Genomic DNA, 41,831 nt, shown 5'->3' with positions numbered 1-41,831 from the left:
CGTTCCCATGCCGAACACGGAAGTTAAGCACTTGAACGCCGAAAGTAGTTGGGGGCTTCCCCCTGTGAGGATAGGACGTTGCCAGGCAAGTGAAGGACCGATCTGCATTTTGCAGGTCGGTCTTTTTGTAGTTTGGATTAAGAAAGGACTGGAAAATATGGAAGGTCGTATGCCAATTATTGAAGCACTTGTTGCTCATGTAGAGAGAAAAGCTACTTCCTGGCATGTTCCGGGGCATAAGAATGGAACATTAGTTGAGGGATTACCTTCTTTTTTTGAATGGGATAAAACGGAGTTGCGTGGTCTGGATGATTTTCATCATCCGGAAGAAGCCATTTATGAAGCCAAGCTTTTATTGCGCCGAATTTATGGGGCATCAGATAGTCATTTTTTGATCAACGGATCGACGGTCGGGAATTGGGCGATGTTGGCTGCTGTCTCACAAAGGGGAGACCGGATATATGTTCAGCGTAATTCACATAAATCGGTCTTTAATGCGATGGAATGGTTGGGCTTGTCACCAATTTTACTCGAACCAGAAAGGGATCCGGTAACAGGTATCAGTGGGAATGTTTCACGTGAAACATTAAAGGAGTCCTTAACTGTTTTTCCTGGAGGTACAGCCGTATTTTTAACATCACCGACTTATTATGGTGAAACTGCTCGAATCGAAGAGTTGGTTCGGATCACAAAATCATCCAATATACCGTTACTGATTGATGAAGCCCATGGCGCTCATTTCGGTGAAGCGTTTGGTGTCCGTTCAGCATTTGAACTTGGTGCAACCGCCGTGGTTCAATCAGCACATAAGACATTACCTGCTCTGACAATGGGGGCGTGGATTCATGAACGATTTACGGAGGATGAACGAAGACGATTGATGCGGGCCCTTCAGGCATTTCAAACATCCAGTCCGTCTTATCTGTTGATGGCTTCACTGGACTTTGCCCGTGATTATCGCGAACGTTGGACGGTTTCATACATGAAATCTGTTCGGACTAGTCATGAATTCCTACATCAGCAAATTAATCAACGGACAGGTATGGCGGCATTTACGTTTGATGATTGGTCGCGGATGGTGCTTTCCTGTGAACCGTATTCCGGAAGTCAGTTGTTGGAGGCACTAGCAGATCAAGGACTTGATGCTGAATTTGCTCTTGGAGCACACGTCGTGTGCATTTTACCGTTACGAATCATCGAACCATTTGAACGGGATGCCTGGATCCATCAGATACAATTAACCGTCGAGTTCCTGAAAGCAGAAGGAATTCCAGATAAAAGGTATATGGAACAACCGATTATGGGTAAAATAAAGGTATCGTCCCTGAGTTATCCACTTGATCAATTGGACTACGCCCAGGCAGTCGAGCAGACTTTTGAAAAAGCAGTCGGATTGGTTTCACTTGAAACCATCATCCCCTATCCACCTGGTATACCTTTACTATTGCGGGGAGAACGGATTACAGCAGAACATATTAAAATGATTGAATACTATACAAACACATCGATTCATCTGCAAGGCGGTGAATTTCTCCAACAGGGGAAATTGCGTGTGATACAGGAAGGAATTATAGAATGACAGGAACATTTATTACGGTCGAAGGACCAGATGGTGCCGGGAAAACGACCCAGTTGCAGTTACTTGCAGATCGTTTAACGGCTGAAGGATATGATATCGTGATGACACGTGAGCCCGGTGGTACACGAATCGGAAATGAGATTCGATCACTGATCTTAAATCCCGACTTTCAAGAGATGGATGAGATGACGGAAATTCTCCTGTATGCGGCGTCTCGGGCACAACATGTCAATGAACTGATTCGCCCCGCTCTTGCTGCCGGAAAAGTCGTTTTATGCGATCGATTCATCGATGCATCGATTGCGTATCAAGGATATGGACTCGGATATTCGATTGAACAGGTTCGTTCCATTAATCAACAGGCCACCAACCATCTCACACCGGATCGCACGTATCTGTTCAACTTGTCAGTCGCAGATTCAAAGCAACGGATGATGGACCGTGGGACACTGGATCGAATCGAACAACGTGATGACGCATTCCGCCAACGGGTGTATGGAGGGTTCCTGACGTTAGCGGAACAGGAACCAGAACGAATTCAGCTGGTTGATGCAACTCAAACGATTGAAGCATTACAAACGACATTATGTCAGGATGCTCTGGCGTATTTAAAAAAAAGGGAGAGATTATCATGAAAATGGTCATTACGATTGTTCAAGATAAAGATAGCCTACGTTTAGCAGAAGCATTGGTCGAACACGATTTTCGGGCAACGAAACTTGCGACGACAGGCGGTTTTCTCAAAGAAGGAAATACGACGTTCATGATTGGTGTCCAAAGCGAACGATTGGATGATTTAATGCGTTTGATTAAAAAGAATTGTTCAAGCCGGGAACAAATGGTATCACCTATTTCACCGATGGGCGGTCATGCCGATTCATACATCCCATACCCAGTCGAAGTACAGGTAGGCGGGGCGACAGTATTCGTCTTACCAATCGAAGGGTTTTATCAATTCTAATGCAGACATTTCATGAACTAGAACAAACTCAATCGGTCATCGCGACGATTTTGCGTAACTCGTTACAGACGAATCGTATTAACCACGCTTATATCTTTACGGGGGACTATGAGCCGCTTCTTTTAGAGGCGGCTCAGTTGTTCGCCAAGAGCCTGTTTTGTGAACGGCGGAATCAAATTGAACCATGTCAAACTTGCCGGAGTTGCCGCCGTATGGACAGCGGCAACCTGGTCGACTACTATCAAATCGAACCGGACGGAGCCACCATTAAGAAAGAACAGATTCAGCAGTTGATGCATGATCTATCGTTACGGGGTCTTGAAGGCGACCGGCAAATCTATGTCGTGACACAGTCGCATAAAATGACACCCCAGGCAGCCAACAGTCTGTTGAAGTTCTTTGAAGAGCCGGGTGCCGGAAAAGTAGCGATTTTAATTACGAATCAGCCGCAGTTACTGTTGCCGACGATTCGTTCACGGGGGCAATTATTAAGTTTTCGTCCGGCAGATCGTTTGTTAATCGGACAAGTCTTATCCGAAAAAACGGGACGGGATAACGAATTAACGCAACTGGCTGCCCGGGTCTATCCGAAAATAGAGGATGCGGAACAGGCATTAGTCGAAGACTGGTTTGTAAATGCGCGAGTGTCAGTGGTACAATTGATGGAGGAATTAGCGAATCGTCCGGCGGATTTACCGTTGTTTGTCCAGGAAAAATGGATGAGTCAATTTAAAAATCGGCAAGATGCACGAATTGGTCTGGAACTCGTGACCTGTTTCTTTGAAGATGTTCTTCATCTCAAATTGAATCCGTCATGGGAAACGATCACATATGCAAACAGCCGGCCATTACTGGAACAAATGGGTGGAAAAAGTCAGACGACGATCACGCGGTGGTTGCAGGCAGTACTCGCAGCCGTTAAGCGGATCGAAGCAAATGTTAATCCTCAATTAACAGTTGAGCGTCTCATGTTTGACTTACAGAAGGGGTAGAGCGATATGCTAGAAGTAGTAGGCGTTCGCTTTAAAGAAGCGGGCAAAATTTATTATTTTGCACCTGGACAAGAGTCATTATCACGAGGACAGTCCGTCATCGTTGAGACAGTACGGGGCATTGAATATGGCGAAGTGGTCATTGCCGATAAACAAATGGACGAAGAAGATGTGGTCTTGCCACTAAAATCCATTCTTCGGGTCGCAGATGATAAAGATGCGATGATCGTCCGTGAAAATAAAATGGCAGCGCTTGATGCGCATGCTGTTTGTGTGGAAAAAATTCGTGAGCACAAACTCGATATGAAATTAGTCGATGTCGAATATACATTTGATCGCAATAAAGTCATTTTCTACTTCACGGCAGAAGGTCGTGTCGATTTCCGGGAACTCGTCAAAGATTTGGCAGCTGTTTTCCGGACACGCATTGAGTTACGACAAATCGGTGTTCGTGATGAAGCGAAGTTACTCGGGGGAATCGGTCCGTGTGGTCGTGTTCTTTGTTGCTCTTCGTTTTTAGGTGAATTTGAACCGGTCTCAATCAAGATGGCGAAAGATCAAAATCTGTCCTTGAATCCGACGAAGATTTCTGGTGTCTGCGGTCGTTTGATGTGTTGTTTAAAATATGAAAATGACACATACGAAGAAATGCGACGGGATTTACCGGATTACGGAAAACGATTGACTGTTCCGGAAGGTGAAGGACGCGTGGTGGGTCTGAACATTCTCGATCAAATCGTCCAAATTGAGTTGAAAGACCGTTCGCGGGTTCTGACATACTCGATGGAGGAACTACTGTCTGTCGGTGCCGTAAAACAAAAACGACCAAAAGAATGACGGGGTGCATACGCGTGGAGAGAGTCGATAAAAAAGAAATCATTACGCGTGTTGATGCGATCGAGCAACAGATTCACTTGCTGACTGAGCATCTGAGCGTTTTGAAAGATCAGCTTGCTTACATGATGGAGGAGAATCAACATCTGTATCTTGAGAATCATCACCTCCGTGAGAAGGTAGAGCGCGATGAGCAACAACCGATTACAGAAGAAGCGCAGGCGGAAGCCGGTACAGGTGCTGGCTATGATAATCTAGGACGACTATATCAAGAAGGATTCCATATTTGTAACCTGCATTATGGTCAAGTCCGTAAAGACGGAGATTGTCTGTTCTGCTTGTCCATGTTAACGAAACATTGAGAGGCTGACTTCCTAGGAGTCAGTCTTTTTTTCAGAAAGGAAGAACGATATGCCTGAACTATTATCAGATGAGCGACTGGATCATCTGCTTGGAAAAGAAGGACGAATCATTCAAAGCCCCACCGTATTTTCCTACTCCTTGGATGCCGCCTTACTGGCGCAGTTCGCCTGGGTACCGATCCAACAAGGGAAGTTGGTCGATTTATGTGCCGGTAATGGAGCTATTCCATTATTTTTGTCTTATCGGACGAAAGGGATGATCACAGGGCTTGAAATTCAACCCCGTCTTGTCGATATGGCCGAGCGCAGTATTCAACTGAATGAAAAACAGGACCAACTGCAGATGATCGAAGGTGACGTCAAGGAAGCCGGGAAACGACTGGGGTATGGTCTGTATGATGCCGTCACGTGTAATCCCCCTTACTTCCTGGCAAATGAGTCATCGAACCGGAACATAAGTGAACATTATACAATCGCCCGGCATGAAGTATTATGTACACTTGAAGATTGTATCCGGTCAGCGGCAGATCTTTTGAAACAAGGCGGAAAAACAGCATTCGTCCATCGACCGGAGCGTCTTCTCGATATCGTCACCTTGATGCGTCAGTACCGGCTTGAACCGAAGCGGATGCAACTCGTTTACCCAAAAGAAGGAAAAGAAGCCAACATGCTGTTGATTGAAGGGATCAAAGATGCCAAACCGGGTCTGAAAGTATTGCCTCCCTTCATCGTATACGAACCGGACGATACGTACACATTGCAGATGCGGACTCAGTTTGATGTCTGAACATGCCATCTACATCGTCCGTTGCCGGGACGGCAGTCTCTACACAGGATATGCAGTTGATGTCGAAAAGCGGATTGCGACACACAACAATGGACAAGGTGCAAAGTATACCCGGGCCCGGTTGCCGGTCGTACTCGAATATACAGAAACATTTTCGACAAAGTCGGAAGCCTTAAAGCGTGAGTATGCCATTAAACAATTGACACGTCTTAAAAAAGAACGACTTATTCAAGGAGGGAGGTCATCTCATGAAAGCAACCAGTAGTTTTAAAGGACAAACAACCGGTTTGTACATCGTACCGACACCAATCGGTAATCTCGAAGACATGACTTATCGCGCGGTTCGTATCTTACAAGAGTCCGATCTCGTCGCGGCTGAGGATACACGGCAAACGATGAAATTATTTAATCATTTTAAAATCGATACGAAACTCGTCAGCTATCATGAACATAACAAACAGGTCAGCGGGGCACGGCTGTTGGGCGACCTGCATGCGGGAAAACAGGTTGCTCTGGTATCGGATGCCGGGATGCCGGGAATCTCAGATCCGGGCAGTGATTTGATTCGGGAAGCGATTGCCGAGGACATTCCGGTCGTCGTCTTACCGGGAGCTAATGCCGCGTTAACGGCACTCGTCGCCTCAGGTCTTGCGACAGAACGATTTTTATACTATGGTTTTTTACCGCGTAAGAAAAAAGAGCGTCGTGAGGCGCTTGAGACCGTCCGTTATGAAAAAGGCAGCCTCATCTTCTACGAAGCACCGCATCGCCTTAAAGAGATGTTAGGCGCCTTACGGGATGTACTTGGGGATCGTCAACTGACGTTAGCCCGCGAACTGACAAAACGGTATGAAGAGTATATACGGGGTTCTGTGACAGAAGCTCTTGAATGGGCCGGAGAAGAAGTCCGGGGAGAGTTCGTTGTCATCGTCGAAGGTTCGACGGAGGAGCGGCCGGCGGAAGAGGAACAGGAAGCGGATCCGTTGCAACAAATTGAGCGGTATATCGAACAAGGTGAAAAGCCGAATGCTGCCTTAAAACGTGTGGCGAAGGAACGGGGACTCGATCGTCAGGAATTGTATTTGCGTTATCATGAATCCTAAAAAAAGAAGCGACTCCATTTGGAATCGCTTCTTTTTACTTATTCGTTTCCAGCGTAATGACGGTCGAGGAAATCTTTTAACTCAACGAGGACACGTTGTGCGCCATCTGGAGAGAGAATCAATTTACCATCTGCTAATTTGAAGTTATCGTCTGATACTTCGCCTGTTACTTGGCAAGTCATGTTTGGTTTGTATTTTTTAAGGATGATTTGCTCGTTGTCGACATAAATCTCAAGAGCATCCTTCTCTGCAATTTGAAGAGTACGACGAAGTTCGATTGGAATAACGACCCGTCCGAGTTCATCTACTTTACGTACAATACCTGTTGATTTCATTTTGTTGTTCCTCCTCTGATGTCTAGGTTCTCTTTATTTTTGGAAAATCGTCAAAATTCGACATCACTTCTATAGAATGTAGAATACTAAACTTTCCAAAAGTAGTCAACCAATCTGAATAGCTTGAAATCAAAATGTCATTTTTTTCTCAAAAAAGCCACAAATGAAACGATTTACTAATAGATTTTCCCTTTTTAAAGGAAATCAAACTATTTAGTGTGTTTTTTTGGTATTCGATGTCTGATGTCAAAAAATGTTTGGATTCGACAAAAAACGAGTTTCGACACAGACGGCAGAACAGCGTATAATAATGAAATGAAATACAGAACGGAGGAATATCATGGCAAAAACATTTTATATCACTACACCGATTTACTATCCTAGCGCTAAGCTACATATCGGTCACGCCTATACGACAGTCGCAGGGGACGCGATGGCGCGTTACAAACGACTTCAGGGATTTGATGTCCGTTACTTAACCGGAACGGATGAGCACGGACAAAAAATTCAAGAAAAAGCGAAGGAAGCCGGCGTTTCCGAGCAGGAGTTCGTCGATGGTGTCGTTGAACAAATCAAAGTCTTATGGGACCGTCTTGATATTTCCTATGATGATTATATCCGGACGACAGAACCACGTCATAAAGAAGTCGTTGAACGCGTTTTCGAGACATTACTCGAAAAAGGTGATATTTATCTTGGAGAATACGAAGGCTGGTATTCTGTTCCGGATGAGACGTATTATACGGAATCACAGCTCGTCGACGGTAAAAGTCCGGACAGCGGTCATCCGGTCGAACTCGTCCGGGAAGAGTGTTACTTCTTCCGAATCAGTCAATATGCGGATCGTTTAGTAGAGTATTATGAAGCAAATCCATCGTTCATTTTACCGGAATCACGGAAACATGAGATGATTAATAACTTCATCAAACCGGGTTTACAAGATCTTGCTGTTTCCCGGACGACATTCGATTGGGGTGTCAAAGTCCCGTCCAATCCGAAACACGTCGTGTACGTATGGGTTGATGCGTTAACGAACTACATCTCGTCACTTGGATACGGAACAGACGACCAAGGAAACTTTGATAAGTACTGGCCGGCTGATGTCCACCTCGTCGGAAAAGAAATCGTTCGTTTCCACACAATCGTCTGGCCTGCTCTCTTGATGGCACTCGACTTACCACTTCCAAAACAAGTGTTTGCACATGGTTGGTTGTTGATGAAAGACGGCAAGATGTCGAAATCAAAAGGAAATGTCGTTGATCCGGTTCCGATGATTGATCGGTACGGACTCGATGCGTTACGTTATTACCTGCTTCGGGAAGTACCGTTCGGTTCAGACGGGATGTTCACACCGGAAGCATTCGTCGAACGGATGAACTTTGATTTAGCGAATGACCTGGGGAACTTACTCAACCGGACGATTGCGATGATCACGAAGTATTTCGACGGCGTCATTCCGACGTATGCCGGAAACGTGACACCGTTTGACGAAACGTTGTCGACACTGGCCAAAGAAACGGTCGAGAAGGTCGAAGCTTCGATGGAACACATGGAGTTCTCGGTTGCTTTATCGCACATTTGGCAATTGATCAGCCGTGCCAATAAATACATCGATGAGACACAACCGTGGGTACTCGCAAAAGATGAAACGAAAACAAAAGAACTCGCTTCATCGATGGTCCACCTGGTTGGTGCGTTGCGCCACGTCGCAATCATGTTACAACCGTTTATGACACGTTCGCCAAAAGAAATCTTCCGTCAACTCGGTCTTGAAGGACAACCGATGGACTGGGCAGCACTTGAACAGTTCGCAACTGTTGAAGAGGGGACGAAGGTCGGTACGGCAGAACCAATCTTCCCGCGTCGCGATATGAAAGAAGAGGTCGAAGCCATCGTTGAGATGATGAAACAAGCTTCTGCTGCGCGCGTCGAAGAAGAGACGGAAGTCGAAGAGGCAGACACGGATGTTCGTCCGGAAACGACGATTGATGTGTTTGACCAAATCGAGTTACGCGTCGGAGAAGTCGTTACAGCTGAAAAAATCAAAAAAGCAAAAAAATTGCTGAAGCTGACGGTCGACATGGGGAAAGAAACACGACAAATCGTTTCAGGAATCGCTGAATGGTATGAGCCGGAAGATTTAGTCGGTCGGAAAGTCATCGTCGTCGCCAATTTAAAACCGGTCACATTACGGGGAGAATTGTCGCAAGGAATGGTGCTCGCTGCCGAGAAATCAGGTAAACTTGAATTAGCTACCGTACCATCAACGATGGCGAACGGGGCAAGCGTAAAATAATCCAGATGCCTGTGGACTCGATGTCACAGGCATTTTTTTGAAAGAAGGAGTCGAATAGTATGTTGATTGACACACACACACATTTAAACTCGGATCAGTTTGACGGAGATGTCGATGAGACGATTGAGCGGGCACGCGCAAACGGTGTATCTCCGATGATCGTCGTTGGTTTTGATCATAAGACGATTGACCGGGCAATGGAACTCGTTGAACAGTATGATGATCTCTACGCCGTCATCGGATGGCATCCGGTCGATTCGATTGATTTCGACGATGCTGCCTATGAAAAGGTGGAACGTTTAATGGACCATCCGAAAGTCGTTGCCCTTGGAGAAATCGGACTGGATTACCACTGGGATACTTCTCCGAAGGATATTCAGGACGCAGCGTTTCGAAAGCAGATTCGCTTGGCGAAACAAAAAAATAAACCGATCGTCATCCATAACCGGGAGGCGACAGAAGATACGCTCCGCATCTTGGAAGAAGAAAACGCAAAAGAAGTCGGTGGCATTTTACACAGCTATAGCATGAGTGCAGAACTGTTACCACGTTGCCTGGCAATGAATTTCTACATTTCCCTCGGAGGACCGGTGACGTTCAAAAATGCGAAGATGCCTAAACGCGTCGCACAAGAAGTGCCGCTTGACCGGTTATTGGTCGAGACCGACTGTCCGTATCTGACACCAACGCCATATCGCGGAAAACGAAATGAACCGGCGTATGTCCGATTCGTTGCGGAAGAAATCGCACAGTTGCGCGGGATGATGTACGCTGATGTCGAACAGGCGACGACTGAGAACGCGAAACGCGTCTTCCGCCTTCCATGATTCGATCGATTACGTATATGACAATCGGCTGTACCCTATTGTTGGTTGCGAGCCTGCTTTATGTAATGATGGACCATCCGCGTGATGTCACGATCATGGTGGATGGTCGACAAACAAAAGTCGAGACGCTTGAGACATCCGTTTTCGGTGTCTTGCAGGAAGCCGGTATTTCAGTTCGACCACAAGATGTCATCGAACCGGCACTGAGTGCTGATCTTCCGAAAAACGATTTGATCGTCATTCAACCGGCCAAAGAAATTACACTAATCATGGGGTATGGTGAAGCGCGGACGATCCGGACGCAAGCCCGCCGCGTCGACGATCTGTTAAAAGAACAGGGAATCAGTCAAATGTTAGAGACAGATGACGTGTATCCTTCAAAAGAAGCCGTTTTGACAAGCGGAATGACCGTCCGGTACCGGGAGGCATTCCCGGTCGAACTGATTGTCGAAGGAAAAGCCCGCGAAGTCTATACGTACCAAACGACGGTGCGGGAACTGCTGTCGATGCAGGGGGTTAAGCTCCAGACGGAAGATAAGGTCATGCCTGGTCTAGAGACAGTCGTCGCAAAGGATATGCTGGTCACGGTCAATACGACGCGTCGTGCCGTGCTGACGGAACAACAGCTGTTACCATTTGAAGTCGAGACCATCGAAGACGACACGTTGCCGGCGGGTGAACAGTTGGTGACGAAATCCGGCCGGCCGGGCATCCGGACACAAAAATATCAATTGACCCTCGCGGACGGTTTAAGCAAGGAAAAGAAACTGATTGCTAACGAAGTTACGAGTGAACCGGTCAAACAAGTCGTCAAGGTCGGAACAAAACCGGTCGAACCGGTTGAGGCCGTGACGACACCGACACCAACACCGGCGTTTGATACGGAAAAAGCGACGGTACCGTTAGCAGAAGTGCCTAAAGCGGCAGCCGATTTGGATTTTAGCAAAGCGAAAACGCTGATGGTCGAAGCAACAGCTTATACGAATAATCCCGCTTCCAATGGCAGCCAGCTGTATGACGGACGGGCTTTGACAGCAACCGGCTATGATGTAACGGATACGATCACGTATCAAGGACTGCCGATTATCGCCGTTGATCCGAAAGTCATTCCGCTCGGAACCAAGGTGTACGTCGAAGGGGTCGGACTGGCGATCGCCCTCGACACAGGCGGTGCCATCAAAGGCAATAAAATCGATGTACTCGTTGAAGGGGAGTCGACCGCCAAACAGTTTGGCCGGAAGACGATCCAAGTCTGGGTCATCCCGAACGATACGACGGAAGCGGGTACTTGACGCTTCCTTGTTTTTTTTGCGGAAACAGGTACAATTACGGAAGTGTTTGAAAAAGGTGGAGAAGATATGATGCGGAAACGCTTAAAAGAAGTCATCGTCGTTGAAGGACGCGATGATACGACACGCTTACAGGAAGTATTCGATGTCGATACAATTGAAACAAACGGTTCGGCCGTCAACGAACAGACATTACAACGCATTGCCAAAGCGCTTGAACGCCGTGGTGTCATCGTGTTTACCGATCCCGACTTCCCGGGTGACCGGATTCGGGCACGGATCAATGAACGGGTACCGGGATGTAAACAAGCCTACCTGCCACGGGCAGACGCAAAAGATAAACGCGGGAAAATCGGTGTCGAACATGCATCACCGGAAGCAATCGAACGGGCACTTGGTGCGGTATATGAGACAGAAGAGCAGCATGATGCCGAAGTGACACGGGATATGATTCTCGCCGCCGATCTGATCGGGGGACCGGCAGCCTCGAAACGTCGGAAACGGTTGGGGCAAGTGCTTGCCATTGGTGAACCGAATGCCAAACAACTCGTCAAACGTGTCGCGTCGATCCGAATCACGAAACAGGAATGGGAAGACGCTTTGAAACAGATAGAGGAGGAACAGGATTGAAAGACATCGCTACATTGCACCGGACGAAGGAAATCTTGGCCAAACACGGATTTTCATTTAAAAAGTCCTTGGGACAAAACTTTTTAATCGATTTAAATGTACTCGGAAACATCGTCGGTGCCGCTAATCTGACACCGGAAAGCGGTGTGCTTGAGATTGGTCCCGGTATCGGCTCATTAACGGAACAATCAGCAAAACAGGCGAAAAAAGTTGTGGCGCTCGAAATCGATCAACGGCTCTTACCGATTCTTGAAGACTCACTTGCTCCGTACCCCCACGTGAAAGTCATTCATGGGGATGCACTGGAACTGGATCTTGAAACGATCGTTGACGAAGAATTCACGCAACAAGGGATTACGGATCTCGCCGTCGTGGCGAACCTTCCTTACTACGTGACAACACCAATCATTATGCGTATTTTAGAAGCCCGTACTCCGTTCCGGACACTCATCATGATGATTCAAAAAGAAGTGGCGGAACGAATCGGGGCAAAACCGGGAACGAAGGCGTACGGTTCATTGTCGATCGCCATTCAGTATTATGCGGAGGCAGAAGTCTGTTTCACGGTACCGAAACACGTCTTCATTCCGGCACCGAACGTCGATTCAGCAGTCATCCGTTTAAATATTCGCAAGGAGCCGGCAGTCAAGACGCTGGATGAGAAACTCTTCTTCGAAGTGACACGTGCCAGTTTCGCCCAACGCCGGAAAACGATTTTGAATAACTTATCCAGCCATTTCGGTAAAGCGGAAAAAGAGGCGGTCGAAGCGGCCTTACATGAAGCGGGTATTGATCCACGCCGCCGTGGCGAGACGCTCAGCCTGCAGGAATTTGCACAGCTGGCCGATGCACTTTTGCCGATTAAAAAACGTTGACGGTAGACAAAAGAACGGATATAATATTTCCCCTTTCTAATATTTAGTTCATATGCTATAATAAATATTAGTGAGGTGAAGCGTATGCCAAAGACGTTGAACGAAATCAGACATGTATTTGAAACACATGTAGGTGAAAGACTGACGCTAAAAGCAAGCGGCGGTCGTAAAAAGGTCGTAACCCGAATCGGAACGCTCGTTGAGACGTATCCATCGGTGTTTGTAGTCAAGCTAGACGCAGAGCGCCATAATGTCGAGCGAGTTTCTTATAGCTACGCCGACGTGTTAACCGACTCCGTACAAATCGAATTCGCGAATTCGTAAACTTACCTTCCGAAGCGGACAGAAATGTTCGCTTCTTTTTTTGTGCAAAGGTTGATACAATTCGTACAGGAAACGTACTAGAGGAGGAACGGCAGGATGACGATTATTGTAAAAGCTCCAGCGAAAATCAATTTAGTATTGGATGCGACGGCGAAACGTCCGGATGGTTATCATGATGTACATATGGTAATGACGACGGTGGATTTGGCAGATCGTCTCGAGTTGACGGAACTAGCGTCCGGCGAGATTCGGATGAATGCCCAACATGCATATGTGCCGAATGATGAACGCAACTTAGCGTATAAAGCAGCAGCGGTTTTAAAGGAACGGTTCGACATCAAGAGCGGGGTTGAAATCTACTTAGAAAAACAAATCCCGGTCGCAGCAGGTCTTGCGGGCGGCTCGAGTGACGCGGCAGCCACGTTGCGCGGGCTGAACGAATTGTGGAAGCTCGATTTGACACTTGAACAGTTGGCGGAAATCGGAGCAGAAGTGGGATCGGATGTCCCGTTTTGTGTCATGGGCGGAACCGCGATTGCAACGGGACGCGGAGAGAAGCTCGAGAAACTAGTATCCCCTCCACCTTGTTGGGTCGTACTGGCGAAACCGACGATCGGTGTCTCAACAGCCGATGTTTACGGAGCACTGGATTTAGAAACAGCGGAACGTCCGGATGTCGAAGCGATGATTGATGCGGTCAAGAACCAAGATTTCACGGCAATTTGTGATGCCCTTGGCAATGTCCTTGAATCAGTGACGTTACCGATGCATCCGGAGGTCGAACAAATCAAGGCTTTCATGACGAGTTGCGGGGCGGAAGGTGTCCTGATGAGCGGTAGCGGTCCGACTGTATTTGCCTTGACGGAACATGAAAACCGGGCTCAACGTCTCTATAACGGATTACGAGGATTTTGTAATGAAGTCTACGTCGTTCGTCTTTTAGGGGAAAACCATTGATAGTTTCCGTATGAAAATGATATATTCACTATTGAATATTCGGAATTACGGAGAGGTGGAACGATTTAGATGAAAATTCGGAGAAGTGGTCGGTTGGTAGACATGACACGTTACCTGCTGGATCATCCGCATCATCTAGTCTCATTGACGATCTTCGCAGAACGGTACAGCTCTGCGAAATCTTCGATCAGTGAAGATTTAGATATTGTCAGCGAAATGTTGGAGCATGAAGGAACAGGACGACTCGTCACGGTTCCGGGAGCCGCGGGAGGCGTCATGTTCATCCCTACATGGAGCAGCGCAAAGGCGTTGCCGTTTATCGATGAGTTATGTGAACGTGTCGCACGACCGGATCGTCTGTTACCGGGGGGCTACTTGTATTTGACGGACTTGCTCGGAGATCCGCGGATGGTGAAACAGATGGGACAAGTGTTTGCTTCTGTCTTCAGCCAGAAAAAAGTCGACGTCGTCATGACGATTGCGACAAAAGGAATCCCGCTTGCTTATGCCGTCGCCGAACAGTTGGGTGTACCGTTCGTCATCGTCCGCTCGGACAGCCGGGTGACGGAAGGTTCGACCGTCAGCATCAACTATGTTTCCGGCTCATCGAAAGCAATCCGGACGATGGCTCTTGCGAGACGCAGTTTACCGCGCGGTGCGAACGTCCTGCTGATTGACGATTTCATGAAAGCCGGCGGAACGATCCGGGGGATGATGAGTCTGCTGAGTGAGTTTGAAGCGAACGTAGCAGGTGTCGGTGTGTTGATCGAAGCAGAGGGTGCCGAGAAGAAGATGGTCAGTGAGTACGTCAGTCTGATGAAGCTTTCGGATGTTGATGTGGATCTTGGACAGATTCAAGTGAAACGGGGAAACGTCGACCAGTATTTCACAGACGTAGAAAATACCTGAATTTGACACACGATTTTTTTGTAACTATACTGTAATTATCAAACTTTTGGAAATTATGCGTGAAATGATTGGCAAAAGCTAAACCTTTGAATGTTTTAAGCCGTAAGTAGAAGTAGACAACGAAGAGTTGTGACAACGGTTATAAAAAGGGGTGCGGACAAAATGAATGTCACCGACGTCAAGATTCGTCGCGTCGTAGCAGAGGGTCGAATGAAAGCACTGGCTTCGATTACGCTTGACCACGAATTTGTGGTACATGATTTACGCGTGATTGAAGGGAACAGCGGTCTTTTCGTCGCGATGCCAAGCAAGCGGACACAGGAAGGCATCTTTCGTGATGTCGCCCATCCAATCAATGCATTAATGCGAAAAAAAGTCGAAGATTCAGTACTAGAAGCATACGCGATTCGTGAAGAAAACGGTGAGGCGTCAGAATTTGAACTGACGGCGCTCGAAGCAACCGATCCTTCCTAACGCGATTGACAGGTCTCCATCAATGGGAGAACCTGTCTTTTTTTGCGTGTTTTGTTGATTTCCGGTCTGTCCTGTCATTGATTCGTTGCGCCATTTTCGTTATAGTTGGAACGAGTGGACTATTTCAGAACGAAATCAACACTAATTTACATGGAGGAGCGACAAGGATGAATCATTTCGCGGTAATTCTAGCAGCGGGTAAAGGCACTCGGATGAAATCAAAGCTATATAAAGTACTTCACCCAGTAGCTGGGAAACCTATGGTACAACATGTCGTTGATCAATTGACGACACTCGGTGTCACGCGTCAAGTCGTCATCGTCGGTCACGGTGCAGAGTCTGTTAAAGAAGTGCTCGGCACATCGGTGGAATATGCACTTCAAAGCGAGCAGCTTGGCACGGGTCATGCTGTTCAAATGGCAGAACCTGTCCTTGGACAGGAGAAAGGCTCGACACTCGTCGTCTGCGGAGACACTCCCCTTTTGACAAGTGAGACGTTACAATCTCTCTTGCAACATCATGCAGAAACAGGCGCGAAAGTAACTGTTTTAACAGCCCATGCGGATGATGCGACGGGGTATGGACGAATCGTTCGTGGGGAAGACGGCAACGTCTCGAAAATCGTCGAGCACAAAGATGCGAACGCAGAAGAACTTCTCATTAAAGAAATCAATACCGGAACGTACGTATTTGACAATGAGATGTTATTCGCGGCTTTAAAAGAAGTTAAGAATGATAATGTCCAAGGTGAGTACTACTTACCGGATGTCATCGAAATCGCAAAAGCAGACGGTGAAACGATTGCGGCCTATGCGGCAGCGACGTTTGAAGAAACGATTGGTGTCAATGACCGGGTTGCCCTGGCGCAGGCGGAAACGTCAATGCGGAAGCGGACGAATGAACATTGGATGCGTCAAGGCGTTACGTTCATCGATCCGGCGTCTACGTATATCGGACCGGATGTCGTGATTGGTTCGGATACGGTCCTGTACCCGGGAACACAATTGCTTGGTAAAACGACGATTGGCTCAGAATGTATCATCGGACCAAATTCGGATATCCGTGACAGTGAAGTGTCTGATCAAGCCGTGGTGCGTCAATCAGTCGTAACCGACAGCCAAATTGGAGCAGCTGCACAAGTCGGTCCATTTGCGCACTTACGCCAACAGGCAGTTCTCGGAGCGAACACGCGCATCGGTAACTTCGTCGAAGTGAAGAAATCCACTTTTGGTGAAGGCAGCAAATCTGCTCACTTAAGTTACGTCGGTGATGCAACAATCGGCACGAACGTTAACTTAGGTTGCGGATCGATCACAGTGAATTATGATGGAACAAATAAATTCCAAACTGTCATTGAAGACGATGCGTTCATCGGTTGTAATGTCAATTTGATTGCACCGGTCACGGTCGGTAAAAATGCGCTTGTCGCAGCAGGATCAACCGTTACGGATGATGTTCCGGAAAACGGTCTTGCCATCGCACGGGAACGTCAAACAACTAAACCAGATTACCGTTAATTTTATTCGTTCATTATCTGTCGCTCTACTCGTCTAAACCCAAACAAATGGAGGCCACCTAACCATGTCTACTGTCTTAGAACATGAAATTCGTATTTTCGCACTTAACTCGAACAAACCACTGGCAGAGGAAATCGCTAAAGTCATCGGAATCCCTGTCAGCGAAAGTTCAGTCAAACACTTCAGTGACGGCGAAATTTCAATGAACATCGAAGAAAGCGTCCGTGGGGATGATATCTACATCATTCAATCGACAAGCCAACCGGTCAACGAAAACTTGATGGAGCTTCTCATCATGATTGACGCTTTAAAACGTGCTTCTGCGCGGACGATTAACGTCGTTATTCCGTATTACGGATATGCACGTCAAGACCGCAAAGCCCGTTCACGTGAGCCGATCACAGCGAAGCTTGTAGCGAACTTACTTGAAGTAGCCGGTGCGACACGCGTCGTGACGATGGATCTTCATGCTGCACAAATCCAAGGATTCTTCGATATTCCAGTAGATCAATTAATGGGTGTTCCCCTGCTTGCTTCTTACTTCGAGAAGAAGAACATCGACCCGAACGAACTCGTCATTGTTTCTCCAGACCATGGCGGTGTGACACGGGCACGTAAATTAGCGGAACAATTAAAAGCACCAATCGCGATCATCGATAAGCGTCGTCCAAAACCAAACGTCGCAGAAGTCATGAACATCGTCGGACAAGTCGATGGCAAGATTGCCATTATCATTGACGATATCATTGATACAGCGGGTACAATCACGCTTGCTGCCAACGCCTTGATCGAAAACGGAGCGAAGCAAGTGTATGCCTGCTGTACGCACCCGGTTCTCTCAGGTCCAGCGATGGAGCGGATTGAAAACTCGGCAATCGAAGAACTCGTCGTCTTGAACACAATCGATTTGACGAAACGTGAATGTGCAAGCAAAATCAAACAAATCTCAGTTGCACGCTTGTTGGCAGAAGCCATCATCCGTGTTCACGAACAAAAATCAATCAGCCCGCTCTTCAGCTGATTTCAAACAGATATGAACGCCAAGGTCCGGTTTTTAGAAATCGGACCCTTGTGCGTTCCATTTTTCGTCAACGGGATATAAATCAAAAAAAGCAGATAAGTAGAGGAGGTGACGATATGAAATGTATCGTCGGTTTAGGAAATCCAGGCACGAAATATACGAATACGCGTCACAATATCGGTTTTTTAGCGATCGATGCCCTCGCCAAGGAACATGGCATAAAATTAGCGGAGTCGAAGTTTAAAGCCGTCTTCGGAACGGGAATGATTAAAGGGGAACGGGTCGTTCTCGTTAAGCCATTGACGTATATGAATTTATCGGGAGAAGCTGTCCGTCCGTTGCTCGATTTCTATAAAATTGCGGTCGAGGACGTCCTTGTCATTTATGATGACCTTGATTTGCCGCTTGAAAAGATGCGCCTGCGTTCAAAAGGAAGTGCCGGTGGTCACAACGGAGTCAAATCGTTGATTCAACATTTAGGTACACAAGACATCAAACGATTGAAACTTGGAGTCGGTCGTCCGCCAGCACCGATTCAAGTCATCGACTGGGTCTTGATGCCGTTCGCCAAGTCGGAACAGACGACGTTGCAACATGTGTTGTCTGATTCCGTCGAGATCGCAACTGATTTTATCGATACACCGTTTTTAGCTTTGATGAATCGTTATAACTGAACAAAACGCTTTGGGTGACCAAAGCGTTTTTGCTGTCGTCCTAGGAGGGAAAGAACGTATGAAACAACTACAAAATCTGTTACTCGGCATTCCGGAGATTAAAACCGTCCGGGAACGGTTCCGCGACGGAGTCAATGCCCAACTGATCACAGGGCTGATGAACAGCGGAAAAGCGTTATTCGTCGCCGGTATTTACCAAGAGACGAAAAAACGGTTCGTCATCGTGACCCACAACATGTTCCAGGCTCAAAAATTATATGATGATTTAATTGAACTTATACCCGAGCAGGACGTGATGTTGTATCCGGTCGATGAAACACTTGCGGCGGAGCTGTCATACGGTGCAAGTCCGGAATTGCGCGCGACGCGGATTGAAACCCGTCACCGTCTGCTGACGACGGATGACGGAATCCTCATCATTCCGCTTGTCGGACTGAGACGTTACGTCCCGACGGCGCCCGACTTTTTAGGACATACGAAACGAATCAAACCTGGCGATGTCCTGTCGATCCCAGACTTTATTCAGGAATTGGTCGACGCGGGATACGAACGGACGGCAACGGTTACGACGCCGGGCGAGTTCGCAGTCCGAGGAAGCATCATCGACTTATACCCGTTAACCGTCGAACGTCCGTATCGTCTTGATTTATTTGACGAAGAAGTCGATTCCATCTATACGTTTAATGCGGAAACCCAACGTTCGCTTGGTGTCATCGCGGAAGCTCTGGTACCTCCGGCAACGGAACATTTTGCATCGCGTGACGGATTGAAATCGGCCGGTGAACAATTACGCCGTCTGTATGAAGCAACGAAGGAACGGGTCCAAAGTACGGAAGTATTGGCTGCCCTGGAAGAAGGAATTGCTTACGACGTCGAAGTCCTCGAAAGCGGTGATCGTCCGAAGCAACTTGCAAAATATGCACCGCTTCTATATGAAACGACGTTACTCGACGATATCAAAGATGCTGTTTTGATTGTCGACGAGGTGGCACGGATTGAAGAAGCCGCCGAGGTCCAGGATACGGAAGAAGCGGAATGGATGGCTTCGTTGATTGAACGGGGACAAAGCATCAGTGACTATACGTTATCGGTTCCGATGCTGCAGGTGTTCAAGCAACGCCAATTGCTGTATTTATCGTTGCTCCCGACACGCCGCAGCGGTGTGCCGGAAAGTGCGGCGATTCATTTCAGCATCAAGCCGATAGCACCTTTCCACGGACAGATGGAACGGTTGAAACAGGAAGTCGATCGTTACGGCCGGGCCGATATGTGGATGGTCTTCCTGGCAAGTAACCGGGAACGGGCAGAACGGATGCGACAGACGTTATCGGATTACGGAGTCGAAGCTTCCCTGCACACGACGGAAGACGAGATTCGCCGCGGTCATCCGTCGATTTTAATCGGTGGCATTCACGGCGGATTCGAGATGACCAATGCCCGTCTCGTCGTCATTACGGAAGAAGAAGTCTTTAAACAGCCGGCACGGCGCCGGAAGCAAACGACGAAACTGACGAACGCCGAACGGATCAAAAGTTACCAGGAATTGAAGACGGGCGATTACGTCGTCCACATTCATCACGGAATCGGTCGTTACCATGGTATTAAAACGATTGATGTTGCCGGCAATCACCAGGATTACCTGCATTTGATTTATGCCGGTGAGGATTCACTGTATGTCCCGGTCGACCAGATTGACTTGATTCAGAAGTATGTCGGGGCAGAAGGAAAAGAGCCGAAGATTTATAAACTGGGCGGCATGGAGTGGAAGAAGGTCAAAGCGAAGGTTCAAAAATCCGTTGAGGATATCGCGGATGAACTGATTAAGCTCTATGCGGCACGCGAAGCAGCAGTCGGCTTTGCCTTCCCGGAAGATGATGACAGTACACAGGCCTTTGAAGCGTCATTCCCTTATGAAGAAACCGTTGACCAACTCCGGTCGATCGAAGAAATCAAAAAAGACATGGAACGTCCGCGCCCGATGGATCGGCTGTTGTGCGGCGATGTCGGTTACGGGAAAACGGAAGTTGCCATCCGGGCAGCCTTTAAAGCTGTCATGGCAGGAAAACAGGTCGCTTTACTCGTTCCGACGACGGTGCTTGCACAACAGCATTATGAAACGATGCTCGAACGATTCAGTGAGTGGCCGATCAACGTCTCCGTCATGAGTCGTTTCCGCTCGGCAACAGAACTGAAAGCGACGAAAAAAGGATTGAAGGAAGGGACGATTGATGTCGTCGTCGGCACCCATCGTGTCCTGTCGAAAGATGTCCAGTTCGCGGACGTCGGCTTATTGATCATCGATGAAGAACAACGCTTTGGCGTCAAACATAAAGAACGACTGAAACAGCTGAAGACAAATGTCGATGTTCTGACATTGACGGCGACACCGATTCCCCGGACGTTGCATATGTCGATGATCGGAATTCGTGATTTATCCGTACTCGAGACACCACCGGAAAACCGTTATCCGGTTCAAACATATGTCATGGAGTATGACGGAATCGTCATGCGCGAAGCACTCGAACGTGAACTGGGACGGGGCGGACAAGCGTTCTTCCTGTATAACCGCGTCGAAGGGATTGAACGCAAGGCAGAGGAAATCCGGGCTCTTGTACCGGAAGCGCGTGTCGTCACTGCCCATGGTCGGATGACGGAAACAGAACTTGAGAGCCAATTAATCGCCTTCTTCGAAGGCGATGCGGACGTCCTGGTCAGTACGACGATCATTGAAACAGGCATCGATATTCCGAATGTCAATACGTTGATTGTCAACGATGCCGATCAGATGGGTCTTTCCCAGTTATATCAATTACGCGGCCGTGTCGGCCGATCGAGCCGTGTCGCGTATTCCTACTTCACGTACCGTCCGCAAAAACGATTGACGGAAGTTGCGGAAAGCCGTCTGCAAGCGATCAAGGAATTTACTGAACTCGGGAGCGGTTTTAAGATTGCGATGCGTGATTTATCGATTCGCGGAGCCGGGAACTTGCTCGGATCGCAACAATCCGGTTTCATCGACTCTGTAGGATTCGATCTGTATTCACAAATGCTTTCGGAAGCAGTTGAAGAACGGAAGGAACGGATGAAAGGTAGAAAAAAAGTTCAGAAATTCGTTCCGGATTTCACGTTCAGTCTGGATGCCTATATTCCAAGTCACTACATGGCAGATTCGGAACTCAAAATCGAGTTCTACAAACGTATGAAGTATGTCGATACACCGGAAAGTCTCGAATCGCTGGAAACAGAGATGTTGGAACGTTTCGGAGAATTCCCGACCGAAGTCGCACGGTTGATCCAATTGACTCGGATGAGAATCTTTGCCGAACGGGCACGAGTCGAACGGGTCAAACAAACGGATCTGAAAATTGAAATCGTCTTGTCTGAACAGACGACACAAACGCTGGATGTAGCGGATTTTGTCAAATGGACGGTTCCGATTGGACGTGGTCTTGGTATGGGGCAGGAAGAAGGTAAACTTGTTCTGACGCTCAACCGCGGGAAACAAAACTTACAACAGATGACAGAGCAGGCTGAACGGTTACTGGCTGAGATTGACCGCCGGATCGTACAATGAGTCAACGAAGGACGATTGCGCAAGGGGCAGCTTTGCTTGCTATTTCGAGCTATGTCTCAAAACTGTTGAGTTTCTTTTACCGGATTCCATATCAAAATATGGCGGGAGACTTCGGGTTATATGTCTACCAAACTGTCTATCCGGTGTTTGCGATTGCAGCGGCGCTTGGTATTTACGCCTTACCGGTCGTCGTTGCGAAGTTAACATTGCATCATCCGCAAGAGAAACGTGAAGTACTGTGGTCGATTTTCTTTGTCCTACTTGCGATGTCGATTATATTAGGAACAATTGGTTGGTGGGTCGCTCCTGAAGTCGCATTCTTGTTCGGTGACGAACAGCTCGCCCAACCGCTTCGAGCCGTTACCTTTACCTTCTACCTGTTGCCGGTCATTGCTGTTTTGCGCGGGATGTTTCAGGCGGATCTTGAAATGCGTCCGACGGCTTTCTCACAAATCACGGAAAATGCCGTTCGGGTCTGTTTATTGTTGATTGTGACGTATTACGGGGTTCAGATAGGTGCGAATCCGTATCAAGTCGGAGCAAATGCGCACATGACGGCACTCGGTGGAAGCATCGCGTCGCTGATCTTGCTGTTACGCTTTGCGAAAGGAAGGATTGGTCGTCCCGTCATCTCGAAACGACACATTCGCCGTGTCGGACGGGTCTTGTTGACGAGTGGTCTGGCAGTCAGTATCGCGTCTTTGGCCTTGTTACTGATGCAATTGATTGATGGATTGACGTTCGTCAATTTACTCGGGAATTCGATGGAAACGAAAGTCGAAAAAGGAATTTTTGATCGAGGGTATCCGCTCTTACAGTTTGCGATCTTGTTCGCAACATCCATCAGTTTGGCCAGTGTTCCGACGTTGTTGATGGAATACCGGAAGCGGAATGATGCAGCAACAAAACTGCATCTTGAAACGCTCTTACGATCCGGGTTACTGATTGCGGCGGCAGCGACCGTCGGATTGGTTGGTGTCATGCGTCCGTTGAATATTGCCTTGTATCAGGACGATAACGGAACAGCAGCACTCAGCTGGTTGGCTGCGACGGCGTTCACCGCCTCCTTGTCAATGATCATCGTATCGTGTCTGCAATCCGTCGATGCGGAAAAATATGCGTTTGTCGGTGTAGTTGCAGGTCTGTTGATCAAGCTGGGTCTCAATATCTACTTAATTCCCTTATATGGCATGATCGGTGCCGGAATGGCGACTTTTGGTGGTTTTGCGGTCATGGCAGCAGCTCAGTTACTTTTACTCAATCGAAAGTTCGGTCGGGTGACGGCAGGACGTCCTTTTTATGTTCGTCTCTTGAAGGCGGTCATTCCGATGGCCCTGTTTTTATACATCGTCGAACAACTTTTCCGGCTGTCGGGCTGGGAAAACCGGGTTGGAGCGACACTTGAGGTTGCCCTACTCGTTCTGGGTGGAGCCGGTATATTTTGTCTCTTTGCCTTACGGATGGGGGTCTTGACGGAACGGGAATGGGCCGTATTGCCGTTCGGGGAAAAACTATATCGAATGCATCAGCATAGGAGGATTATATGACACATCAGATTACAGTCGTCGGCTTAGGAGTCGGAGAACTCGAACAATTGCCGTACGGCATCTATAAACGCCTAAAGGAAACGAAACAACCGATTTATCTGCGGACTGCGGATCATCCTGTCGTTTCGGAATTGATGGCAGAGGGAATGAAATTTACATCGTTTGATTCGATTTATGAAAAACATGATCAGTTTGAAGGCGTCTACCGTGAGATTGTTGCAACGCTGCTTGAACAGTCCGAGAAGGAGCCGATCATCTATGCTGTTCCGGGTCATCCGCTTGTCGCGGAGAGTACGGTCCAACAGTTGCTCGCTCAGACGGAGAACCTCGACATCATTGGTGGTCAAAGCTTCCTCGATCCGATGTTTGCCGCGGTCGGTGTTGATCCGATCGAAGGCTTTCAATTATTGGATGCGACAGCGTTTGATATCGATGAAGCGCAGATTCGTCAGCATTTGTTGATCGGACAAGTTTATGATCAACTGGTTGCAGGTGATTTAAAGGTCATGTTGATGGAGCGTTATCCTGACGAACATGACGTGACGCTTGTGACGGCGGCGGGAACGAGTCGCCAACATGTCAAGACGGTTCCGCTCTATGAACTGGATCACATCACGACACTCAGTAACTTGACGACGGTTTACGTACCGCCTGTCACGGATCAAACGATCTTGAATCGTGATTTCACGACACTCAAGCAAATCATCGCGCGCTTGCGTGGAGAAGGCGGTTGTCCGTGGGATCAAGAACAGACACATGAATCGCTCAAAAAACATTTAATCGAAGAATCCTACGAATTACTGGAAGCAATCGACCTTCAGGACGATAACTTAATGATAGAAGAATTAGGCGATGTGTTGTTGCAAGTCATGCTACATGCCCAAATCGGTCTGGATGAAGGGTATTTCGATGTCCGTGATGTCATAGGAAGTGTCAGCGACAAGATGATTCGCAGGCATCCGCATGTCTTTGGAGATGTAAAAGTCGACTCGGCCGCGGACGTCGTCACGAACTGGCAGGAAATTAAAGCGCAGGAAAAATCGGAACGGACGTATCTGTTGGACGGCGTCACTAAGGGAGCTCCTGCCTTGTTGCGTGCCGAACAGATTCAGAAGAAAGTCGCCCGAGTCGGATTCGAATGGGAGACGGTTGCCGGTGCGCTCGATAAAGTCCGGGAAGAGATTCAAGAATTAAAAGAGGCTCCGGCAGAAGAACGATTGGGTGAATTCGGTGATATCCTGTTTTCACTCGCACTTGTCGGCAAATACCTGGAGTTATCTGCAGAGGATGCTTTACAGCAAACCAATGACAAATTCATTCGTCGTTTTACACGCATGGAACAATTGACGGACCGGCCGTTGACAGACTTGTCGCTCGCCGAACAAGATTCATTATGGAATCAATCAAAGCAGGAGGAACAGTCATGAGACTCGATAAATTTTTAAAGGTATCTCGTTTAATTAAACGCCGGACACTGGCAAAAGAAGTTGCCGATCAAGGCCGGATCACCATCAACGGGCTTGTCGCAAAAGCAAGCAGTACGGTTTCGGTGGGGGACGAGATGACAATCCGGTTCGGAAATAAGATTGTCACCGTTCAAATCGATAGTATTAAAGAGCATGCGAAAAAAGAAGAAGCATCAGACATGTATCAAATCATTCGTGAAGAAAAAGTGAATTCCGAAGAATCGATGTAATTTGGTTGAAAAAGGAAGTATACTAGAGAGTGTCAGAGATGACCACTCGGATAAGGAGGGATGATATGCCAGCACCGTTGGAATCAGGGCGTGATACACCGCCCAAGATCAAACCGCTTAATGACCGGAAAAAACAGTTGAGTCAAAATGCAATCGAAAACCGTTTACGTCTGAAGAGGCGCTTCTTAGTCTGTATGTCGATTTTTCTTATTGTCCTGTCCCTGATGGGGTGGTCATATATCGAAAAACAACAACTGATCGCTGAACAGAAGCAGTCGTTTCAGGTTGCGAACCAAGAACAGGCGAAAGCAGAAAAAGAAACAGTTCGTCTGAAAGAAGAGATTGAACGATTGAATGATAAGAAATATGTTGCGAACTTAGCGAGAAGTGAACTGCTGTACTCGAAAAAAGGCGAAACGATTTTCTATTTTTCACCGGAAGATTAAACGAAGGTTGTCGATTGATTGAAAAAATGTAGAATCACTCGTATAATAAGAAAGAATCAACTAAAAAGGAGCAATACAATTTATGTCGATTGAAGTAGGCAGCAAAGTACAAGGGAAAGTTACAGGCATCACCAATTTCGGCGCGTTCGTAGAATTACCGACGGGTAAGACAGGTCTTGTTCACATCAGTGAAGTAGCAGATTCTTACGTCAAAGATATCAATGATGTCTTGACAGTCGGACAAGAAATCACGGTTAAAGTGTTGAGTGTAGAGAACGACGGGAAGATTGGTCTTTCGATTAAGAAAGCAGTCGATCGTCCAGAAGGCGAACGTCCTCGTCCTCCAGCTCGTCAATTTGATCGCGGACCACGTCCGGCAGGTCAAGACCGTGGACCACGTCCGTTCGATAACAAAGGACCGCGTGGTGGAAGCGGCGGCGGTGGAAACCGTGGCGGCTTTAACAAAGGTGGCCGTGGCGCACCAGCTCCACGTAAAGAGCAAACGTTCGATACGTTGATGACTAGTTTCCTCAAAGATAGTGAAGATCGTCTTGCGACATTGAAACGACAAACCGATTCAAAACGTGGCGGACGCGGTGCTAAACGTCAATAACTTGCTGACCTGTTCTTTATAAGAATAGAGATGGAATGACGCTGTTCATTCCATCTTTTATTTTTTTGAAATTATTTTTATGAAAAGCGTTGACAATTATTTGACTCCACCGTATTATAGAAAATGTGCTTAAGACGCACGCGTTCAAAATATGGCGGTGTAGCTCAGCTGGCTAGAGCGTACGGTTCATACCCGTGAGGTCGTGGGTTCGACTCCCTCCGCCGCTACCATATTTTTTTGGCCCGTTGGTCAAGCGGTTAAGACACCGCCCTTTCACGGCGGTAACACGGGTTCGATTCCCGTACGGGTCATTCTGTAAAAAAGCTATCTCTATTATATAGAGGTAGCTTTTTTCGTTTAAGTCATTTATGGATCAAGGGGGACCAGGCATGGGATTCGAGATTAATCTTCCAAAGGAACCGTTGTTGGTTGCTGTTTCCGGCGGCTGTGATTCAATGGTACTGGCACATCTTTTGTATGAAGCGAATCATGATCTAATGATTGTTCATGTTCATCATGGTCTGCGCGAAGAATCGGACGAAGAAGCAGAAGCGGTCCGCGCTTGGGCGGATGCGAGACAAGTGGCTGTTCGGATGACACGACTCGCATGGGATGATCAAACACCGAGCCAGGCGGCTTGCCGGGCGAGGCGTTATGCCTTTTTTCAAGACGTCATGGCTGAGACCGGACGGCGGCATCTTGTGCTCGCACACCACCGGGACGATCAATTGGAGACGTTGTTGATCCAGTTGATCCGAGGGGAAGCAGGCGTCGACGGCATTCCCCGGATCCGTTCTTTTGCGACGGGACAGATTCATCGTCCGTTGTTGACGTACTCCAAACAACAACTGTATTACTATGCAAGAAACCATTACGTGACATGGTATGAAGACGAGACGAATGCCGGAACGAAATATCTCCGGAATCAGATGCGGCACCGGATCCTGCCATTGCTTGCGGAACTTCGCCCGGGTTATGAAGAAGCAACGGTTCAGGCGGCGATATCTCGTCATGAACAAAAACAGGAACATTTCACGTACGTCACGTCCTTTGTCAAAGAACGGATGACGGACCGCGGGCTTCCTCTTGAAGCGATTCAAACACTCCCTTCAGACTTCAAGCGGCTTGTCCTGCGTGCCTTATTACCGGACCGTGACTTTACTTCCGAGGAATACAATCAATTTTTGGCATTGTTACGAGTAGATATGCCGTCCGGCGAAGTGTATTATGGAAACTGGAGGATACAGCGTACATATGGCTACGTGACATGTGTCCGTTGTCCGAGAAAGCACCTGCTCCCGGAAGCATTGGAAGTGGGAATTGATTTGGGCACTTATCATTATGGTGAACAAACGATTGTGTTCTCACGTTCGGCGACCGGTATTCCATTTTCAGCCATCCGTTTTCCACTGACGATTCGACAGCCCTTACCCGGTGACCGGATCCGGTTAGCGGTCGGTACGAAAAAAGTGAGCCGGATTCTTGTGGATGCGAAGGTTCCACGGGGGTTACGGACGGAAATTCCGGTTGTCGTCGATGCGACAGGGCAAGTTCTGGCGGTCATCGGACATCGAATTGCAATATTCGGGTCATTTGAACTCCTCGCAGAATCGTGTTTAATGATAGAATGGTAATGTAGTGTTTAAAATGGAGGAGGAATACCTAGTATGACCTTAATGAATGATATGGAAAAAGTACTGATTTCAGAAGAAGAGATCCAACATAAAGTCGGTGAACTCGCGGGTGAACTGACAGCGGATTACGGAGATCGTTTCCCGCTCCTCGTTTGTGTCCTGAAAGGCGCAATGCCGTTCATGTCAGATCTCGTCAAAAAGATGGACATGCATCTTGAAATGGACTTCATGGATGTCTCGACGTATCACGGCGGTACGACATCGACAGGTGAAGTGAAGATTGAGAAGGATTTAAACACATCCGTAGAAGGTCGTGACATCCTGATTGTCGAAGATATCATCGACAGCGGATTAACATTAGGCTACCTCGTGGACCTGTTTAAATACCGGAAAGCGAAGTCGGTAAAAATCGTAACATTGCTGGATAAGCCAAGTGGTCGTAAAAACGATTTACATGCGGATTACAGCGGTTTTGTCATTCCACATGAGTTCGTTGTTGGTTATGGTCTTGACTATGAAGAAAAATATCGTAACCTTCCTTATGTTGGTGTCTTGAAACCAGCAGTCTACGGCGGCTAATTATTTTTAATCTTGACTGTCACATGATAAGATAAAACCAATTACAAAGCGCGCTTTGCCGCGTTAGGATTCGTATCGATTGAAGAAAATCAATCAGTTGATGCGGAGAGGAGGCCTACGATGAACCGAGCAGTGAAGAATACCCTTGTGTTTGGGGTCATTTTTCTAGCTTTGATCTTGTTTCTGCAATACTTGCAGAGTCCAGTGAACAAAAGCAAAGAAATCAATTACACACAGTTTGTCGAGTCTGTTGAAAAAGGTGATGTGAAGACGGCGACGTTCCAGTATGAGGGACAGACGTACAATGTCACAGGTGAATTACGTGAAAAAGATACGACATATGAAACGGTCGTACCGGCTGTTGATACAGAACTGACGGATTTGTATACGCAATTGCGTAGCCAAAACGTCAAGATGGAATTTAAGGCGGCAGAAACAAACGGTGGTTGGATTGCCCTGTTGACGACAATCGTGCCATTCATCATCATCTTCATCCTATTCTTCTTCCTGATTAATCAAGCACAAGGTGGCGGCGGCGGTGGCCGTGTCATGAACTTCGGTAAATCGAAGGCGCGCCTGTATGATACAGAAAAGAAAAAGATTACGTTTGACGACGTGGCAGGAGCGGATGAGGAGAAACAAGAACTCGTTGAGGTTGTTGAATTCTTGAAAGATCCACGCAAGTTTGCCCGTCTAGGTGCCCGTATTCCTAAAGGTGTCCTCCTTGTAGGTCCTCCAGGTACAGGTAAAACATTGCTTGCCCGTGCAGCAGCTGGCGAAGCCGGCGTCCCGTTCTTCTCGATTTCAGGTTCTGACTTCGTTGAGATGTTTGTCGGGGTCGGGGCATCACGTGTCCGTGACTTGTTTGAAAACGCGAAGAAAAATGCACCATGTATCATCTTCATCGATGAAATCGATGCCGTTGGTCGCCAACGTGGTGCCGGTCTTGGCGGCGGACATGATGAGCGCGAACAAACATTGAACCAACTTCTTGTTGAGATGGATGGATTCAGTGAAAACGAAGGCATCATCATGATCGCAGCTACTAACCGTGCGGACATTTTGGACCCCGCTTTACTCCGTCCAGGTCGTTTTGACCGTCAAATCACGGTTGAGCGTCCAGATGTCGTCGGACGTGAAGCAGTTCTTAAAGTACACGCACGCAACAAGCCACTCGATACGACAGTTGATTTGAAAGCCATCGCGCAACGTACACCAGGTTTCTCAGGTGCAGATCTTGAAAACCTGTTGAACGAAGCGGCACTTATCGCAGCCCGTACAGACCGTGATAAGATTTCAATCGTTGATTTGGAAGAAGCGATCGACCGCGTCATCGCAGGTCCTGCGAAGAAGAGTCGGATCATTTCACCGAAAGAGAAAAAAATTGTGGCATGGCACGAAGCGGGTCATACCATCATCGGTGTCACACTCGATGATGCGGATGAAGTGCATAAGGTAACGATCGTTCCTCGTGGTAATGCAGGCGGTTACGTCATCATGCTTCCAAAAGAGGATCGTTACTTCATGACGAAACCAGAACTTGAAGACAAGATCACCGGATTACTTGGTGGTCGTGTCGCGGAAGATGTCGTCTTTGGTGAAGCTTCCACTGGCGCAAGCAATGACTTCCAACGTGCGACAGGACTTGCCCGTAAGATGGTCATGGAGTTTGGGATGAGTGAAAAACTCGGACCGCTTCAGTTTGGTTCCGGTCAAGGTGGAAATGTCTTCTTAGGACGTGACTTCCAAAACGAACAGAACTATTCAGATGCGATTGCCCATGAAATCGACATGGAAATTCAAGCGATCATCAACCGTTGTTACCAAAAGGCGAAGGCGATCTTGACGGAGAAACGCGATCAGCTTGATTTGATTGCGACGACGTTACTTGAAGTCGAAACACTGGATCAAAAACAAATTCACCATCTCTTAGAGACAGGCGAATATAAAAAACATGAGCCTGCGGCCATTACAGAACCGAAAGCAGACGAGAAAACGCCGGAATCGACGACACCTGTCATCGATCAACCGACAGAATCTCCAACGCAACGCGGCTCTGTCATCGACGAAGGACAAAATGTCGATACGGAAAAACCAGATCAACCACGTCGGGATGATCAAATCTGATTTTCTATCTTCCCGGTCTAATCGACCGGGGTGACGATAGGAATAAGACGGATGATTCGTTCGAGCGAGAGGTCAGCATTCCCAACCGGGGTGCTGACCTTTTTTTATGGAAGTACCAAGCCGCAGTGCGCACTTCGATAGGTGATGCCTAAACTGCGTGGTATAATCACAACGTATAGAATCAGTTATCGTCAGAGAAAAGTGGGGAATCAGATGATTTTAGTAATCGATGTAGGAAATACGAATATCGTACTTGGAGTATATGACGAACAAACACTTGTCGAGCATTGGCGGATTGCGACGGACCGGACGCGGACGACCGATGAATATGGGATGTTGGTGAAAGCCCTGTTTCGAGATGCAGAGTTAAACGTGGAAGATATTGAGGGAATCGTGTTATCATCTGTCGTACCCCCTGTCGTGTTTCCGCTTGAAAACATGTGCGTCCGTTATTTCAACCGGCGCCCATTCGTAATCGGGCCTGGAATCAAGACAGGACTTGACCTGAAAGTCGACAATCCAAGAGAAGTGGGAGCCGACCGGATCGTCAATGCCGTCGCAGCGACGGTCAAATATGATGGTCCTTTGATCATCGTTGATTTTGGAACGGCAACGACCTATTGTTATATCGATGCAAAAAAACGCTATTACGGTGGAATCATTTCACCGGGTGTCATGGTGTCGACAGAAGCACTTTATAATAAGGCGGCTAAATTACCGCGGATTGAAATTGCCAAACCGCAGTCAACGATTGGCCGCAATACCGTACATGCGATGCAGTCCGGAACGTATTTCGGCTACGTCGCGCAAGTCGATGGACTCGTCCATCGGATGAAAGAAGAAATGGGAGAGGCAACTGTCATTGCGACAGGTGGACTCGCCCGACTAATCAGTGAGGAATCTGCAACGATTAAAATCGTCGATCCATTTTTGACGCTTGACGGGTTGCGGATTATCTACGAACGAAATAAGTGAGGGAAAACGAATGAAACGTGAAGAATTATTAGCACAATTAAAAGATGATTATTTGGTAAGAGCATTAGGGTTTAACGGAGAAGTCCGTGCCTTTGCAATCCGTTCAACAAAAACGGTGTACGAAGCACAACTCCGTCATCAGACGACACCGGTCGTCACGGCAGCACTCGGTCGGACATTGACGATCGGTGCCATGATGGGAACGATGCAAAAAGGCGATACCCGTGTCACATTAAAAGTCGAAGGTGATGGTCCAATCGGAAAAATTATCGTCGATGCCGATGCAAAAGGACAAGTGCGGGGATATGTCAGCCACCCGCGTGTCGAGATGGATACGTACGTCAACAGTGATGGTTTGACAAAATTAAAGGTTGGCGATGCGGTCGGCCGCGGAAATATTTCCGTCATCAAAGATTTAGGTCTACGTGATTTCGTCGGTGGTCAGTCTCCGATTCAGACAGGTGAAATCAGTGAAGACTTTACGTATTACTTCGCCGTGTCGGAGCAAAGTCCGTCTGTCGTTGGAGCAGGTGTTCTTGTTTATCCGGAAGATGAGTCGGTCATCGCAGCGGGCGGCTTGATTGTTCAATTGATGCCGGGTGCATCGGAAGAAACGATTGCGGCACTTGAACAACGTGTTGCGGCGTTAAAACCGATCTCGATTCTTGTCGGTGAAGAAAAAACACCGGAAGAGATGTTGAGTCTTGTACTGGGTGAAACGTTTGAAGTGCTGGATACGATTCCGGTTGCGTTCAACTGTACGTGCGAACGTGAAAAGTTAGCAACTGCAATCGTCGCACTAGGACCTGATGAGATTCAAGCGATGATTGACGAAGATGGTGGCGCGGAAGCCGTTTGCCACTTCTGTTCGGAACATTACCAATACGATGTCGAAGAATTACAATCACTTCGCGAAAAATCACTCGAAAGAGCATAAGAGGGTCTGAAAATGGGAACTGTAAACTCTAAGTACTTGTGGATGTTGATTTTCATTTTGTTGCTGACGAATTTTATGACGGGTGCGTATGCATTCATGGGCGAATTGCCGAAAGTCGATTCACCGAAGATTGTCCAGGACAGTATCGGCGGACCGCTTGAGGATGTCGTTGCGTCGGTCGGAGATGAAGAGATTACGCGTGCCGACCTGTATCAAGAGATGCGTAAGGGGCATGAAAAAGAAACCCTCGACCGTCTGATTCAGGAAGCAGTCGAAAAACAGTCGGAAAACGGATCGAAGCCGACAGTAAAGCGCTTTGATTGACAATTTTCATCCAGTCCGTGGATAATTGATCTATCGGATTACTTGGAATTAAAGCTTTTCATTATGAGGAGGAATGGTCATGCGCATTGCGAATTCAGTATTAGATTTAGTCGGCCGCACGCCGATTGTTAAATTAAATCATTTAACAGGACCGGAAGATGCGGACGTGTACCTGAAATTGGAATATATGAATCCGGGGTCAAGCGTCAAAGACCGGATCGCTCTAGCGATGATCGAATCAGCAGAGTCAGCGGGTCACTTAAAAGCAGGCGATACGATCATTGAACCGACAAGTGGCAACACGGGAATCGGACTGGCAATGGTCGCTGCTGCTAAAGGATACCGTTCGATTCTCGTCATGCCGGAAACGATGAGCATGGAACGTCGAACTCTTCTTCGTGCGTACGGTGCGGAGTTGATTTTAACACCTGGTCCAGAAGGAATGAAGGGTGCGATTGCTCGGGCAACGGCAGAGGCGGAAGAGCATGGTTATTTCATGCCGCAACAATTCAACAATGAATCGAATCCTGTTGTTCACGAGAAGACGACCGGACCGGAAATCGTTGAAGCGTTCGAAGGATTGACGCTCGATGCTTTCATCGCCGGAATCGGAACGGGCGGTACGATCACAGGAGCCGGGAAAGTTTTACGGCAGGCATTCCCGGGTATCGAAATCATTGCTGTCGAACCGACGGATTCTCCTGTTCTTTCAGGCGGAAAACCGGGTCCCCATAAATTGCAGGGAATCGGAGCCGGATTCGTTCCGTCGATTCTGGATACTCAGATTTATGACAGTGTCGAGCAGGTGACGACGGAAGAAGCGTTTGATCATGCCCGTCGTGCAGCGAAGTCGAACGGCGTTCTTGGTGGTATTTCTTCCGGAGCTGCGATTGCGGCTGCCTTAAAAACAGCGAAGCGTCTAGGCAAAGGGAAAACGGTTCTCGCCATCATCCCGTCGAACGGAGAACGTTACCTCAGCACACCACTGTATCAAGTGGAAGAAGAGGCGGACAGTTCAAAACTGTAATTTTTTTAACCGAGAGGTACATTCCGATGTAAAGGAATGGACCTCTTTTTATTTGGGCGGGGCAAGCGACTTATGTTTGAGTCCTCCGCCTGTCCGATTTTTTGCGTATAATGAGAGCAGAATAGTTCGGAAGTGGGGGAACGCTCGTGCGACAGACAGTATACGAATCATTTACATGGACAAAGGAACAATTTTATAACCGGTATGTGGAATTGACGGCAGGACAGACAGGACATGTCTGGCTCGAAAGTGGCCGTATCGGATCTTATACGATGGCGGGAGTCCGACCTGTCGGACATATCCGTACGAAAAACGGAGTGACAACGATTCAAGAAGCCGGGGAGCAAAAGCAACGAACAGAGGCGCCGTTTATACTGTTGGAAGAAATACGCGCTCGTTATGCATCGGCTCGTCCGGCAGGAATGCCGCCGTTTTTCGGAGGATTGGCCGGATATGTCAGTTACGATGCCGTCCGCTATCTCGAACGGTTGCCGGAACAGGCGGAGGATGATTTGACAACAGCCGATCTCTCTCTTTACTGGTATGATGAGGTCGCCGTTTTCGATCATCAGGCGGAACGGTTATTTGTAGCCGTCACACGGGATACGGAAGCGGAAGCAACACTTGCTTTGGCAACGGAAGTCGTGTCATGGCGTCAGCCGTGTCCGGTCCCGGTGTTCGCGGCACCGTACGAAAATCAGCTAGACCGTGGACGTTCGTTTGAACGGTCCGCTTTTATAGAGGCAGCAGACCGGATCAAACGTTACATCGAAGCGGGCGATGTCTTTCAGGTGAACCTTGCTGTCCGTCAGCAGGAACCATTGCGGACGACACCGGCGCATATCTATGATGTGTTACGAATGGTCAATCCGTCGCCCTACATGGGTTACTTTGCGGACGAAGAGTTGGTACTCGTTTCAGCGTCTCCGGAATTATTGGTCGAAAAGATCGGTTCATCGCTCGCGACCCGCCCGATTGCCGGAACCCGGCCGCGCGGGAAAGACGAGGTAGAAGATTTTGCACTAGCCAAAACGTTACTCGACAACGAGAAGGAACGGGCGGAACACGTGATGCTCGTCGATCTCGAGCGGAACGATTTAGGGCGCGTCAGCCAGTACGGTTCCGTCCATGTTGACGAACTGATGGTCATCGAAAAATATTCCCACGTCCAGCATATCGTCTCAAACGTCCGGGGAGAGATTGCGGAAGGTGAAACCGGAAGCAGTGTCCTTGCTGCGATGTTTCCAGGCGGGACGATCACGGGAGCGCCTAAAATCCGGACGATGGAAATCATTGAAGAGCTTGAACCGGTCCGCCGGGGAATTTATACCGGCTCACTCGGTTTTATCAGCTGGGCGGATGATGCGATTTTCAACATCTTGATTCGGACGCTTGTCGCAAAAGACGGGATGGCGTATATTCAGGCGGGAGCCGGAATCGTGACAGATTCCGACTCGGAAAGCGAATATGAAGAATCACTCAGTAAGGCGAAGGCGCTTTGGGTCGCCAAAGAATTAGCGGAGGGAACGACATGATTGTACTGATCGATAATTATGATTCATTTACGTATAACTTAGTACAGTACTTTGGAGAGCTTGGACAAGAGATCCGTGTTTTTCGAAATGACGCAATTACGATTGAAGAAATTGAAGCACTCGCTCCGGATCATTTGGTTATTTCCCCAGGACCATGCACTCCGAACGAAGCCGGAATCAGTTTGGAAGCCATCCGCTACTTTGCCGGTCGTCTGCCGATCCTCGGTGTCTGCCTTGGGCATCAGGCAATCGGTCAAGTGTTTGGTGGAAAGGTGGTCCGGGCAAAGACATTGATGCACGGGAAAGTGTCTTTGCTTACCCATGACGGTTCCGGCATGTTTGCCGGAATTGAACAGGAGACACCGGTGACGCGCTATCATTCGCTTGTCGTCGAACGCGAAAGTTTCCCGGACGCCTTGACGATGACGGCAGAAGCAGACGGAGAAATCATGGCCCTTCGTCATAAGGAGTTGCCGATCGTCGGCGTCCAGTTCCATCCGGAAGCGATTTTGACACGTGACGGGAAACAGATGTTAAAAAACTTTTTGGAGTTGACACACTATGTATCTTTGGCATGATGGACAGATAAAACAAGAAGAAGACGTACGCATCTCGCCGCTCGATCATGGGTATTTGTACGGGATTGGGGTCTTCGAGACATTTCGGACGTACGCGGGTCACCCGTTTCTCTTTGATGATCACATCGAGCGTCTCCAGATGAGTTGCGCGGCAATCGGTATCAAATTACCTTACAGACGTGATGAACTATTGGCGGCTGTTGAAGCGTTGTGTCGTGTGCATGGAACGGGAGATCTGTACTTCCGCTTAAACGTCTCTGCCGGTGCCCGTGAAATCGGTCTTTCGATTGAACCGTATGAGCAGCCGACCGTTCTGTTGTATGCGAAATCGATCGGTTCCAGACAGATGGCGGAACGGGCGCTTGAAACCGTTCGTTTGCCCCGGAGTACACCGGAAACAAGTTATCGGTTGAAATCACATCACTACATGAACAATCTGGTCGCCAAACGTCAGTTGTTTAATCAAGAGGCGGAAGGCCTCTTTTTGACAAAAGACGGTTTCATCTGTGAAGGCATCACGTCCAATATCTTTTGGCGTTACGGAGAAAGATGGTATACGCCACCACTTGAGACAGGTGCCCTCAATGGTATCACCCGTCAATTCCTGATGGAAGAGTTGCCTGTCGAGGAACGACTGGCATTGTTGCCGCAATTGACGGAAGCGGATGAAATTCTTTATACGAACTCGGTTCAAGAAGCGGTCGCGGTCTCTTCCTTGGATGGTCGAATATTCCCGGGTCTCGAAGGACACGGATATCAAGCAGTCCGGAGATTGTTTGATGATGCCGTCCAGTCGAAGTGGTCAAGGAGGGAAAAAGGATGACTAAAATCATGGGGATTCTCAACGTGACACCGGATTCCTTTTCTGATGGTGGAAACTATGTGGATATCGAACAAGCAGTCCGGCATGCGAAACAACTCGTCGCGGATGGAGCGGACGCGATTGATGTCGGCGGTGAATCGACGAGACCGGGCGCTTCATTTGTCTCGGCTGAAGACGAAATCGACCGTGTCGTCCCGGTTATTCGACGCTTGAAACGTGAACTGGATATATTGGTGTCGATTGATACGTATAAACCGGAAGTCGCCGAAGCCGCTGTTCGTGCCGGGGCAGACATCATCAACGACGTTTGGGGATCGAAGTGGGGGGACGGCTCGATGGTCGAGGTGGCAGCCCGGCATGACGTCCCGATTATTTTAATGCACAACCGCTTAGAACCTCATGGACCGGATATGCTGGCTGAAGTACGGGCCGATTTGGAAGATTCGATTCGATTGGCGAAACAAGCCGGAGTGTCAGAAAACCACATCTGGTTGGATCCCGGGATCGGCTTCATGAAGACGCATCAAGAAAACCTATTTTTAATGCGTCATCTGTCGATTACTACGGACTTTGGTTATCCGGTCCTGCTTGGGACATCCCGGAAGTCAATGATTGGTCTGACGCTTGGCTTGCCAGCGGATCAGCGTGTCGAAGGGACGATTGCGACAGTCTGCTACGGTATTCAACAAGGATGTGAATGGATGCGGGTGCATGATGTGCAGGCGGTCAAACGGGCAGCCGTTATGATGGATACGATGTTGGCTGCGGAATTACCGGGAGGAGAATGATGATGGATCGGATACAGGTGACCGGTATGCGTTTTTACGGATACCATGGTGTGTTTGCAGAAGAAACGAAGTTGGGTCAACGCTTTAACGTCGACCTGACGATTGGTCTTGATTTATCAATTGCCGGTAAGATGGATGATTTACGCGAAAGTGTCAATTATGCGGAGTTGTACGAAGTCACGAAGCAGGTCGTCGAGGGGAAGCCGTTGCAACTCGTCGAAGCGCTCGCAGACCGGATTGCAGAGCAGGTGCTGTTACTCGATTCCCGAATTCTTGAGACGACGATCAAGGTCATTAAACCGGATCCGCCGATTGCGGGACATTATGAACATGTTGCCGTTGAAATCCACCGGAAGCGGGGCGATTATGCATGAATCGTGCCTACGTCGCACTGGGATCGAATATCGGTGATAAAGCGGGACATTTGGCAGCTGCGATTGACGCTCTGCGTCATCTTCCGACGACACAGGCAATCCGTCCTTCATCCGTTTATGAGACGGCTCCTGTCGGCTATACTGATCAAGATCTGTTTTATAATATGGTGATTGAACTGGAGACAGATTTGCCGGCGGAACAACTGTTGGACGTTCTCCAACAGATTGAACAGCAGGAAGGAAGAAAACGTCTGTTTAAAAATGGGCCGCGGACACTAGATCTCGATATTCTTTTATATAACAGTGAGATGATTCATATGGATGGACTGACAGTACCGCATCCACGTATGCAGGATCGGGCATTCGTATTGGCTCCGCTGGACGAACTCGTATCCTCTTATATTGTTCCCGGTTTAAATCGGACGGTTGCTGAACTCTATCAGGATTTACCGGAAACAGAACGAACAGATGTCAGACGGATTGAGTCGGGATCGATTGAAGGAAGAAGGGAAAAAAAGAATGACAGGATTTAAAATTGGAGAAGTCGAATTGAATAACCGTGTCATTTTAGCACCGATGGCAGGTGTCTGTAATCCTGCGTTTCGTTTGATCGCAAAAGAATTCGGGGCAGGCCTCGTCTGTGCAGAAATGGTCAGTGATAAAGGAATCCTTTATGAAAATGAACGGACGATGCAGATGTTATACGTGGACGATCGGGAAAAACCGCTCAGTTTACAGATTTACGGCGGATCGAAGGAAACGTTGGTCCAAGCGGCTCAGTATGTCGATGCCAATACGAATGCGGACATCATTGACATCAACATGGGATGTCCTGTACCAAAAGTGACGAAGTGTGACGCTGGTGCCAAGTGGCTGCTTGATCCGGATAAAGTCTACGAGATGGTTCATGCCGTCTCCCAAGCGGTTGATAAACCTGTCACGGTTAAGATGCGGACGGGATGGGACAGCCATCATATTTATTGTGTCGACAATGTCCGGGCTGCGGAAGCCGGAGGGGCGAAAGCGGTCGCGATCCATGGCCGGACCCGTTCACAAAAATATGAAGGTGTCGCCGACTGGAATATCATCGGTGAAGCGAAGCGGGCCGTCAAGATTCCAATCATCGGAAATGGTGATGTTCAAACTCCGCAAGATGCGAAACGGATGATTGATGAGATCGGAGTAGACGGTGTCATGATCGGTCGGGCTGCACTCGGGAATCCGTGGATGCTGTATCAGACGATCCAGTATCTTGAATCCGGAACGTTACCGGCGGAGCCGACACCACGTGAGAAGATTGATATTTGTCTCCTGCATGCGGAACGCCTTGTCGCACTAAAAGGGGAGGCGCTTGCGGTGCGGGAAATGAGAACCCATGTCGCCTGGTACTTAAAAGGGTTAAGCGGCAACGGGCATGTTCGTAAAGCATTATTCGATACAGAGACCCATGCCGGACTGCAAAAGTTGCTGCATGCGTATGTCGAAACATTGGAAACGAATGCAGTACATGTGTAACAGGTAAAGTATAGTCGGGCTAACCCGTTTTATGGTACGCTAATGCCATTGAAGATGAGCGAATCGGTTTTGCTAAGAGCTGTCGGTCATACCGGCAGCTTTTTCATCGAAGAAGTAAAAACCATCGTGAACCATTATAAAAGGAGTGAAGACAGTGAGTCAGGACATGGAAATGAACGATCAAATGCAGGTGCGTCTCGGTAAGATGAACGCCATGCGTGAACAAGGACTCGATCCGTTTGGTGCCCGTTTTGAACGTACGACAGATACGACAAGTATTCGTGCCGCTTACGGCGAACACGAAAAAGAAGAATTGGCAGAACTGAAGCCGGACGTCTCGATCGCGGGTCGCGTCATGACGACACGCCGTAAAGGGAAAGTCGGTTTTACGAACGTCCAGGACGTAAACGGTCAAATCCAATTGTATGTACGTAAGGACGATGTTGGCGAAGAAGCGTACGAAATCTATAAAACATGTGATTTAGGTGACATCGTTGGAATCAGCGGATACGTGTTCAAAACGAATGTCGGCGAACTATCGGTTCACGTCACGTCGTTTACGTTACTGACAAAAGCACTACGTCCGCTTCCGGATAAATATCACGGACTAAAAGATGTTGAACAGCGTTATCGTCAGCGTTACCTCGATTTAATCACGAATACAGAATCGCGTGAGACGTTCATCGCACGCAGTAAAGTCATTCGCGGGATTCGTCAGTATCTCGACAGCCTCGGATACTTGGAAGTTGAAACACCGATGTTGCATACGATTGCGGGTGGTGCGTCAGCTCGTCCGTTCATTACGCATCACAATGCACTTGATATGACACTATACATGCGGATTGCGATTGAGTTGCATCTCAAGCGTTTGATTGTCGGCGGACTTGAAAAAGTCTATGAAATCGGTCGCGTCTTCCGGAATGAAGGAATCTCGACACGCCATAACCCTGAGTTTACGATGATTGAGTTATATGAAGCCTACGCGGATTACAACGACATCATGAATTTGACGGAAAACCTGATTGCCCATGTTGCTCAAGAAGTCCTTGGAACAACACAAGTGACTTACGGTGAAGATGTAATCGACTTGTCTGTCGGATGGAAACGTGCCCATATGGCGGATCTTGTCAAAGAAGCCACAGGTGTTGATTTCTTTGAAGAGATTTCAAAAGAGCGTGCCCATGAACTCGCACACGAGCATGGTGTGGAAGTCCAAGCCCATATGACGACAGGACACATCCTTAATGAATTCTTCGAACAGAAAATTGAAGAATCATTGGTTCAGCCGACATTCGTCTACGGTCATCCGGTTGAAATTTCACCACTTGCGAAGAAAAATCCGGAAGACCCTCGTTTCACGGATCGTTTCGAATTGTTCATCGTTCGTCGGGAACATGCCAATGCCTTTACGGAATTGAATGATCCAATCGATCAACGTGAACGTTTTGAAGCACAGCTTGTTGAAAAAGAAGCCGGGAACGACGAAGCGCATGAAATGGATAATGACTTCATTGAAGCCCTTGAGTACGGTATGCCACCAACAGGAGGACTTGGTATCGGGATCGATCGACTCGTCATGTTGTTGACAAACGCTCCTTCGATTCGTGATGTCTTGCTCTTCCCGACAATGCGTCACCAACAAAACTAACCAAAATCGGACTCTCCGCTTCTTTATAGAAGAAAGTGGGGGGTTTTCTTCTTTGTTAATACGGAACATTTCAAAGTAAAAGTAAGCATATTCTGATGTCGAAACGGGAATAATAATTTTTTGAATGTTTTTCTAATAAAACACTTGTACAAATAAAAACCCCATGGTATATTACTTCTTGTGCCGCAAATGGTTGTGACACACCGAAAAAAATATCAGAAAAGTTATTGACAATCGTGTCGGTGACTTGGTAAGATATTAAAGTCGCTGAAAACGACACGACGAACTTTGAAAACTGAACGATGAGGCAAAAAACGTATCTTCGGATACAAACAATGAATGAAG

General features: G+C 48.0%; 43 protein-coding genes, 2 tRNA genes and 1 rRNA gene. 45 read left to right on the top strand and 1 reads right to left on the bottom strand.

Annotation, left to right across the window (positions count from 1 at the left end; translation table 11 throughout):
* From rrf to rsmI, 10 genes are all read left to right on the top strand, one after another.
* Positions 1-87: ribosomal RNA gene (gene rrf / locus KNP93_RS15355) — 5S ribosomal RNA — on the top strand; the annotation flags it as partial.
* Positions 88-157: 70 nt separating this feature from the next.
* A complete protein-coding gene (locus KNP93_RS15350) occupies positions 158-1,579 on the top strand; it encodes an aminotransferase class I/II-fold pyridoxal phosphate-dependent enzyme (RefSeq protein WP_371819934.1) in 1,422 nt (473 codons plus the stop codon).
* Positions 1,576-2,214 carry a dTMP kinase gene (gene tmk, locus KNP93_RS15345; protein WP_214856006.1) on the top strand — a complete coding sequence of 213 codons (639 nt, stop codon included), beginning with the start codon at positions 1,576-1,578 and terminating at the stop codon, positions 2,212-2,214. The genes KNP93_RS15350 and tmk overlap by 4 nt, the downstream gene beginning before the upstream one ends.
* Complete coding sequence (locus KNP93_RS15340; protein ID WP_114597425.1) at positions 2,211-2,540, top strand: cyclic-di-AMP receptor; 330 nt, start codon at positions 2,211-2,213, stop codon at positions 2,538-2,540. The genes tmk and KNP93_RS15340 overlap by 4 nt, the downstream gene beginning before the upstream one ends.
* Positions 2,540-3,532: a DNA polymerase III subunit delta' gene (locus KNP93_RS15335; RefSeq protein ID WP_131504499.1), complete on the top strand. Its 993-nt coding sequence runs from the start codon at positions 2,540-2,542 to the stop codon at positions 3,530-3,532. The genes KNP93_RS15340 and KNP93_RS15335 overlap by 1 nt, the downstream gene beginning before the upstream one ends.
* 6 nt (positions 3,533-3,538) lie before the next feature.
* Positions 3,539-4,369, top strand: coding sequence for a PSP1 domain-containing protein (locus tag KNP93_RS15330; RefSeq protein WP_131504498.1), 831 nt, complete (start codon positions 3,539-3,541; stop codon positions 4,367-4,369).
* Entirely contained in the window at positions 4,366-4,728 is a 363-nt protein-coding gene (yabA, locus tag KNP93_RS15325; RefSeq protein WP_026827008.1) for a DNA replication initiation control protein YabA, read from the top strand. The genes KNP93_RS15330 and yabA overlap by 4 nt, the downstream gene beginning before the upstream one ends.
* 49 nt (positions 4,729-4,777) lie before the next feature.
* Positions 4,778-5,515 (top strand): tRNA1(Val) (adenine(37)-N6)-methyltransferase, encoded by a 738-nt coding sequence (locus KNP93_RS15320; protein ID WP_131973699.1) that lies wholly within the window; start codon positions 4,778-4,780, stop codon positions 5,513-5,515.
* The gene (locus tag KNP93_RS15315) at positions 5,508-5,780 is read left to right on the top strand and encodes a GIY-YIG nuclease family protein (protein WP_131504496.1); all 273 of its coding nucleotides are present in this window, start codon (positions 5,508-5,510) and stop codon (positions 5,778-5,780) included. The genes KNP93_RS15320 and KNP93_RS15315 overlap by 8 nt, the downstream gene beginning before the upstream one ends.
* Entirely contained in the window at positions 5,764-6,618 is an 855-nt protein-coding gene (gene rsmI, locus KNP93_RS15310) for a 16S rRNA (cytidine(1402)-2'-O)-methyltransferase (RefSeq protein ID WP_131504495.1), read from the top strand. Before KNP93_RS15315 ends, rsmI begins: the two co-directional genes overlap by 17 nt.
* Before the next feature lie 38 nt (positions 6,619-6,656).
* Here rsmI and KNP93_RS15305 read toward each other — a convergent pair whose 3' ends face one another.
* Positions 6,657-6,953 (bottom strand): transition state genes transcriptional regulator AbrB, encoded by a 297-nt coding sequence (locus KNP93_RS15305; protein WP_014969089.1) that lies wholly within the window; start codon positions 6,951-6,953, stop codon positions 6,657-6,659.
* Positions 6,954-7,293: 340 nt separating this feature from the next.
* Here KNP93_RS15305 and metG point away from each other — a divergent pair, with 340 nt between their 5' ends.
* The 35 genes from metG to lysS all read left to right on the top strand — a co-directional run bounded on the left by metG (position 7,294) and on the right by lysS (position 41,486).
* On the top strand, positions 7,294-9,249 hold the full coding sequence (gene metG / locus KNP93_RS15300) for a methionine--tRNA ligase (protein WP_214856004.1): 1,956 nt from the start codon (positions 7,294-7,296) through the stop codon (positions 9,247-9,249).
* Positions 9,250-9,308: 59 nt separating this feature from the next.
* The gene (locus KNP93_RS15295; RefSeq protein ID WP_131504493.1) at positions 9,309-10,076 is read left to right on the top strand and encodes a TatD family hydrolase; all 768 of its coding nucleotides are present in this window, start codon (positions 9,309-9,311) and stop codon (positions 10,074-10,076) included.
* The gene (locus tag KNP93_RS15825) at positions 10,073-11,368 is read left to right on the top strand and encodes a 3D domain-containing protein (RefSeq protein WP_131973695.1); all 1,296 of its coding nucleotides are present in this window, start codon (positions 10,073-10,075) and stop codon (positions 11,366-11,368) included. Before KNP93_RS15295 ends, KNP93_RS15825 begins: the two co-directional genes overlap by 4 nt.
* 66 nt (positions 11,369-11,434) lie before the next feature.
* Positions 11,435-11,995 carry a ribonuclease M5 gene (rnmV, locus tag KNP93_RS15285; RefSeq protein WP_081776591.1) on the top strand — a complete coding sequence of 187 codons (561 nt, stop codon included), beginning with the start codon at positions 11,435-11,437 and terminating at the stop codon, positions 11,993-11,995.
* Entirely contained in the window at positions 11,992-12,870 is an 879-nt protein-coding gene (gene rsmA / locus KNP93_RS15280) for a 16S rRNA (adenine(1518)-N(6)/adenine(1519)-N(6))-dimethyltransferase RsmA (protein ID WP_026827000.1), read from the top strand. Before rnmV ends, rsmA begins: the two co-directional genes overlap by 4 nt.
* 84 nt (positions 12,871-12,954) lie before the next feature.
* Complete coding sequence (locus KNP93_RS15275; protein WP_012368950.1) at positions 12,955-13,194, top strand: Veg family protein; 240 nt, start codon at positions 12,955-12,957, stop codon at positions 13,192-13,194.
* 96 nt (positions 13,195-13,290) lie between these two features.
* Entirely contained in the window at positions 13,291-14,151 is an 861-nt protein-coding gene (ispE, locus tag KNP93_RS15270) for a 4-(cytidine 5'-diphospho)-2-C-methyl-D-erythritol kinase (RefSeq protein WP_114597434.1), read from the top strand.
* A gap of 69 nt (positions 14,152-14,220) precedes the next feature.
* Positions 14,221-15,060: a pur operon repressor gene (gene purR / locus KNP93_RS15265; RefSeq protein ID WP_114597435.1), complete on the top strand. Its 840-nt coding sequence runs from the start codon at positions 14,221-14,223 to the stop codon at positions 15,058-15,060.
* Positions 15,061-15,222: 162 nt separating this feature from the next.
* Entirely contained in the window at positions 15,223-15,534 is a 312-nt protein-coding gene (gene spoVG / locus KNP93_RS15260) for a septation regulator SpoVG (protein WP_131504491.1), read from the top strand.
* A gap of 167 nt (positions 15,535-15,701) precedes the next feature.
* On the top strand, positions 15,702-17,051 hold the full coding sequence (gene glmU / locus KNP93_RS15255; protein WP_214856002.1) for a bifunctional UDP-N-acetylglucosamine diphosphorylase/glucosamine-1-phosphate N-acetyltransferase GlmU: 1,350 nt from the start codon (positions 15,702-15,704) through the stop codon (positions 17,049-17,051).
* Between the two features lie 64 nt (positions 17,052-17,115).
* Entirely contained in the window at positions 17,116-18,072 is a 957-nt protein-coding gene (locus KNP93_RS15250) for a ribose-phosphate diphosphokinase (protein WP_014969100.1), read from the top strand.
* A gap of 116 nt (positions 18,073-18,188) precedes the next feature.
* Positions 18,189-18,746, top strand: a complete 558-nt coding sequence (gene pth, locus KNP93_RS15245) for an aminoacyl-tRNA hydrolase (RefSeq protein WP_214856001.1) — start codon at positions 18,189-18,191, stop codon at positions 18,744-18,746.
* Positions 18,747-18,804: 58 nt separating this feature from the next.
* A complete protein-coding gene (gene mfd / locus KNP93_RS15240) occupies positions 18,805-22,320 on the top strand; it encodes a transcription-repair coupling factor (RefSeq protein ID WP_214855999.1) in 3,516 nt (1,171 codons plus the stop codon).
* Positions 22,317-23,867, top strand: a complete 1,551-nt coding sequence (locus KNP93_RS15235; protein ID WP_214855997.1) for a polysaccharide biosynthesis protein — start codon at positions 22,317-22,319, stop codon at positions 23,865-23,867. Before mfd ends, KNP93_RS15235 begins: the two co-directional genes overlap by 4 nt.
* Positions 23,864-25,294, top strand: a complete 1,431-nt coding sequence (yabN, locus tag KNP93_RS15230) for a bifunctional methyltransferase/pyrophosphohydrolase YabN (RefSeq protein WP_214855994.1) — start codon at positions 23,864-23,866, stop codon at positions 25,292-25,294. Before KNP93_RS15235 ends, yabN begins: the two co-directional genes overlap by 4 nt.
* The gene (locus KNP93_RS15225; RefSeq protein WP_014969105.1) at positions 25,291-25,563 is read left to right on the top strand and encodes an RNA-binding S4 domain-containing protein; all 273 of its coding nucleotides are present in this window, start codon (positions 25,291-25,293) and stop codon (positions 25,561-25,563) included. The genes yabN and KNP93_RS15225 overlap by 4 nt, the downstream gene beginning before the upstream one ends.
* A 65-nt stretch (positions 25,564-25,628) precedes the next feature.
* Positions 25,629-26,009 carry an FtsB family cell division protein gene (locus KNP93_RS15220; RefSeq protein WP_114597442.1) on the top strand — a complete coding sequence of 127 codons (381 nt, stop codon included), beginning with the start codon at positions 25,629-25,631 and terminating at the stop codon, positions 26,007-26,009.
* Between the two features lie 82 nt (positions 26,010-26,091).
* Positions 26,092-26,622 (top strand): S1 domain-containing RNA-binding protein, encoded by a 531-nt coding sequence (locus KNP93_RS15215; RefSeq protein ID WP_014969107.1) that lies wholly within the window; start codon positions 26,092-26,094, stop codon positions 26,620-26,622.
* A gap of 153 nt (positions 26,623-26,775) precedes the next feature.
* Positions 26,776-26,852: transfer RNA gene (locus tag KNP93_RS15210), tRNA-Met, on the top strand.
* A 9-nt stretch (positions 26,853-26,861) separates the two neighbouring features.
* Positions 26,862-26,933, top strand: a tRNA-Glu gene (locus KNP93_RS15205).
* Between the two features lie 78 nt (positions 26,934-27,011).
* Positions 27,012-28,256: a tRNA lysidine(34) synthetase TilS gene (tilS, locus tag KNP93_RS15200; RefSeq protein WP_214855991.1), complete on the top strand. Its 1,245-nt coding sequence runs from the start codon at positions 27,012-27,014 to the stop codon at positions 28,254-28,256.
* A 33-nt stretch (positions 28,257-28,289) separates the two neighbouring features.
* On the top strand, positions 28,290-28,835 hold the full coding sequence (gene hpt / locus KNP93_RS15195; protein ID WP_012368964.1) for a hypoxanthine phosphoribosyltransferase: 546 nt from the start codon (positions 28,290-28,292) through the stop codon (positions 28,833-28,835).
* A 120-nt stretch (positions 28,836-28,955) separates the two neighbouring features.
* The gene (ftsH, locus tag KNP93_RS15190; protein WP_214855988.1) at positions 28,956-30,962 is read left to right on the top strand and encodes an ATP-dependent zinc metalloprotease FtsH; all 2,007 of its coding nucleotides are present in this window, start codon (positions 28,956-28,958) and stop codon (positions 30,960-30,962) included.
* A gap of 213 nt (positions 30,963-31,175) precedes the next feature.
* Entirely contained in the window at positions 31,176-31,937 is a 762-nt protein-coding gene (locus KNP93_RS15185) for a type III pantothenate kinase (RefSeq protein ID WP_131504484.1), read from the top strand.
* A 10-nt stretch (positions 31,938-31,947) separates the two neighbouring features.
* Entirely contained in the window at positions 31,948-32,874 is a 927-nt protein-coding gene (hslO, locus tag KNP93_RS15180) for an Hsp33 family molecular chaperone HslO (RefSeq protein ID WP_114597445.1), read from the top strand.
* Positions 32,875-32,886: 12 nt separating this feature from the next.
* The gene (locus KNP93_RS15175; protein WP_131504483.1) at positions 32,887-33,198 is read left to right on the top strand and encodes a SurA N-terminal domain-containing protein; all 312 of its coding nucleotides are present in this window, start codon (positions 32,887-32,889) and stop codon (positions 33,196-33,198) included.
* A 79-nt stretch (positions 33,199-33,277) separates the two neighbouring features.
* The gene (cysK, locus tag KNP93_RS15170) at positions 33,278-34,225 is read left to right on the top strand and encodes a cysteine synthase A (protein ID WP_131973688.1); all 948 of its coding nucleotides are present in this window, start codon (positions 33,278-33,280) and stop codon (positions 34,223-34,225) included.
* Positions 34,226-34,371: 146 nt separating this feature from the next.
* Positions 34,372-35,760 (top strand): anthranilate synthase component I family protein, encoded by a 1,389-nt coding sequence (locus KNP93_RS15165; protein WP_214855985.1) that lies wholly within the window; start codon positions 34,372-34,374, stop codon positions 35,758-35,760.
* Complete coding sequence (locus KNP93_RS15160) at positions 35,757-36,338, top strand: anthranilate synthase component II (RefSeq protein WP_131504480.1); 582 nt, start codon at positions 35,757-35,759, stop codon at positions 36,336-36,338. Before KNP93_RS15165 ends, KNP93_RS15160 begins: the two co-directional genes overlap by 4 nt.
* Entirely contained in the window at positions 36,322-37,161 is an 840-nt protein-coding gene (locus KNP93_RS15155) for an aminotransferase class IV (RefSeq protein ID WP_214855982.1), read from the top strand. Before KNP93_RS15160 ends, KNP93_RS15155 begins: the two co-directional genes overlap by 17 nt.
* A complete protein-coding gene (gene folP, locus KNP93_RS15150; RefSeq protein WP_131504478.1) occupies positions 37,158-37,949 on the top strand; it encodes a dihydropteroate synthase in 792 nt (263 codons plus the stop codon). The genes KNP93_RS15155 and folP overlap by 4 nt, the downstream gene beginning before the upstream one ends.
* A gap of 2 nt (positions 37,950-37,951) precedes the next feature.
* Positions 37,952-38,323: a dihydroneopterin aldolase gene (gene folB, locus KNP93_RS15145; RefSeq protein WP_214856007.1), complete on the top strand. Its 372-nt coding sequence runs from the start codon at positions 37,952-37,954 to the stop codon at positions 38,321-38,323.
* A complete protein-coding gene (gene folK, locus KNP93_RS15140) occupies positions 38,320-38,856 on the top strand; it encodes a 2-amino-4-hydroxy-6-hydroxymethyldihydropteridine diphosphokinase (RefSeq protein WP_026826979.1) in 537 nt (178 codons plus the stop codon). The genes folB and folK overlap by 4 nt, the downstream gene beginning before the upstream one ends.
* Entirely contained in the window at positions 38,843-39,838 is a 996-nt protein-coding gene (dusB, locus tag KNP93_RS15135; protein ID WP_214855979.1) for a tRNA dihydrouridine synthase DusB, read from the top strand. The genes folK and dusB overlap by 14 nt, the downstream gene beginning before the upstream one ends.
* Before the next feature lie 166 nt (positions 39,839-40,004).
* Positions 40,005-41,486 carry a lysine--tRNA ligase gene (lysS, locus tag KNP93_RS15130; protein ID WP_147269823.1) on the top strand — a complete coding sequence of 494 codons (1,482 nt, stop codon included), beginning with the start codon at positions 40,005-40,007 and terminating at the stop codon, positions 41,484-41,486.
* The last annotated feature ends 345 nt before the right edge of the window (positions 41,487-41,831 follow it).

Origin of the sequence: Exiguobacterium sp. s166 (assembly GCF_018618855.1) — a bacterium.
In the GTDB taxonomy this organism is placed as follows: domain Bacteria; phylum Bacillota; class Bacilli; order Exiguobacteriales; family Exiguobacteriaceae; genus Exiguobacterium_A.
Note: the sequence above shows the minus strand (reverse complement) of the source record. Positions and strands in the feature narration are given on the sequence as shown.

Excerpts from the sequence above, each read along its gene's own strand:
- KNP93_RS15350 (WP_371819934.1), top strand. The coding sequence starts at position 158 with ATGGAAGGTCGTATGCCAATTATTGAAGCACTTGTTGCTCATGTAGAG.
- tmk (WP_214856006.1), top strand. The coding sequence starts at position 1,576 with ATGACAGGAACATTTATTACGGTCGAAGGACCAGATGGTGCCGGGAAA.
- KNP93_RS15340 (WP_114597425.1), top strand. The coding sequence starts at position 2,211 with ATGAAAATGGTCATTACGATTGTTCAAGATAAAGATAGCCTACGTTTA.
- KNP93_RS15335 (WP_131504499.1), top strand. The coding sequence starts at position 2,540 with ATGCAGACATTTCATGAACTAGAACAAACTCAATCGGTCATCGCGACG.
- KNP93_RS15330 (WP_131504498.1), top strand. The coding sequence starts at position 3,539 with ATGCTAGAAGTAGTAGGCGTTCGCTTTAAAGAAGCGGGCAAAATTTAT.
- yabA (WP_026827008.1), top strand. The coding sequence starts at position 4,366 with ATGACGGGGTGCATACGCGTGGAGAGAGTCGATAAAAAAGAAATCATT.
- KNP93_RS15320 (WP_131973699.1), top strand. The coding sequence starts at position 4,778 with ATGCCTGAACTATTATCAGATGAGCGACTGGATCATCTGCTTGGAAAA.
- KNP93_RS15315 (WP_131504496.1), top strand. The coding sequence starts at position 5,508 with ATGTCTGAACATGCCATCTACATCGTCCGTTGCCGGGACGGCAGTCTC.
- rsmI (WP_131504495.1), top strand. The coding sequence starts at position 5,764 with ATGAAAGCAACCAGTAGTTTTAAAGGACAAACAACCGGTTTGTACATC.
- KNP93_RS15305 (WP_014969089.1), bottom strand. The coding sequence starts at position 6,953 with ATGAAATCAACAGGTATTGTACGTAAAGTAGATGAACTCGGACGGGTC.
- metG (WP_214856004.1), top strand. The coding sequence starts at position 7,294 with ATGGCAAAAACATTTTATATCACTACACCGATTTACTATCCTAGCGCT.
- KNP93_RS15295 (WP_131504493.1), top strand. The coding sequence starts at position 9,309 with ATGTTGATTGACACACACACACATTTAAACTCGGATCAGTTTGACGGA.
- KNP93_RS15825 (WP_131973695.1), top strand. The coding sequence starts at position 10,073 with ATGATTCGATCGATTACGTATATGACAATCGGCTGTACCCTATTGTTG.
- rnmV (WP_081776591.1), top strand. The coding sequence starts at position 11,435 with ATGATGCGGAAACGCTTAAAAGAAGTCATCGTCGTTGAAGGACGCGAT.
- KNP93_RS15275 (WP_012368950.1), top strand. The coding sequence starts at position 12,955 with ATGCCAAAGACGTTGAACGAAATCAGACATGTATTTGAAACACATGTA.
- ispE (WP_114597434.1), top strand. The coding sequence starts at position 13,291 with ATGACGATTATTGTAAAAGCTCCAGCGAAAATCAATTTAGTATTGGAT.
- purR (WP_114597435.1), top strand. The coding sequence starts at position 14,221 with ATGAAAATTCGGAGAAGTGGTCGGTTGGTAGACATGACACGTTACCTG.
- spoVG (WP_131504491.1), top strand. The coding sequence starts at position 15,223 with ATGAATGTCACCGACGTCAAGATTCGTCGCGTCGTAGCAGAGGGTCGA.
- glmU (WP_214856002.1), top strand. The coding sequence starts at position 15,702 with ATGAATCATTTCGCGGTAATTCTAGCAGCGGGTAAAGGCACTCGGATG.
- KNP93_RS15250 (WP_014969100.1), top strand. The coding sequence starts at position 17,116 with ATGTCTACTGTCTTAGAACATGAAATTCGTATTTTCGCACTTAACTCG.
- pth (WP_214856001.1), top strand. The coding sequence starts at position 18,189 with ATGAAATGTATCGTCGGTTTAGGAAATCCAGGCACGAAATATACGAAT.
- mfd (WP_214855999.1), top strand. The coding sequence starts at position 18,805 with ATGAAACAACTACAAAATCTGTTACTCGGCATTCCGGAGATTAAAACC.
- KNP93_RS15235 (WP_214855997.1), top strand. The coding sequence starts at position 22,317 with ATGAGTCAACGAAGGACGATTGCGCAAGGGGCAGCTTTGCTTGCTATT.
- yabN (WP_214855994.1), top strand. The coding sequence starts at position 23,864 with ATGACACATCAGATTACAGTCGTCGGCTTAGGAGTCGGAGAACTCGAA.
- KNP93_RS15225 (WP_014969105.1), top strand. The coding sequence starts at position 25,291 with ATGAGACTCGATAAATTTTTAAAGGTATCTCGTTTAATTAAACGCCGG.
- KNP93_RS15220 (WP_114597442.1), top strand. The coding sequence starts at position 25,629 with ATGCCAGCACCGTTGGAATCAGGGCGTGATACACCGCCCAAGATCAAA.
- KNP93_RS15215 (WP_014969107.1), top strand. The coding sequence starts at position 26,092 with ATGTCGATTGAAGTAGGCAGCAAAGTACAAGGGAAAGTTACAGGCATC.
- tilS (WP_214855991.1), top strand. The coding sequence starts at position 27,012 with ATGGGATTCGAGATTAATCTTCCAAAGGAACCGTTGTTGGTTGCTGTT.
- hpt (WP_012368964.1), top strand. The coding sequence starts at position 28,290 with ATGACCTTAATGAATGATATGGAAAAAGTACTGATTTCAGAAGAAGAG.
- ftsH (WP_214855988.1), top strand. The coding sequence starts at position 28,956 with ATGAACCGAGCAGTGAAGAATACCCTTGTGTTTGGGGTCATTTTTCTA.
- KNP93_RS15185 (WP_131504484.1), top strand. The coding sequence starts at position 31,176 with ATGATTTTAGTAATCGATGTAGGAAATACGAATATCGTACTTGGAGTA.
- hslO (WP_114597445.1), top strand. The coding sequence starts at position 31,948 with ATGAAACGTGAAGAATTATTAGCACAATTAAAAGATGATTATTTGGTA.
- KNP93_RS15175 (WP_131504483.1), top strand. The coding sequence starts at position 32,887 with ATGGGAACTGTAAACTCTAAGTACTTGTGGATGTTGATTTTCATTTTG.
- cysK (WP_131973688.1), top strand. The coding sequence starts at position 33,278 with ATGCGCATTGCGAATTCAGTATTAGATTTAGTCGGCCGCACGCCGATT.
- KNP93_RS15160 (WP_131504480.1), top strand. The coding sequence starts at position 35,757 with ATGATTGTACTGATCGATAATTATGATTCATTTACGTATAACTTAGTA.
- KNP93_RS15155 (WP_214855982.1), top strand. The coding sequence starts at position 36,322 with ATGTATCTTTGGCATGATGGACAGATAAAACAAGAAGAAGACGTACGC.
- folP (WP_131504478.1), top strand. The coding sequence starts at position 37,158 with ATGACTAAAATCATGGGGATTCTCAACGTGACACCGGATTCCTTTTCT.
- folB (WP_214856007.1), top strand. The coding sequence starts at position 37,952 with ATGGATCGGATACAGGTGACCGGTATGCGTTTTTACGGATACCATGGT.
- folK (WP_026826979.1), top strand. The coding sequence starts at position 38,320 with ATGAATCGTGCCTACGTCGCACTGGGATCGAATATCGGTGATAAAGCG.
- dusB (WP_214855979.1), top strand. The coding sequence starts at position 38,843 with ATGACAGGATTTAAAATTGGAGAAGTCGAATTGAATAACCGTGTCATT.
- lysS (WP_147269823.1), top strand. The coding sequence starts at position 40,005 with ATGGAAATGAACGATCAAATGCAGGTGCGTCTCGGTAAGATGAACGCC.